At 65.7% G+C, this 56,022-nt stretch carries 53 protein-coding genes (1 of these 53 only partly in view); 23 read left to right on the top strand and 30 right to left on the bottom strand.

Annotated features, from left to right (window positions below):
* The 3 genes from mmsA to CYD53_RS21570 form a co-directional block, all read left to right on the top strand.
* Nucleotides 1-1,560, top strand: the 3' portion of a protein-coding gene (gene mmsA, locus CYD53_RS21580) for a multiple monosaccharide ABC transporter ATP-binding protein (RefSeq protein ID WP_103720156.1). The gene continues 6 nt to the left of window position 1, outside the view; 1,560 of the gene's 1,566 nt are visible here — the last part of the coding sequence; the start codon falls outside the window, past its left edge; the stop codon is at nt 1,558-1,560.
* 11 nt (nt 1,561-1,571) lie between these two features.
* Complete coding sequence (gene mmsB / locus CYD53_RS21575) at nt 1,572-2,762, top strand: multiple monosaccharide ABC transporter permease (protein ID WP_425428332.1); 1,191 nt, start codon at nt 1,572-1,574, stop codon at nt 2,760-2,762.
* Between the two features lie 225 nt (nt 2,763-2,987).
* A complete protein-coding gene (locus tag CYD53_RS21570) occupies nt 2,988-3,503 on the top strand; it encodes a DUF2867 domain-containing protein (protein WP_103720154.1) in 516 nt (171 codons plus the stop codon).
* A gap of 217 nt (nt 3,504-3,720) precedes the next feature.
* Here CYD53_RS21570 and CYD53_RS21565 read toward each other — a convergent pair whose 3' ends face one another.
* Nucleotides 3,721-4,176 carry a PaaI family thioesterase gene (locus tag CYD53_RS21565; RefSeq protein WP_103720153.1) on the bottom strand — a complete coding sequence of 152 codons (456 nt, stop codon included), beginning with the start codon at nt 4,174-4,176 and terminating at the stop codon, nt 3,721-3,723.
* Between the two features lie 12 nt (nt 4,177-4,188).
* Nucleotides 4,189-5,190 (bottom strand): tRNA dihydrouridine(20/20a) synthase DusA, encoded by a 1,002-nt coding sequence (gene dusA / locus CYD53_RS21560; RefSeq protein WP_103720152.1) that lies wholly within the window; start codon nt 5,188-5,190, stop codon nt 4,189-4,191.
* Nucleotides 5,191-5,333: 143 nt separating this feature from the next.
* On the opposite strand from dusA, the gene CYD53_RS21555 reads away from it, so the two are divergent.
* Entirely contained in the window at nt 5,334-5,795 is a 462-nt protein-coding gene (locus CYD53_RS21555; RefSeq protein ID WP_146055965.1) for a PRC-barrel domain-containing protein, read from the top strand.
* A gap of 21 nt (nt 5,796-5,816) precedes the next feature.
* On the opposite strand, the gene CYD53_RS21550 is transcribed toward CYD53_RS21555, so the two are convergent.
* Both CYD53_RS21550 and CYD53_RS21545 read right to left on the bottom strand, forming a co-directional pair.
* Nucleotides 5,817-6,002: a hypothetical protein gene (locus CYD53_RS21550; RefSeq protein WP_103720150.1), complete on the bottom strand. Its 186-nt coding sequence runs from the start codon at nt 6,000-6,002 to the stop codon at nt 5,817-5,819.
* Between the two features lie 28 nt (nt 6,003-6,030).
* Nucleotides 6,031-6,219: a hypothetical protein gene (locus CYD53_RS21545; RefSeq protein ID WP_103720149.1), complete on the bottom strand. Its 189-nt coding sequence runs from the start codon at nt 6,217-6,219 to the stop codon at nt 6,031-6,033.
* A gap of 244 nt (nt 6,220-6,463) precedes the next feature.
* Between CYD53_RS21545 and CYD53_RS29990 the strand changes: the two genes are divergently transcribed.
* Together CYD53_RS29990 and CYD53_RS21530 are read left to right on the top strand one after the other, a co-directional pair.
* On the top strand, nt 6,464-7,207 hold the full coding sequence (locus tag CYD53_RS29990) for a glutaredoxin family protein (protein ID WP_146055964.1): 744 nt from the start codon (nt 6,464-6,466) through the stop codon (nt 7,205-7,207).
* 46 nt (nt 7,208-7,253) lie between these two features.
* On the top strand, nt 7,254-7,706 hold the full coding sequence (locus CYD53_RS21530; protein ID WP_103720147.1) for a DUF305 domain-containing protein: 453 nt from the start codon (nt 7,254-7,256) through the stop codon (nt 7,704-7,706).
* A 102-nt stretch (nt 7,707-7,808) separates the two neighbouring features.
* Here the strand turns inward: CYD53_RS21530 and CYD53_RS21525 are convergent, their stop codons facing one another.
* A complete protein-coding gene (locus CYD53_RS21525; protein ID WP_103720146.1) occupies nt 7,809-9,302 on the bottom strand; it encodes a Do family serine endopeptidase in 1,494 nt (497 codons plus the stop codon).
* 137 nt (nt 9,303-9,439) lie between these two features.
* The gene (locus tag CYD53_RS21520) at nt 9,440-10,693 is read right to left on the bottom strand and encodes a cation:proton antiporter (RefSeq protein WP_181011970.1); all 1,254 of its coding nucleotides are present in this window, start codon (nt 10,691-10,693) and stop codon (nt 9,440-9,442) included.
* 189 nt (nt 10,694-10,882) lie between these two features.
* On the opposite strand from CYD53_RS21520, the gene CYD53_RS21515 reads away from it, so the two are divergent.
* A complete protein-coding gene (locus CYD53_RS21515) occupies nt 10,883-12,148 on the top strand; it encodes a DUF2254 domain-containing protein (protein ID WP_103720145.1) in 1,266 nt (421 codons plus the stop codon).
* A gap of 1,235 nt (nt 12,149-13,383) precedes the next feature.
* On the opposite strand, the gene CYD53_RS21505 is transcribed toward CYD53_RS21515, so the two are convergent.
* Nucleotides 13,384-14,025, bottom strand: coding sequence for an NrsF family protein (locus tag CYD53_RS21505; RefSeq protein WP_181011969.1), 642 nt, complete (start codon nt 14,023-14,025; stop codon nt 13,384-13,386).
* A gap of 205 nt (nt 14,026-14,230) precedes the next feature.
* The gene (locus CYD53_RS21500; RefSeq protein WP_245928368.1) at nt 14,231-14,803 is read right to left on the bottom strand and encodes a sigma-70 family RNA polymerase sigma factor; all 573 of its coding nucleotides are present in this window, start codon (nt 14,801-14,803) and stop codon (nt 14,231-14,233) included.
* 167 nt (nt 14,804-14,970) lie between these two features.
* On the opposite strand from CYD53_RS21500, the gene CYD53_RS21495 reads away from it, so the two are divergent.
* The 12 genes from CYD53_RS21495 (at nt 14,971) to CYD53_RS21440 (ending at nt 28,128) form a co-directional block, all read left to right on the top strand.
* Nucleotides 14,971-15,888: a CE1 family esterase gene (locus CYD53_RS21495; protein ID WP_181011968.1), complete on the top strand. Its 918-nt coding sequence runs from the start codon at nt 14,971-14,973 to the stop codon at nt 15,886-15,888.
* 72 nt (nt 15,889-15,960) lie between these two features.
* Nucleotides 15,961-17,229: an OpgC family protein gene (locus CYD53_RS21490; RefSeq protein ID WP_103720140.1), complete on the top strand. Its 1,269-nt coding sequence runs from the start codon at nt 15,961-15,963 to the stop codon at nt 17,227-17,229.
* A 71-nt stretch (nt 17,230-17,300) separates the two neighbouring features.
* The gene (locus tag CYD53_RS21485; RefSeq protein WP_103720139.1) at nt 17,301-18,701 is read left to right on the top strand and encodes a tetratricopeptide repeat protein; all 1,401 of its coding nucleotides are present in this window, start codon (nt 17,301-17,303) and stop codon (nt 18,699-18,701) included.
* 42 nt (nt 18,702-18,743) lie between these two features.
* The gene (locus CYD53_RS21480) at nt 18,744-19,229 is read left to right on the top strand and encodes a hypothetical protein (protein WP_103720138.1); all 486 of its coding nucleotides are present in this window, start codon (nt 18,744-18,746) and stop codon (nt 19,227-19,229) included.
* 476 nt (nt 19,230-19,705) lie between these two features.
* Nucleotides 19,706-20,581, top strand: coding sequence for a methyltransferase, TIGR04325 family (locus tag CYD53_RS21475; RefSeq protein WP_103720137.1), 876 nt, complete (start codon nt 19,706-19,708; stop codon nt 20,579-20,581).
* A gap of 491 nt (nt 20,582-21,072) precedes the next feature.
* The gene (locus tag CYD53_RS21470; RefSeq protein ID WP_103720136.1) at nt 21,073-21,774 is read left to right on the top strand and encodes a DUF2161 domain-containing phosphodiesterase; all 702 of its coding nucleotides are present in this window, start codon (nt 21,073-21,075) and stop codon (nt 21,772-21,774) included.
* A 213-nt stretch (nt 21,775-21,987) separates the two neighbouring features.
* On the top strand, nt 21,988-22,686 hold the full coding sequence (locus tag CYD53_RS21465; RefSeq protein ID WP_103720135.1) for a GntR family transcriptional regulator: 699 nt from the start codon (nt 21,988-21,990) through the stop codon (nt 22,684-22,686).
* 226 nt (nt 22,687-22,912) lie between these two features.
* The gene (locus CYD53_RS21460) at nt 22,913-24,100 is read left to right on the top strand and encodes an extracellular solute-binding protein (protein WP_103720134.1); all 1,188 of its coding nucleotides are present in this window, start codon (nt 22,913-22,915) and stop codon (nt 24,098-24,100) included.
* Nucleotides 24,101-24,315: 215 nt separating this feature from the next.
* Nucleotides 24,316-25,521 (top strand): mandelate racemase/muconate lactonizing enzyme family protein, encoded by a 1,206-nt coding sequence (locus tag CYD53_RS21455; protein WP_103720133.1) that lies wholly within the window; start codon nt 24,316-24,318, stop codon nt 25,519-25,521.
* Nucleotides 25,518-26,378 carry an SMP-30/gluconolactonase/LRE family protein gene (locus tag CYD53_RS21450; protein ID WP_103720132.1) on the top strand — a complete coding sequence of 287 codons (861 nt, stop codon included), beginning with the start codon at nt 25,518-25,520 and terminating at the stop codon, nt 26,376-26,378. The genes CYD53_RS21455 and CYD53_RS21450 overlap by 4 nt, the downstream gene beginning before the upstream one ends.
* 2 nt (nt 26,379-26,380) lie before the next feature.
* Entirely contained in the window at nt 26,381-27,205 is an 825-nt protein-coding gene (locus CYD53_RS21445; protein ID WP_103720131.1) for an NAD-dependent epimerase/dehydratase family protein, read from the top strand.
* An 8-nt stretch (nt 27,206-27,213) separates the two neighbouring features.
* Nucleotides 27,214-28,128, top strand: a complete 915-nt coding sequence (locus CYD53_RS21440; RefSeq protein WP_103720130.1) for an aldose 1-epimerase — start codon at nt 27,214-27,216, stop codon at nt 28,126-28,128.
* A gap of 284 nt (nt 28,129-28,412) precedes the next feature.
* Here CYD53_RS21440 and CYD53_RS21435 read toward each other — a convergent pair whose 3' ends face one another.
* Nucleotides 28,413-29,318 carry a S1C family serine protease gene (locus CYD53_RS21435; RefSeq protein WP_103720253.1) on the bottom strand — a complete coding sequence of 302 codons (906 nt, stop codon included), beginning with the start codon at nt 29,316-29,318 and terminating at the stop codon, nt 28,413-28,415.
* Nucleotides 29,319-29,869: 551 nt separating this feature from the next.
* Nucleotides 29,870-30,133, bottom strand: coding sequence for a hypothetical protein (locus tag CYD53_RS21430; protein WP_069690505.1), 264 nt, complete (start codon nt 30,131-30,133; stop codon nt 29,870-29,872).
* A 345-nt stretch (nt 30,134-30,478) separates the two neighbouring features.
* Here CYD53_RS21430 and CYD53_RS21425 point away from each other — a divergent pair, with 345 nt between their 5' ends.
* Complete coding sequence (locus CYD53_RS21425; protein ID WP_103720129.1) at nt 30,479-31,291, top strand: class I SAM-dependent methyltransferase; 813 nt, start codon at nt 30,479-30,481, stop codon at nt 31,289-31,291.
* A gap of 48 nt (nt 31,292-31,339) precedes the next feature.
* Here the strand turns inward: CYD53_RS21425 and CYD53_RS21420 are convergent, their stop codons facing one another.
* The 4 genes from CYD53_RS21420 to CYD53_RS21405 all read right to left on the bottom strand — a co-directional run bounded on the left by CYD53_RS21420 (nt 31,340) and on the right by CYD53_RS21405 (nt 36,002).
* Nucleotides 31,340-32,218 (bottom strand): metallophosphoesterase family protein, encoded by an 879-nt coding sequence (locus CYD53_RS21420; RefSeq protein WP_103720128.1) that lies wholly within the window; start codon nt 32,216-32,218, stop codon nt 31,340-31,342.
* A gap of 253 nt (nt 32,219-32,471) precedes the next feature.
* Nucleotides 32,472-34,040 (bottom strand): ABC transporter substrate-binding protein, encoded by a 1,569-nt coding sequence (locus CYD53_RS21415; protein WP_103720127.1) that lies wholly within the window; start codon nt 34,038-34,040, stop codon nt 32,472-32,474.
* Nucleotides 34,041-34,136: 96 nt separating this feature from the next.
* On the bottom strand, nt 34,137-35,072 hold the full coding sequence (locus CYD53_RS21410) for an ABC transporter permease (protein WP_103720126.1): 936 nt from the start codon (nt 35,070-35,072) through the stop codon (nt 34,137-34,139).
* Nucleotides 35,073-35,078: 6 nt separating this feature from the next.
* Nucleotides 35,079-36,002 (bottom strand): ABC transporter permease, encoded by a 924-nt coding sequence (locus CYD53_RS21405; protein WP_103720125.1) that lies wholly within the window; start codon nt 36,000-36,002, stop codon nt 35,079-35,081.
* Between the two features lie 198 nt (nt 36,003-36,200).
* On the opposite strand from CYD53_RS21405, the gene CYD53_RS21400 reads away from it, so the two are divergent.
* Nucleotides 36,201-36,959 (top strand): HAD-IIA family hydrolase, encoded by a 759-nt coding sequence (locus tag CYD53_RS21400; RefSeq protein WP_181011966.1) that lies wholly within the window; start codon nt 36,201-36,203, stop codon nt 36,957-36,959.
* On the top strand, nt 36,956-37,861 hold the full coding sequence (locus CYD53_RS21395; RefSeq protein ID WP_103720123.1) for a MurR/RpiR family transcriptional regulator: 906 nt from the start codon (nt 36,956-36,958) through the stop codon (nt 37,859-37,861). Before CYD53_RS21400 ends, CYD53_RS21395 begins: the two co-directional genes overlap by 4 nt.
* A gap of 156 nt (nt 37,862-38,017) precedes the next feature.
* Here the strand turns inward: CYD53_RS21395 and CYD53_RS21390 are convergent, their stop codons facing one another.
* From CYD53_RS21390 to CYD53_RS21320, 15 genes are all read right to left on the bottom strand, one after another.
* Complete coding sequence (locus CYD53_RS21390) at nt 38,018-39,601, bottom strand: sulfite reductase subunit alpha (protein ID WP_103720122.1); 1,584 nt, start codon at nt 39,599-39,601, stop codon at nt 38,018-38,020.
* Nucleotides 39,598-41,394 carry a NirA family protein gene (locus CYD53_RS21385; RefSeq protein WP_103720121.1) on the bottom strand — a complete coding sequence of 599 codons (1,797 nt, stop codon included), beginning with the start codon at nt 41,392-41,394 and terminating at the stop codon, nt 39,598-39,600. Before CYD53_RS21385 ends, CYD53_RS21390 begins: the two co-directional genes overlap by 4 nt.
* A gap of 151 nt (nt 41,395-41,545) precedes the next feature.
* Complete coding sequence (locus CYD53_RS21380; protein ID WP_103720120.1) at nt 41,546-42,337, bottom strand: ABC transporter ATP-binding protein; 792 nt, start codon at nt 42,335-42,337, stop codon at nt 41,546-41,548.
* Between the two features lie 10 nt (nt 42,338-42,347).
* Nucleotides 42,348-43,256 (bottom strand): nitrate ABC transporter permease, encoded by a 909-nt coding sequence (ntrB, locus tag CYD53_RS21375; RefSeq protein ID WP_103720119.1) that lies wholly within the window; start codon nt 43,254-43,256, stop codon nt 42,348-42,350.
* Between the two features lie 38 nt (nt 43,257-43,294).
* On the bottom strand, nt 43,295-46,000 hold the full coding sequence (locus tag CYD53_RS21370; protein WP_103720118.1) for a molybdopterin-dependent oxidoreductase: 2,706 nt from the start codon (nt 45,998-46,000) through the stop codon (nt 43,295-43,297).
* A gap of 1 nt (nt 46,001) precedes the next feature.
* Nucleotides 46,002-47,243, bottom strand: coding sequence for an NAD(P)/FAD-dependent oxidoreductase (locus CYD53_RS21365; protein WP_103720117.1), 1,242 nt, complete (start codon nt 47,241-47,243; stop codon nt 46,002-46,004).
* 4 nt (nt 47,244-47,247) lie between these two features.
* On the bottom strand, nt 47,248-48,567 hold the full coding sequence (locus CYD53_RS21360; protein ID WP_103720116.1) for a CmpA/NrtA family ABC transporter substrate-binding protein: 1,320 nt from the start codon (nt 48,565-48,567) through the stop codon (nt 47,248-47,250).
* A gap of 320 nt (nt 48,568-48,887) precedes the next feature.
* On the bottom strand, nt 48,888-49,940 hold the full coding sequence (locus CYD53_RS21355; RefSeq protein WP_103720115.1) for a CmpA/NrtA family ABC transporter substrate-binding protein: 1,053 nt from the start codon (nt 49,938-49,940) through the stop codon (nt 48,888-48,890).
* Nucleotides 49,937-50,521, bottom strand: a complete 585-nt coding sequence (locus tag CYD53_RS21350; RefSeq protein WP_103720252.1) for an ANTAR domain-containing response regulator — start codon at nt 50,519-50,521, stop codon at nt 49,937-49,939. Before CYD53_RS21350 ends, CYD53_RS21355 begins: the two co-directional genes overlap by 4 nt.
* 113 nt (nt 50,522-50,634) lie before the next feature.
* Entirely contained in the window at nt 50,635-51,267 is a 633-nt protein-coding gene (gene ureG / locus CYD53_RS21345) for an urease accessory protein UreG (protein ID WP_103720114.1), read from the bottom strand.
* Nucleotides 51,268-51,270: 3 nt separating this feature from the next.
* Nucleotides 51,271-51,702, bottom strand: a complete 432-nt coding sequence (locus tag CYD53_RS21340; RefSeq protein ID WP_103720113.1) for a DUF3995 domain-containing protein — start codon at nt 51,700-51,702, stop codon at nt 51,271-51,273.
* A 2-nt stretch (nt 51,703-51,704) separates the two neighbouring features.
* Nucleotides 51,705-52,382 carry an urease accessory protein UreF gene (locus CYD53_RS21335; RefSeq protein WP_103720112.1) on the bottom strand — a complete coding sequence of 226 codons (678 nt, stop codon included), beginning with the start codon at nt 52,380-52,382 and terminating at the stop codon, nt 51,705-51,707.
* 9 nt (nt 52,383-52,391) lie between these two features.
* Nucleotides 52,392-53,126: an urease accessory protein UreE gene (locus tag CYD53_RS21330; RefSeq protein ID WP_103720111.1), complete on the bottom strand. Its 735-nt coding sequence runs from the start codon at nt 53,124-53,126 to the stop codon at nt 52,392-52,394.
* Between the two features lie 26 nt (nt 53,127-53,152).
* Nucleotides 53,153-53,461, bottom strand: a complete 309-nt coding sequence (locus CYD53_RS21325; RefSeq protein ID WP_181011965.1) for a putative quinol monooxygenase — start codon at nt 53,459-53,461, stop codon at nt 53,153-53,155.
* Nucleotides 53,462-53,665: 204 nt separating this feature from the next.
* Nucleotides 53,666-54,085: a winged helix-turn-helix transcriptional regulator gene (locus tag CYD53_RS21320; protein ID WP_245928367.1), complete on the bottom strand. Its 420-nt coding sequence runs from the start codon at nt 54,083-54,085 to the stop codon at nt 53,666-53,668.
* A 76-nt stretch (nt 54,086-54,161) separates the two neighbouring features.
* Between CYD53_RS21320 and CYD53_RS21315 the strand changes: the two genes are divergently transcribed.
* The gene (locus CYD53_RS21315) at nt 54,162-54,785 is read left to right on the top strand and encodes an FMN-dependent NADH-azoreductase (RefSeq protein ID WP_103720108.1); all 624 of its coding nucleotides are present in this window, start codon (nt 54,162-54,164) and stop codon (nt 54,783-54,785) included.
* 25 nt (nt 54,786-54,810) lie between these two features.
* On the opposite strand, the gene CYD53_RS21310 is transcribed toward CYD53_RS21315, so the two are convergent.
* The gene (locus CYD53_RS21310; protein WP_103720107.1) at nt 54,811-55,788 is read right to left on the bottom strand and encodes a GSU2403 family nucleotidyltransferase fold protein; all 978 of its coding nucleotides are present in this window, start codon (nt 55,786-55,788) and stop codon (nt 54,811-54,813) included.
* Between the last annotated feature and the right edge of the window lie 234 nt (nt 55,789-56,022).

Raw genomic sequence — 56,022 nt, 5'->3', positions numbered from 1 at the left:
CCGATCCTGGCCATGCGCGGCATCAGCAAGGCCTTCGCGGGCGTCAAGGCCCTGAGCGACGTCTCGTTCTCGGTCGAACCCGGCGAAATCCACGCCGTCGTAGGCGAGAACGGCGCCGGCAAATCGACCCTGATGAAGGTGCTGAGCGGCGTCTACCCGCACGGCTCCTATGACGGGGCCATCGTCTTCGATGGCGAGGAGCGGCGCTTCCGCGACATCACCGAATCCGAGGCGCTCGGCATCATCATCATCCATCAGGAGCTGGCGCTGATCCCGCTCCTCTCCATCGCCGAGAACATCTATCTGGCCAACCCGCCCACGCGGTTCGGGGTGATCGACCAGGGAGCGGTCTATCGCGGCGCCCTGGCGCTGCTGGCCAAGGTCGGCCTGAACGAGGCGCCCGACACCCGTGTCATCGATCTCGGCGTCGGCAAGCAGCAGCTCGTCGAGATCGCCAAGGCGCTGTCCAAGGATGTCCGGCTGCTGATCCTGGACGAGCCGACCGCGAGCCTCAACGAGCGCGACAGCGAGGCGCTGCTCGATCTCCTGGTCGAGCTGCGGGCGCAGGGCATCTCCTCGATCCTGATCTCGCACAAGCTCAACGAGGTCGCGCGCGTCGCCGACCATATCACCGTGCTGCGCGACGGGCGCACCGTCGACACGCTCGACTGCCGCGCCGGCCCGGTCGAGGAGGACCGCATCATCCGCAGCATGGTCGATCGCGATCTCGAGCATCGCTATCCCAAGCGCGAGCCCAAGATTGGCCAAGAGAAGATAGGCCAAGAGAAGATCGGCGAGGTGATCTTCGAGGTCGAGGACTGGACGGTGTTCCACCCGCAGGATCCCGGGCGGCGCGTGATCAAGGGCGTGGATTTCCAGGTCCGGCGCGGCGAGATCGTCGGCATCGCCGGGTTGATGGGCGCAGGCCGGACCGAATTCGCGATGAGCGTGTTTGGCCGCTCCTATGGGCGCCATATCAGCGGCCGCGCCAGGCTGGAGGGTCGCGAGGTCGATCTCTCCACCGTGCGGCGCGCCGTCACTGCCGGGCTCGCCTATGTCACCGAAGACCGCAAGGAGCTCGGGCTGATCCTGGCCGAGGACATCCGCAAGAACATGACGCTGGCCAACCTGCCGGCGGTGGCTCCAGGCGGCGTCATCGACGACATGGCCGAGCTCAAGGTGGCGACGGGCTATCGCTCGCGCATGGGCATCCGCAGCGCCAGCGTCTACCAGGAGACCGGCCAGCTTTCGGGCGGCAACCAGCAGAAGGTCGTGCTGTCGAAATGGCTCTTCACCGAGCCCAAGGTGCTGATCCTGGACGAGCCGACACGCGGCATCGACATCGGCGCCAAATATGAAATCTACTGCATCATCAACCAGCTGGCGGATTCCGGACGCGGCGTCATCGTGATCTCGTCGGAAATGCCGGAACTGCTGGGCATCTGCGACCGCATCTGCGTGATGAACGAGGGCGCCTTCGTCGGCGAATTCTCCGCGCAGGATGCAAGCCAGGAAAAAATCATGCGCGCCATCATGCGCAACGGGGAGGCCAGAGCATGAGCGGCGAAACCTTGAGCGGCAAGACCTCAAGCGAAGCACCGGCGCGTCCGGCCGGCAACCACCTCAAGACGGGCCTGCGCGACTACGGCATGCTGATGTCGCTGGTGGCGATCATGCTGTTCTTCCAGGTCGTGACCGGGGGCACGCTGCTGCGGCCGCTGAACCTGACCAATCTCGTGCTTCAGAACAGCTTCATCGTCATCATGGCTCTGGGGATGCTGCTCGTCATCGTCACCGGCCATATCGACCTGTCGGTCGGTTCGGTGGCGGGCGCGGTCGGCGCGGTCGCCGCCGTGCTGATGGTGCGCTACGAGATGCATTTCGTGCCCGCCGCGCTGATCTGCCTGGCGCTGGGCGCGCTGATCGGCGCGGCGCAAGGCTATTGGGTCGCCTATTTCAAGATCCCCTCCTTCATCGTGACGCTTGCCGGCATGCTCGTCTTCAAGGGGCTGGCGCTGGCGATCCTGCAGGGCCAGTCGCTGGGGCCGTTCCCGGCGACCTTCCAGAAGCTGTCCTCGGGCTTCATCCCCGAGCTGATGCCCGAGGCAGGCGCGCTCTACCCGACCTCGCTGGCGATCGGGGCCGCGCTCGCGATCCTGCTCGTGGTGCTCAATCTCAAGAGCCGCATGCGCCAGCAGAGCCATTGCATCCCGCTCGAGCCGCAGGGTTTCTTCATCGCCAAGAACCTCGCCTTCGCCGCGATCATCCTCTACGCGACCTATCTCATCGCCTCCTATCGCGGCCTGCCGAACGTGCTCGTGGTGATGGGGGTGCTGATCGCGCTCTATGCCTTCGTGACGACGCGCACCAGCATCGGCCGGCAGATCTATGCGGTCGGCGGCAATGCGCGCGCCGCCAAGCTTTCGGGCGTGCGCACGGAATGGCTGACCTTCCTGACCTTCGTGAATATGGGCGTTCTCGCAGCGCTCGCCGGCCTCGTCTTCGCGGCCCGGCTCAACACGGCGACCCCGAAGGCGGGGCTGGGCTTCGAGCTCGACGTGATCGCCGCCTGCTTCATCGGCGGCGCCTCGGCCTATGGCGGGGTCGGGCGCGTCTCGGGAGCGGTGATCGGCGCGCTGATCATGGGCGTGATGAACAACGGCATGTCGATCCTGGGCATCGGTATCGACTATCAGCAGGTGATCAAGGGCCTCGTCCTGCTGGGTGCGGTCTGCCTCGACGTCTACAATCAGAAGCGCTGAGCGCCTGTCTCGCCATCAAGATCCATCATGAGCCTTGCGACCGGGCCGCCTGGGCTGCGGCAACAACGGCTCTATCAGGGCGTATTCCTCATCGGATACATCACGTGTAGAGCGCTCGCGCGCACTATCATATCGGTCCCGGCCGGCGTCGTTCGAAGGCATGGACTTCCTCAGCGCTAGTGGCCGGTCAGCTGCCGCAAATGCTGCCAGAATCGAGCTTTCGGCATGTCTTTAGAACGCCAAGCACCGGTGCGCCGGACCACGCCGCCACCCGAAAGCGTCGTTGCAAGCTGGTACGAGAATGCCAGCCTGCTCGACAGCTACAGCATCGATCTGAGTTCGTCGAAACAGGACAGCATGCGCGTGCTGGCGACCCGGACGGTCGGCGATCAACCGGCGTGGATCAAGGCACTGGTCGCGGTGCGCGACGCCATGGTGACGCCCTTCGGCGTCAAAACCTCCGGCGAGGTCCGAGCGTCCAGAGCCGACACCGAACGCGTGGACTTCTTCCCGGTGCAATGGGAAGGCCAGGACGAAATTGTGCTGGGTGAGGATGATCGGCACCTGGACTTCCGACTGTCGCTGCTCCGTCGCAAGTCTCCAGCCGGCACGCAGCTCATCGCGACAACCGTCGTGCACACTCACAATGCCTTGGGCTTCACCTATCTCAACCTGATCAGGCCGTTTCATCACCTCGTCGTCAGGGCCAACCTGGCGCAGTTTGTACGGGCACAAGCTTAGGTGGCCACGAAGATCCTGATGTCAGCTCCCCTCGAAGCGGACGCCGGCTCAGGAGAAAAAGCGTTTTAGAACAAAGAGCTTGAGCGGTTTTCGATCACATTGATTCAAACGCTGCTGCAGAGCGTTTTCGAGCGAAACGGGCGTCGGCTCGCGTGAAGAAAGCGCATTGAAACAAGGAGATAGAGCAGTTTCCGATCAAACTGATTCAGAAACGACTCTAGTCGGACACGCCCTCGCGTCCGGTGATCGCCATGCAGGTCGCGGTCAGCATGGCGCAGAGCTTGGGGGGGCCGCCCGAGATCGCGAAGACCTCGGCCATGGCGAGCGTCAAGGTGCGCCCGGCCTTGATCACCTTGCCCTTGGCAAGCAGGCGCTCGCCGGCGGCAGGCGCCAGCAGGTTGATCTTGAACTCGGCCGTCAGCACGCCCACCCCCGCCGGCATCGTCGTCAAAGCCGCATAGCCTGCGGCGGAATCGGCGATGCTCGCGACCGCACCGGCATGGACGAAGCCGTGCTGCTGGGTCAGATGCGCCGAGACCGGCAAGTCGATCTCGATCTCGCCGGGGCGCACATGCAGCAGCCGCGCCCCGAGCGTGGTCATGAAGGCCTGTTTGGCAAAGCTGTCGGCGATACGCCGGGTGGTGTCCTCCTGTAGAGGCGAGGCATCCGGCATCGACAGTTCTTCCTAAGCAGCCGCGACAGCCGCATCCTCATAACGCGAAACATGCGCCGCTGCCGCACGCAGATCGGCAAGCCCCGCTTCGGCAGAAACGCAATGCTCGGCGAGATGGCGGCGGAACAGGCGCGCACCGCGCTGGCCGGGGAACAGCCCAACCAGATGGCGCGTGAAGGCGTGCAATCGCCCGCCCCGCTCGAGATGGCCCGCGATATGCGGCTCCAGCGCCTCCAGCATCGCGAAGGCGTCCGCGACCGGCGCCGCCTCGCCGAAGAGCAACGGATCGACCTGGAGCAGGATCTCGGGGTTCTGATAGGCCTCGCGGCCGATCATGACGCCATCGAGACGGGCGAGATGGCCGCTCCATTCCTCCGGCGCGCGGATGCCGCCATTGATGGTGACGACGAGGTCGGGATTGTTGTCCTTCAGCCTGTAGGCGCGCTCATAGTCGAGCGGCGGCACCTCGCGGTTCTCCTTCGGCGACAGCCCCTGGAGCCAGGCCTTGCGGGCGTGGACGGTCAAGGCGTCGACGCCGGCCGCGCGCACCGCTGCGGTCAGCGCATCGAGCGCCGCTTCCGGATCCTGATCATCGACGCCGATGCGGCATTTCACCGTCACCGGGATGGCGACGGCGGCCTTCATCGCCGCGACGCAATCGCCCACGAGGCCGGGCTCGCGCATCAGGCAGGCCCCGAAGGCGCCGCCCTGGACGCGGTCCGAGGGGCAGCCGCAATTCAGGTTGATCTCGTCATAGCCGAAATCGGCGCCGATCCGCGCCGCCTGCGCCAGCAGGACGGGGTCATTGCCGCCGAGCTGGAGCGCGACGGGATGCTCGAAATCGTCGAAACCGATCAGGCGCTGGCGATCGCCCCGGATCACGGCCTGCGCCGTCACCATCTCGGTATAGAGCCGGGCGCGCCGCGACATCAGGCGATGGATGATGCGGCAATGCCGATCAGTCCAGTCCATCATCGGCGCGACGGAGAATCTATAGAGTTGATGGTCCTGCATTGTTCTCTTGCAAGTCAGCGCATAGGCGGCGTTCGCGTGCCATCGGGGCCGGGCGCCGGGTTGATCATGGTGAGGCTCCGCACACGTCGCGCATCGCGCGCCTGACGACATGCGGGGCCCTCGTCGCCCCTCATATCGACGACATGAGCGCCCTCGGCAAGGCTCCTCTGCTTTCCAAGGCCGCTACACTTGAATTTCTCAAGCGGCAGCTCGGAAAGTGCAATATGGCGTCCCTCGATCGCGAGCGGCTCATTCGCTTCGGTCGCGACCGTGCGGCGCAGGGTGCAGGCCCAGTACCCCTCGGCATCGATATCGGGACAAAGCTGGGTACGACCGATGATCTTGTCATCGAAAATGGCAAAAGCGTCACTGGCCTGGTCGTGGGCGTCCGTGGATTCCTCGGGATCGGCGAGGGCTATGTCGTCCTCGCCCCTTCGACGGCAGTGTTGAACCCGAAGGACGGCGCAAGGCGCGCATTCGTCGACACGAACAGGGATACGCTGAAAGCTGCACCGAAACTCGAGTACAGAAGACGAAGGCCTGATATCAGGCTTTGGCAGATGCGGGGTGGCACGATCCGTGCCGCCCCTTTTTTGGTCACGTAGCGATCCAGCGAACCGAGCCGCCTATCGCGGGAGGCGCTGGCCCTTGCGATCGTCCTTGGCATCGACGCCAAGCCCCAATCCTCTGCCAGCCTCAGTCTCGCCGCTGGCGCCGCCCAGATCGAACCCGGGACGATCAACTTTCTTCTCGGAAGCTTTTGGCTTCTTATCGGCCTTCTCGTTCGTAGAATTCTTGGGAATGGTCGTCATCGCGCACTCCTTGTCTGCTCGAGGATCATCAATCGCGCTTTGGTCGTTGGTTCGAAGGCGTATCCTTATACTCGTCGATCTGATTACTCTTGCCATCCAGGCTTTGCCCGGGTTGCCGCTGCGCCTTGTCTCGATTGCTGAGGATGTCGTTCTTTCGGACTTTCTCGTCTTCGAGTTCGACCATGGCTCCTGAGCCATCGTTTTGTCCTGCCGGCATGGTGACCTCCTTTTCCGTTGCGAGAAGCACGCATAGGAGTTCAACGCGCGGCGTTCGGGAAAGCTCCCCTTACGGGCCCAGCTCATCCTTGCAGCGCCTCGAGCGGCTTCGCCGCTTAGATCATTCGGCGTGACCTGGTTGGGATTGCTGTATTCTGCAACGCCGCTGAACTTCCGCTGCGCGCCGACGTTTGCCTTCAGAGACAGGTGCCCAAGCACCTGTCCATTGAGATCGGGCACGCCAGATGGTGCAAACAGGCGACAGACAGGCAACGCTCTACCGCATGGTGACGGACGAGCATGTCTGCCCGTTCGGGCTGAAGTCGCTCGACCTGCTCGCCCGTGAGGGGTTTGTCATCGACGATCATCTCCTTCGATCGCGGCCGGAGATCGATGCCTTCAAGGCCGAGCAAGATGTGAAGACCACGCCGCAGACTTTCATCGCAGGCGAGCGGATCGGCGGCTACGATGATCTGCGCAGGCATCTGGGCAAACCGGTCGCGGATGCCGAGGAGGTCAGCTATCAGCCGGTCGTGGCCGTCTTCGTGATGGCTGCGTTGATGGCGGCGGCGACGAACTGGGCCTCTTCGGGCGACATCATCTCCGCTCGCGGCATCGAGTGGTTCATCTCGTTCGCCATGTGCATCCTGGCGATCCTGAAGCTGCAGGACGTCGAGCGCTTCTCCAACATGTTCCTGGGCTACGACCTGCTGGCGCAGCGTGTCGTGCGCTACGCCTATGTCTATCCGTTCGCAGAGGCGCTGGCCGGCATCCTGATGATCGCCGGCGCGCTGCTCTGGCTCGCGATCCCGGTCGCGCTCGTCATTGGCCTCGTCGGCGCGGTGTCCGTTGTCAAGGCCGTCTACATCGACAAGCGCGAGATCAAATGCGCCTGCGTCGGCGGCGACAGCAAGGTTCCCCTCGGCTTCGTCTCACTGACCGAGAACCTGATGATGGTCGCGATGGCCATCTGGATGCTGGCCCGCTGACCATCTGGCCGATCTGCCGCGCTGTCACTCAACCAAGGAATTCTCGATGAGCTACGTCCGCTTCGGCGCGATGATCGCCGTATCAACCATCGTCATGTTCGGCCTGATGTACCTGAACACCTACGAGTTCGATCATATCTTCTTCAGCCAGACACGGGCCTGGATGGCGCTGCTCATGGGCGCAACGATGGCCGTGCTGATGCTGGGCTTCATGCAGAAAATGTATGGCAGCAAGAAAGCCAATGTCGCGATCGTCGTCGCCAGCGTCGCGGTCTTCGCGCTGGCGCTCTGGCTGGTGCGCAGCCAGACGACCGTCGATGACGTTTCCTACATGAGGGCGATGATTCCGCACCACTCCATCGCGATCATGACCAGCGGGCGCGCACGTATCGTCGATCCACGCGTGCGCAAGCTCGCGGATGAAATTATCGCCGCCCAGGTCCGGGAAATCGCCGAGATGAAGCAGCTGATCACCGACCTACAGGCTAAGGCCAGATAAGTAGGCAGGCCGCCTGGGCCGCGCAAAACGGCGAAGTGGATTTCGCCGCTTCGCCGCTGGATCGTCGTGATGCCGACTGCTTGGCGCGATCGGCGTCCTCGCTCAAGCCTTGGCCAGCGAGAAGGCGACGAAGCGCTGCCCTTCAGCCGTCTTGAGCCTCAGCAGCACGGCCTTCTTGCCCTCGTGCTGGGCGCTGGCGATCCCGGCCTTGACCTCGGCGGGCGCATTCACCGCCTTGCCCGCGACCTCGAGGATGACGTCGCCCGAGGACACGCCCTTGCTCGCGGCGGGGCCGTCGGGATCGACGTTGACGATCGCAACGCCTTGATCGCCCGCGCCCTTCAACTCCTGGATGGGCGCGAGTTTCACCCCGAGGATCGCCGGAGCTTCGGACGTGTCGGCGGTGGGATTGGCGCTTTCGCCCTTCTGGACGGCGAGCGTGATCGGCAGCGTCTCTTCCTTGCCACCACGAATGAGGGCGATCTCTGCCTTGTCGCCGGGCTTGAGCGCGCCGACCCGTCGCGTCAGGTCACGGCCGTCCTTCACCGGCTGGCCATTCAGCTTAGTGATGACATCACCTGACCGGACACCGGCTTCAGCGGCAGGCGTGCCGGGCTGCGCCTCGGCGACGAGGGCACCGGCCGTCGACTTCAGGTCGAGGCTGTCGGCAATGTCCTGCGTCACCGGCTGGATCTGCACCCCTAGATAGCGGCGCTCGACCGCGCCGGTGTGCTCCAGCGAGTCGACGACGCTGGTCACGGTGCCTGCCGGGATCGCGAATGCGAGGCCGACGCTGCCCCCCGACGGCGAAAAGATCGCGGTGTTGACGCCGACGACCTCGCCCTTGAGGTTGAAGGTCGGGCCGCCCGAGTTGCCCTTGTTGATTGGCGCGTCGATCTGCAGGAAATCGTCGTAGGGGCCGGCGCCGATATCGCGGCCACGTGCTGAGACGATGCCTGACGTCACCGTCCCGCCGAGCCCGAAGGGATTGCCGATCGCGACGACCCAGTCGCCGACCTTGGGGGCCTCCTTGGCCAGTGCGACGAACGGGTAGTCGCCGGCTTCATTGACCTTGAGCAAGGCAAGATCGGTCTTGGGATCGGTGCCGATCACCCTGGCGTCGAGGGTCTTGCCGTCGTCCATCGTGACCGTGACGGTCTTGGCGTGCTCGACGACATGGTTGTTGGTGACGACATAGCCATCGCCGGTGATGAAGAAGCCCGAGCCCTGGGCCATACCGAATTTCGGCTTCTGCTGGGGTGTGCCACCGTCCTCGCCGAAGCGCTTGAACAGTTCGCGCAGTTGCGGCGGCAGGTTGTTCATCTGGCCCGACATGTCAGAGCCGGTGTCGGCCGCGCTCTCGATCTTGACCCGGACCGACACGACAGCCGGCTTCACCCGCTCGACCACCGTCGAGAACGAGGGCACCGCCTGCGCCTGCAGGTCGGAGGTGACGACCGCGCCGGCCCGCGCCGGGGTCGCATTGGATAGCAGAGCGCTGCCGGCCGCACCGGAGGCGACGAGGGCGATGGCGGCGACCGAGGCGAGCATGCGCTTGCGGCTCTTGCCGGCGGGAACGGTGGAAACCTTGGACATGGCGATTCTCCGATGAGCATCGGGCCATCGTGCGGTGGCCCATGAGTTCATTCTTACGCCGCGCAAGATGCCCGCCTGCTGGCCGCGGGGTTAACGAATGACCATGTTAGCCGCTCGGACTGCGGCTGCGTCAGCCTTCAGGGACAGTCCGAGACGCGTCTGACGACTGCCTTCAGGCTCAAGCCCTGCACGACGATGGTGAAGACGACCGCGGCGTAGGTCGCGGCCAGCAGGATTGGCTTTTCCGCGACGCTGGGCAGCGACAACGCCAACGCGATCGATATGCCGCCCCGCAAACCGCCCCATGTCAGGACGGGGATGGTGCCTCTCACGAAGGCGATACGCGAGCGAAGGGCCATGACGGGGATCGAAACCGCCAGGAAGCGCGCCAGCAGAACGAGTGGAATGACCGAGATGGCCGGCCACAGGAAGCTCCGGTCGAAGCTGAGCACCAGCACCTCCAGGCCGATCAGCAGAAACAGGACCGAGTTCAGAACCTCGTCGACGAGCGTCCAGAACGAAAACAGATATCGCTGTGTCTCGTCGCTCATTGCATCACGCGGCCCGCGATTGCCGAGCAGGATGCCTGCGACCACCACGGCGATCGGGCCGCTCATGTGAAGTCTCGACGCCAGCGCATAGGCGCCCATGACGAGCGCCAGCGAGATCAGCGTCTCGATGGGGTAGTCGTCGATCGCGCGCGTGGCGCGGTAGGCGACGTAGCCGGAGACCAGGCCAAGGATCGCGCCTCCGAGCGCCTCGTAGAGGAAGAGCCTGGCGACCTCGCCGATTTCGACAGCGCCACCGCTCTGGCCGGTGGCGATCGCGACGACTACGGTGAAGATCACCACGCCGACCCCGTCATTGAAAAGCGATTCCCCCGCCATGTCGGCTTCGAGCGTCTTGGGGACGCTGACCGATTTGAGGGTGCTCAGGACCGCGACCGGATCGGTCGGGCTGATCAGCGCGCCGAAGACCAGAGACCACGCAAAGGGGACGGCCGCGCCGAGCAGAGCCGACAGCCACCAGAAGCCGAAGCCGATCACCCCCGTCGAGATCAGCACCCCGACGGTCGCCATCAGTCCGACGGCCCAGGCTCTGCTCTTCAGCACCGCCAGATTGACGTGGAGTGCACCGGCGAACAGCAGGAAGGCCAACATGCCGTTGAGGACGGCCTCCTGAAAGTCGATCTGCCGGAGGAGGCGCCGCAGATCCTCATAGAGCGAGACGTCGGGCAAGGCGATCTCGATCCCGATGAGGATCAGCGAGGACACAAGGCCCATCACCAACAAGCCGATCGCATGCGGCAGGCCGATCAGAACATGGTTGAGCCAACCGAATACCGCCGTCAGCACGAGCAGGATGGCGATGAGGTCGAAGGCAGACAACATGGGCGTTTTATACCTGGGCTCTGCACGGGCGATGGTCGGCCCGATGGACGCAGCATCGCCGCGCGGACCGGCTCCTCGCGTCATCGCGCACGGCAGGTGGCAAGGCAACCAGGTTGGCGCTGGGGCGTTCCAGAAAGTGATCTTTGACCGCCAACCTGGAGACGGCCCCCCGATGAAGCCGATTTTCGCATGACGTCGCGCTGGCTATGGCTTCTGTCCCAACTCACCCGCCGAATGTGGTTCCGCGCCAGCCTGTTCTCGATCCTGGCGGTCGGCACAGCGCTCGTGGCGATCGTCCTGGGGCCTTACATCCCCAGCGATCTGCCGACGAAGATCGGCGCCGATGCCGTCGACAACATCCTCGGCATCATCGCGTCCAGCATGCTGGCCGTGACGACCTTCTCGCTCAGCACGATGGTGTCGGCCTATTCGGCCGCGACCAGCAATGTGACGCCGCGCGCAACCCGCCTCGTGATGGAGGATTCCACCACTCAGAACGTGCTGGCGACATTCATTGGTTCCTTCCTTTACAGCCTCGTGGGCATCATCGCGCTCAGCACTGGCGCCTATGGCAGCACCGGGCGCGTGGTGCTGTTCCTCGTCACCGCCGGCGTCATCGTCCTAATCGTGGTCACGCTCCTGCGCTGGATCGATCATCTCTCTCGTCTGGGACGTGTGACGGAAACGACCGAGCGGGTCGAGAAAGCGGCTAGCGAGGCGATGCGAATGCGTTGCAAGCGGCCGCATATGGGCGGTCGCGCTATGACCGCAATCCCCAAAGCCGCAAGGCCGATCTATGCGTCACGGATCGGCTATGTGCAGCACCTCGACATCGGTCAGTTGTCGCACATAGCCGAGGAGGGTGAGGGCGTGATCTTCGTGCGCTCGACGCCAGGGGCGTTCGTGGTCCCAACCGACCCGATCGCATGGGCGAACGGACTCGATCTCGATGAGCAGGAAAGCGAGATCCGAGCTTGTTTCACGATCGACGACATCCGCTCGTTCGATCAGGATCCCCGTTTTGGCACGTCCGTCCTGGCTGAGATCGCATCGCGCGCCTTGTCGCCGGGGATAAACGATCCTGGTACTGCGATCGACGTGATCGGCAGGGCAGTCCGGATCCTGGCAATCTGGGCCGAACCAGTCGATCCCGAGCAGGACATCCCATTCCCGCGGGTTCATGTCTCCGCAATCGATCTGGGGGAGATCTTCGACGATTTGTTCACGCCGATCGCCCGGGATGGCGCAGGCATCGTCGAGGTCGGGATCAGGCTCCAGAAGGCCCTGAAGGCGCTGTCGCGGCTCGGACCTTCTAACTTTACCGAGAACGCAGTGCGTCACTCGCGATTGGCCTTGGAGCGGGCGGAGGCTTCGTTGACGTTGCAGCAGGATATCGACGTGCTCCGACGACTTTCGGAAGATGTCGAGTGCACGCAAGTTGGACCAGCAACTTAAAGCGAAATGCTTGGGGCCCAATCTCGGGGCCTCTGCCGCGCCTTCAAAGAGCATCCTCGCGCGTCAGGCGCTCCGACAATCTGCGGATAAAGGGCGCGGCAAAGACGACGATCGGCAGCATGACGAGCCTGCTTGCCGCAACGAAGTCGGCCTTGGATGAGCTCGTCTGGCGGACCCGCGCGACGATGGCTGCGAAAGCCGCTGAAGCGTCACAGCGCCACGGCCGGAATCGGCGGAGCATGGTGCTGCGATGTCTTGCACGTTCAAAACGGGGCAGATGACATCCCTCCATCGCCAGAACGCGCGGTTCGCGATGGCTCACCGCTGTGAGGATGGCGTGTCGCCGCCAATTCGAGGATAGCGACAAGGCTTCGACGGCGCCGGAGAGGAGCAGCCTCGACGTCTTCGAAGCCATGATCGGGTGTCGCGCTGTCTCGTGAGCTCTTCATCCCAGGGTCTTCACCCCGGGGATCTTTACCCCAGGATGTCCGCGACGATCTTGCGCAGCTCTGCACGGCTGAGGCCGCAGGGCTCCGGCTTCCAGTTCGGATCGGATTTTCGGGGTGCGGCCATTGCCGCGCTCGTCATGTCGGGGCGCGAACGCCCGGTTGAAGGCTTGGATTGGGAGATATGATGCATAGGAATCCATTCGCGACGCGGCGGAGCCGCGCAGCAGTTACGTTTTAGGGAGATCGGCGCGCGCCGAAGCGCAGCGGCACGCTGCATTCGGGCAGCGGTCAAACTTCGATGAATACGGCAGCGGGCTCGGCGCTTGATGGGCGCATGTGAAGCCGGCCGAACGAATCGACGCCGAGTGAGGATTTATAAAGGCACAATGTGGCGAATTCAGGTGCCTGGTCGAATAGCGGCTTTCCGCTTCTGGCGATCGAGCAGTTCGAGCGCCGATGCCAGCGCCGTCTGCCATGCTGCGTGGGTCAAGACATTGCGACTAAGTGGCTGGTCCGGATGAAGCCAGAGATTTCAATGGCTCTGTCCTGACAACACGCTCCGTCATTCCGGGCGCAGCCCCCGGGTCAGATCTTCGATCGGCCCAAGGATAAACTCCGCGGAGGCCCGGAATCCATCGTAGAGTGCGTCGCCCTTCGATGGATTCCGGATCAGCGCCGCTTGCGCGGCTTGTCCGGAATGACGGCGCGGGGATATCAAGCGATCGGAAGCCTTTGATATCGCTCGCCGAAGCTGGCGGCCATGACGCGGCATCAACGTATGACGCCTCACCAGCGTATCAGCCGCGGGAAGATGAGTGCGCCCAGGCTGGTCACGATCGCGATGGCGAGCGTGTACCAGGTCGCCAGGAACGGCGCCGTATCGTCAGGGCAATGCAGGCTGTACGCGACTGCAGCGAGGCCGGCCGAGGCAAGGCCGGCGCAAGCGCCGGTGAGACGCCCGTTCGTCGGGGCGCCCCGGCGCGCCAGCAGCAGCAGGACGACGAGGGGGCACAGCGCATAGAGCGGCACGGCGATGAGGCAGGCGCGCCAATAACGGCCGAAGACCAGCGCGCTCCACTGCGCGACCGGCGCCTGGCCCAGGGTCAGCAGGGCCCAGGCCGCCACCAGCAGCAGCGGTATCACGACCATCGGCAGGAGCCGCGCCGGCTTCAGCCCGGGACGCAGGCTCCTCTGGAACAAAACGAGCGCGATGACCGCGACGCCGGCTCCGAACAGGGCCTTGGCGATGACCGGTAGCGTCATCCAGGCGCTGGCGAGATCGCGCCGCGCACCCAGGGTGACAAGGACGAGGCCGATCGTGACCGCAAGCGCTGCGAGCGCGGCAATGCCGGTCGCGCGCCTCAGCCATCCGGTGTCCACCGGCTGGTGGCTCGCGGTCATGAGGGAGATCAGGTCATTGGTCTGCATGACTGATTTTACCTGTCTGAGTGCCCGTCTGGAACCTCCAGCCCTCATCCTGAGGAGCCGCGCAGCGGCATCTCAGGATGAGGGCTCAAAAAGGGGCCAAACAGTCTCTGTGCACATCGGTTCTGAGCTTTTCCGTGAGTTCGGCTCGGAGGGGAGTTCGCGGCAAGCCGGCGAAAGGTTACGGCGCATCGCTCTCGCATCGGGCTCATGCCGGCCGTGTCCCGTGCTTCGACAGGAATTTGGCCATGGCCTGCAAGCCGCGATGGATCGCGACCTTGGCCGCAGTCTCGGTCATTCCCGCGGCGTTCGCTGCCTCGGCCACGCTCGTCCCTTGAATCTTGACCCCGTCTATCAGCGCGCGCGTGCGCTCCGGCAGAGCCTGCATCGCGCGCTCCAGATCGAGCCTGGCATCCGAGGCGGCGCTGTCGGGCGCGGCCAATCGAAACGCCTCCTCGTCGATCGGCAGGTTTGCGGCGTGACGTCCGCTGCGGCGCAGATGGTCGACGAGCTTGTAGCGCGCGATCGCATGCGCCCAGGCCGTCACCGGGCTCGCGGGATCATAGGTGTGGCGGGAGAGATGCAGGGCCAGCAGGGTTTCCTGCAGCACGTCCTCGGCCTCGCTCGGCTCGCTGCGGCCGGCGCGCGCCAGCATCCCACGCAGATAGCCGCGCAGACGCGTGCCGATCATGTCGAGGAAGAGCCGATAGGCCGCGGCATCGCCGGCCAGTGCAGCCAGGAAGATGGGGCGCAGCTGCGTTTCGAGTTCGACGAGCGACAAGGCAGTGGGCTTTTTTGGGGATGGCGAGACGGAATCCGGCTTATTCCGTCGCATGGCGTCACAGGGCTCACAAGCCCGTGACCTGACGATGATCCTAGCCCACCGGCTCTATAGGCTCGCGCATGCAAGGAGCGCTCCGTGGGCGCGCATGCTCAGGAGCCTCGGAGATGACCGCGAGAGATTTGGCTGCGGGACGGCGTCTTGCCCGGTGGGTGGTGGCGCTTGCCGCGACCTTCGTCCTGACCGGCCCCGCGCCGGCCCAGAATCCGGCCGATCGCAAGCCTGTCGATTCCTGTCCGGCTGAGGGCGGCTGTCTGGTCGACGGCGGTTCTTACCGCATCATCCTGCCGCAGCAGGCGCCGACCGGGCAGCGCAGCGGCGCGATAATGTATTTCCACGGCTATCAGGGCTCAGCCGAGGAGACGATCGCCGATCAGGGTCTCGTCGGCGTGGCGCAACGCCTCGGCGTCGCCCTGATCGCGGCCGACGGCATGGGCCGCACCTGGTCCTATCCCGGTTCGCCCGGCCATAACCGCGACGAGTTCGCCTATGTCGGCCGCGTTCTCGACGATGTCGCACGGCGCTTCCCGGTCGATCCCCGCCGCATCATGGCAAGCGGCTTCTCGCAGGGCGGCTCGATGGTCTGGTATCTGGCCTGCCGGATGCCGGCGCGCTTTGCCGGGTTCGCACCGATCGCCGGCGCCTTCTGGGAGCCGCTGCCGAGCGGCTGCGCCGGCCCGCGCCCGAACCTGATCCATGTCCATGGCACGAGCGACACCACCGTGCCGCTGGCCGGGCGCAGCCTGCGTTCCGGCTACAGGCAAGGCGATGTCTTCAAGAGCCTGGCGATCCTGGCGCCGGATGGCTGCACCGCCTCTTGGGCTGCCGACACGAAAGCGCCGGCCGATCCGCCTGAACTCACCTGCCGCCAGGCGCGCGGCTGCGCCGGCCCGGCGCGACTCGAGCTCTGCCTGCATGCTGGCGGCCACATCGCCTCCGCCGCTTGGGTCGAGCGCGCCTGGAAGCTGATCATGCCGCCCGAGGCGCCACCGGCAAGCGTCGGCGCCAGGCTCACATTTCCGTGAAGATGTAACCGCAGCGCCAACTGGTGCGATCTCTCCCAAGCAGCCACTGACGCGGCCCGCCGGAGACCCTGCATGCGCCACACTTTTTTGACGAGCCTCGCACACGGCGCCGGCGACACAGCGCCCGCGACCGGGCCCGCCGCAGGCCCCTCCCCGCAACGGGCGAAGCGGCCGCGCGACGAGCGGCTCGACTTCTTCCGCGGCCTGACCATGCTGATCATCTTCGTGGCGCATCTGCCGGAGAACAGCTGGAACGCCTTCATTCCGGCGCGCTTCGGCTTTTCCTCCGGCGCGGAGCTCTTCGTCTTCTGTTCCGGCATCGCCAGCGCGCTCGCCTTCGGCAGTGTCTTCGTCCGGCGCGGCTTCCTGCTGGGCACAGCGCGCATCGCCTACCGGATCTGGCAGGTCTATTGGGCGCAGCTTGGCCTCGTGCTGGCGCTGATCGCCCTCGCAGGCCTGCTCGACCGCGCCTTCGGACTGGCCGAGCTCGCCAGGCAATTTCCGCCGCTGCTGAGCGACGCGGAGACCGCGCTCCTCGGCCTGGCCACGCTGACCTGGCAGCCCGACTATCTCGACATCCTGCCGATGTACCTCGTCATCCTGGCGCTGGTGCCGGCCATGATGGCGCTGAGGCGCATCCACGCCACCCTGCCCTTCCTGCTGGCCGGGCTGCTCTACGCGCTGGTCTGGAGCGAGGGTCTCAACCTGCCGGGCAATCCCTGGAACGGAGCCGGCTGGTTCCTCAATCCCTTCGCCTGGCAGCTCGTCTTCTTCATCGGCTTCTTCATCGCGATGAAATGGCTGCCGACGCCGCGGCTCGGCGACAGGCGATTGATGCTGGCCGCCGCCGTCTTCCTCCTGCTCAGCGTGCCGCTCTCCTTCTGGGGCATCCTGGAGCATTGGCCGGCAGCGCAGTCCCTGCGCGATCTGCTCATCCCCGAGGCCGAGAAGAGCAACCTGCATATCCTGCGCGTGCTGCACTTCCTGGCCCTGGCCTATCTTGTGCTGAGCCTGATCGATCCGTGGCGCCAGCGGCTCGATAGCGGCGCGGGCCATCTCCTGATCCTGATCGGCAGGCAGTCGCTGGCGACCTTCCTCGCCAGCGTCGTGCTGGCGCGCCTCGCCGGCGCGGCCGCCGACTGGCTCGGGCGCGGCGAGGCCAGCGTCGCGCTGCTCAACCTGGCAGGCTTTGCGCTGATCCTCACGGTTGCCGTCATCGTCGGCTGGTTCAAGAGCCAGCCCTGGGCCGGGCCAGCGCCCAAGGCGGAGCCCAAGCCGGAGCCAATGCGGCGGGACGAGCCGGCCGTGGCCCTGCCAACACGGGTCCGTGAAGCGAGTTGATGTCCGTTTGAACGGTGCCTTGCGAACTCCCCGATGAGCGCTCTTGCCGGGCGCTGCAATGGAGCAGCCTCATGTATCACGATCTCTCCTATCATGATCTTTCGGGCAACCACGTCACCGTCGCCAACGACGCGGCCCGGCTGGCCTGGAACGACACGCTGGAAGCCTTGCTGGCGCATGCTGCGGCAACGCCCGAGCATCTCGCCCGCACGCTCGCCGCCGATCCGGATTTCGCGCTCGCTCATGCCGCCAAGGGCCTGATGCTGCTCTCGCTGGCCCGACCCGAACTGCTCGGCGCGGCACGTGACTGCCTGGCGAGGGCGCAAACCGCCCTGGCGCAGCGCCCGGCGACGCAGCGCGAGCGCATGGTCACCGAGGCGCTGGCGCTCTGGCTTGCGGACGCGCCGCGCCGGGCGGCGCAACGCCTGGAGGCTATCCTCGACAGCCATCCGTTCGACGTGCTGGCGCTGAAGCTCTCGCACGGCCTGCGTTTCATGCTCGGCGACCAGGCCGAGATGCTTGCGAGCCTGCACCGCGTCGTGCCCGGTTTCGCGGAGAGCCATCCGCTCAGCGGCTATGTCCATGGCTGCTATGCATTCGCGCTGGAGGAGCAGGGCTTCTATGCCGAGGCCGAGCGCACTGGGCGCCGCGCGGTCGCCCTGAGCCCACGCGACGCCTGGGGCCGCCATGCCGTGGCGCATGTGCTGGAGATGACCGGCCGCAGCGAGGAGGGCGTCGCCTGGCTCGGCGACAGCCGCAACTGGGCTCATGCCAATAATCTGCGCTTCCACATCGTCTGGCACCTCGCTCTGTTCCGGCTGGAGCGCGGCGAGACCGCTGAGGTGCTGCGCCTCTATGACGAGGACATCCGCGGCGAGCAGACCGATGACTACCGCGACATCGCCAACGGCGCCTCGCTGCTGGCCAGGCTCGACTATGCCGGCGTCGATGTCGGCTCGCGCTGGGAGGAGCTCGCCGCCAAGGCCGAAGGCCGCGTCCATGACGGCCGCCTCGTCTTCGCCGACCTGCATTACGCGCTCGCGCTGCTCGGCGCCGGCCAGCATGATGCGGCGGAAACCATCGCGCGCGGGCTGGTCGAGGATTGCCAGACGCATCCGAGCGGCGAACGGCGCGAAGCCGCCCGCAACGGCGCGCTCGCGGCGTTCGGCCTGATCGCCTTCCAGGAGGGCGATTATGCCGAGGCCTCCCGGCTGCTCGGCAGCGCCCGCAGCGGGCTTGTCGCCATCGGCGGCAGCCACGCCCAGCGCGACCTGTTCGAGCAGGCCCATATCGAAAGCCTGATCCGCTCCGGCAATCACGACCGGGCCAGCGACATCCTCAGCGAGCGCCTCGCCCGGCGCGGCGGCTGGAATCTCTACGCCAGCCGCAGGCTGACGCAGTTGCGCAGCCGCCCGAGCGGCCGCACCGCCGCGCTCGCCGTCGCGGCCACGCCGCTTGCCATCGCCCATTGACCTCCTGGGCCCCTTGGGCCCCTCACGACAGGAACGCACGCCATGACCACCGCCACCATGACCCGCGGCTTCGCCCTGCCTTCGACGCGCAGCGTGCTCAACCTCGCTCTCGGCGGCTTTGCCGCGCTCGGCTTCTGGGAGCTGTTCTCGGCCGTGCCGACCGCCTGGTTCGCCGAATATCCGCTGGAGCCGCCGGAGCTGGTCAAGTCGCTCTTCGCGCATCAGCTCGGCCTCGCCATCTCGACGCCGACGGCCAAGCTGCTGCACTTCACCACCGGCTTCCTGTTCTACCCGCTCGGCTATTACGGGCTGACCCGCTGGGTGAAGAGCTTCGGCATGCCGGCCGATGGCTGGATCTGGGGCGTGATCACCTATTTCATTGCGCTCGGCTTCTTCGCGCCGCTCGCCGGCCAGCATTTCCTGCTCAACGACGTGCCGCGCCTCTCCTTCATGAGCCTCGTCGGCCACGCGATCTACGGCTACCTCGCGGCCTATGTCTTCGAAGCGCTGGAAGCGCGCAAGGCCTGAGCCCCGGCAGGGACGGCAGAGGCGCCGTGCGCGAGAGGGCAACGTCATCCTGTCCCCCCGGTCAACACGCTGGACCCTGCTGATGCGATCGCGATCCGCGGCCATGATCCCGTTGCCCAATTCCGCAATGGCGGCCCGCGGCCCGGCAAGCCGGATTTCTCGGCGAGCCATGGCGGCGCCACCTGGCGCTTCGCCAGTGCCGAGCACAAGGCACCGTTCGAGGCAGATCCTCAGCGCTACGTGGCGCCCAGGCAGGGAGGACCAAGCTGGCGGAAATCAGGCAGCGACATCCGTCCCGCTACAAAGCAGCGCGAATACGGCATGGAGCCCCCCACAACAGAAGGGGGTACTACTACCATCGCCCATGCCGGTCACCGTTTGTGCGCTTGCTTACTTGGGAAACCGAGAATCCCAATGTGACTGTTTGGTTCAGCTCGGCAGCCAAAGAATCCTCGCCGATCCGATGGAAGTTTTACATGACGGAGCTTAGGCGAAGGCATACTCCGCTCAGCGTCGCTCGATGGGCTGGCCGCCGAGCTGTTCGCATTCTAGGCCCTTGGCCGGGCATAAGACATATCCACTACGCCCTTCATCGGTGGCAATTTCTCGCGGGCCGGAACGACAGCGGCAATAGCGGTGTATTTTCAAGCTTTGAAGAGGCCGCCCGCTCAGCTCCAACCGCGGTAACCGGCTATGATCAGACGGGCATGGCCGACCTGGATGTCTACAGCCATGCCAATGGCGAGTTCAAACCAATGCCGCCGACCGAATATCCGGCTTTGTTCTGGCTTCGACCAGCCATTGAGGGGGGAGCATGCCACTTATTCGATCTTGGCGGATATATTGGGCATGTCTACTATCAATACTGCAAGTACCTTGATCTTCCGAGTGAATTTTCATGGACTGTCTATGACCTACCCAATATCACACAAGCAGGAAAGCGGATCGCCGAGGAGAGGGGCGCGAAGCATCTCAGATTTACAAACGATATCAGCGCGATCGGCGAAGCTGATATCGTCTTTGCGGCTGGCTCTCTCCAATATCTGGAAGAAAATTTTCTGCATCAGGCACTGCGCGCAGCGATCAGGCTTCCGCCTCATCTGATCATACATCGGACCGCGCTTCATCCCGATCGCTCGTTCGTGACGTTGCAATCGATCGTCAAGAGGTCGGGGCAGATTGCGTTTTGCCCTTATATGGTCGCTCACCGCGAGCACTTCATCAAAGGGTTGCAGGCACTCGGCTATGATCAGGTCGACGCCTGGGACAAACAACGCCCCATCGAAGTTCCTCTCCACCCAGAATGCTATGTTGCTACCTACTCGGGTCTCTATTTCCGGCTTCGGACTTGAGAACCGGAGCCACGATCGATTAGGGCCGGCCGCGCGTCGATGGCAGGCGCGTGATCAGCGGCATCTATCCCCCCGATCGCCCAGCTTACCGGCGCCGAAACGTCGTCGGGCGCTTATTCGGCAAGCCCAAGACTGGAAGCGCATTGCAACGCGACAGACTTGCCGTCAACGTCCTCGCAGCAACCGACCTTGGCGCTCGCGCAACGCAGTGGCTCAGATGAGCCCCCCACGAAGGTCCCGGCGCCTGCACTTTCACGGTTCCAAGCGTCGAGGCGGTCTTAGAGCAATTTCCGATCCAGCTGGATCGTTCAATCGCTCCAGTCCTTTTCCTTAACGCGTTTTCTCCACGCGAACCGGAGTCCACTTCGCTCGAAAGCGCTCTGGGGCCATTTGTCATTCCGAAACGACTGCCGCCGCATAGTCGCGGCAGCCGCCCATCGCCCGACAGCCGATTGCGGGAGTGGCGTTTGGCTGCATCCGGAGATTTCGCGTTGGAGACGACCCTCTATTTGCCGGTCAAGCGCTTTCTCGAGAACCTCGGCTATGCCGTGAAGGGCGAGATCGGGCGATGCGACCTTGTCGGGCTCAAGGAGGGAGACCCGTCCGTCGTCGTGATCGGCGAGCTGAAGCTGAGCTTCAACCTCGAGCTCGTCCTGCAAGGCGTCGATCGGATGAGCGTCGGCGACGAGATCTGGCTGGCTGCCCGCCTGTCGGCCAGGGGAAAAGGGCGCGAGAGCGATGCCAGGTACCGCAACCTGTGCCGGCGCCTCGGCTTCGGGCTGCTCGGCGTCGCCTCGTCCGGGCGCGTCGATGTCCTGGTCTCGCCGGCGGCGCCGACGCCGCGCAAGGATCCCCGGCGCCGCTCGAAGCTCGTCGAGGAGCACAAGCGGCGCCAGGGCGATCCGGTCGCAGGCGGCGGCACGAAAATGCCGATCATGACCGCCTATCGGCAACAGGCGCTTGCCTGCGCCGCGGCGATGATGGCGACGCCGCAGCGGCCGCGCGACCTCAAGCCATCCTGCCCGGACGCCCAGAAGATCCTGCATCGCAATGTCTATGGCTGGTTCGAACGCGCCGACCGCGGTGTCTACGCGCTCACGGAGGCCGGCCGCGCCGCGCTGCTGAAGTGGCCGCCATCCGCATTTGACCGAAGGCATGAAACCCCGGCCATGGATGTGTCTGCCTCGAGCTAGAGGCGCAATCGATTCCGGAAACGGCGCGCACGGGCTCCTTTGAGGCGCCACGCCTCATCTTCTCCGAAGCCCCAAAGCTATGTTGAGACGGAGGCGTCGCCTGCGGCCTTGTTCTGACTGCGCAACTCGCGCCGCGGCTTCTTTGTGGTAGCTGTTGAAATATCAGATATCTCATATTAGAAGCCACTGGGCGGGATAATCGCGGAGGCCAGCATGGATCACGGCGAGCGCGTCACTCCGGTCCAACCGATCTTCCTCATCAATCTGCGCGACCATGTTCACGAGAATCTGCGCAAGGCGATCATCGCCGGCCGGCTCGTCGACGAGGAGCGTTTGAACGAGCGCGATCTGGCGCGCGATCTCGGCGTCAGCACCACGCCGCTGAAGGAGGCCTTGCGCCAGCTCGAGACCGAGGGCCTGGTGCGGACGGAACCGAGGCGCGGCGTGTTCGTGACCTATGGCGCACAGCAGGCCGAGGAGATGTCGCTCGCCCGCGCCGCGCTCGAAAGCATGATCGCGCGCATGGCCGCCAAGCGCGCCTCGCCCGCCGATATCGACGCCTTGCGGGCACAGGTCGCCGATATGGAGAGCGCGACGCGACGAGGCGATGTCGAAAGGCTGATCGAGCTCAACGAGCTCTTCCATGGCCAGATCCATGAGGCCTCGGGCTGCGAATATCTGCGGCGTCTCCAAAGCCGGCAGCAGATCTACGATCACACCACGCGCGTCGGCCTGCTCCAGGAAGCCGATGAGCGCGGCCGCGCCTTCGCCGAGCACCGCGCCATTCTCGACGCCATCGCGCTGGGAGACCCGGATTCCGCCGAACGGATCATGCGGGACCACATCGTCCGCTCCGGACAGCGCCATATCGAGACCGTTTTCGGTCGCGCCCGCCTGGATGACAGGCAATGAGAATGGGCCGGGTCGCAATCGCGCCTGCAGGAACCTCTGCCTCATCGGCGCCGGGAGATCGCGTCAACCGCCACGACGCAGGCAGCCGGCACGAGCGTAAACGCCATTCGCCACTGAGGGAAAGGCAGACGGTCTAGCCGCAAGAACGAGAAGCCCATCAAGGGCCCCCGACGGACGAGCCAACGCCCGCGGACCAATTCTCCGATGTTCCAGAAAGGGTGGAAACATGACGCATGACATTTCCAGACGGCATCTGATCGGCGGCGCGCTTGGCGTGTCAGGGCTTGGCATGGCCGGGCTCGGCGTGCATCCCGCTGCAGCCCAGCTGGCCAAGCCCAAATCCCCGCTGCTGCTGAACGTGGTCGACGCTGCCGGCAACCTTGCCCTGACGCAGCCGGCCTTCGACAATTACCGCAAGGCCAATCCGGAGCTCGTCTCGCGCATCGCCTTCACCAAGGCTCCGTCGCCCGAGCTTCCGAGCAAGATCAAGGCCCAGCAGGGCGCAAACCGCGTCGACATCGATCTTGTGATCATCGGCCCCGATGCGCTCTCCGCCGGCCTCGCCGACGACATCTACTATGATCTCATCGGCGAGCAGGCGAAGAACCTGCCCGATCTCCAATCGATCTATCTCGACCCCGCCTGGCGCATGCAGGGCCTGGCCAAGGGCCGCGGCGTGGTCATCAGCTATTATCCGTCCGGTCCGCTGCTGGAATATGCGCCGGCGCGCGTCAAGACGCCGCCGACCACGGCGGAGGAACTGCTCGACTGGGCCAAGCAGAACCCCAAGAAGTTCATCTATGCGCGCCCCGCCAATTCCGGGCCCGGACGGACCTTCCTGATGGGGCTGCCCTATCTGCTTGGAGATACCGACCCCAAGGATCCGGTCAAGGGCTGGGACAAGACCTGGACCTATCTGAAGGAGCTGCACAAGCAGATCGAGTATTACCCAACCGGGACCGGAGCGGTCATGAAGGAGTTCGGCGATGGCACCCGCGACATGATGGTCACCACGACAGGATGGGACATCAATCCGCGTGCGCTCGGCATCGTGCCGAAGGACGCCAAGATCCAGACCCTGAAGGGGTTCCGCTGGGTGGTGGACGCCCATTATCTCAGCATCCCGAAGGGTCTCCCGGCGGAGCGCATTCCCATCCTGGTCGACCTGATCTCCCACATGCTGAAGAAGGATCAGCAGGCCTATGCCTATGACGAAGGCTATTTCTATCCCGGCCCGGCGGTGAAGGACGTGCCGCTCTCGATGGCGCCCAAGGCAAGCCAGGACACGCTCGCCGAATATGGCCGGCCGGAATACGAGAAGCTGATCGCCGACAATCCCAAGGAGCTGCCGCTCGAGCCGGTACAGCTCGTCCAGGCCTTCAGGCGCTGGGACGAAGAAATCGGCTCCAAATAACGGCCGCGTTCTCACATGACGGTCGTATCTGGCCTCGCCATGGAGCGTCCGCCGTCGCGGCGGGCGCCTCTCCGCCAAAGCATGCCGCGCGTGCCATCATGCCCGTCACGGCTGCGCATCGTCCTGAACGGCGCCTTGAAAGGCACACGCCCTGACACCGTCGCGAGGTCGCGTCTCCGCGCCGGCCTCGCCCGCATTCTCACGGATACCGGCCCATGAAAATCACAGCGCTCGAAACCATCCAGCTCCCCTACCTCAAGAACATCCTGTGGCTGCAGATCCATACCGATGAGGGGTTGATCGGCCTCGGCGAGACCTTCCGTGGCGCGGATGCGGTCGCGCGCTATCTGCACAGCGACGTCGCGCCGCTCCTCATCGGCCGCGATCCGCTGGAAATCGACGCGATCTCGAAGCTGCTGATCGAGACCTATGTCGGGTTCCGCTCCTCGGGCGTCGAGATGCGTGCGGCGTCGGCCGTCGACATCGCGCTCTGGGATCTCTTCGGCAAGGCGACGAACCAGCCAATCCACCAGTTGCTCGGTGGCCTCTCACGGCAGCGCATCCGCACCTACAACACCTGCGCCGGATACACCTACAACAAGAGCGGTGCGCGCCGTTACATCGGTGCCGGCGACCATGCGGCGGAGGGTCCCTATGAGGACCAGATCGCCTTCCATCGCGATGCCGGCGCATTGGCGCAGAGCCTGCTCGAGGAAGGCATCACGGCGATGAAGATCTGGCCCTTCGACCCCTACGCGGTCGAAAGCGGCGGCAACTTCATCCACCGGGCCGATCTCGACAAGGCGCTCCTGCCCTTCCGCCAGATCCGCGACGCCGTCGGTGACAGGATGGAGGTGATGGTCGAGCTGCATTCGATGTGGGACCTGCCATCGGCGCTGGCGATCGCTCGCGGCCTTCAGGAATTCCGGCCGTTCTGGGCCGAGGATCCGATCAAGATGCAGGACCCGGACGCGCTCGCCATCTACGCGCAGCGTTCCGGCCTGCCGGTCTGCGCCAGCGAAACCGTCGCCACCCGGTCGCAGTTTCTCGAACTGCTGCGCAAGGGAGCGGCCGACTACGTCATGCTCGATGTGTCATGGTGCGGCGGCCTGAGCGAGGCGAAGAAGATCGGCACGATGGCCGAGGCGTTCCAGCGCCCGGTCGCGCCGCATGACTGCACCGGCCCTGTCGTCTTCGCCGCCTCGATCCATCTCGCGATGAACCTCCCCAATGCCATCTTCCAGGAATCCGTCAGGGCCTATTACAGCTCCTGGTATCGCGACCTCGTCACGGTGATGCCGCGCATCGAGGACGGGCATGTCTACCCCTTCGCAGGCGCGGGGCTTGGCCTCGAACTCAGCCCCTACGTGCTCGAACATCCCGATGCGATCATCCAGAAGACAAGGCGGGCCGATCTGTGATCGCCTTCCGCACGCTCTCCGCCCTCGGTTGTCGCGTCGGCGAATGTCCGCTTTGGGACGAGCGGCGCGACATCCTCTTCATCTGCGACGTGCTGGCACCGGCGATCCATGGCATCGCGCTCGACGGCACGCGCAAAGCCAGCTGGAATTTCCAGCAGCCGGTCGGGTCCTTCGGCCTCACCGAGAGCGGCCGATTGATCCTGGCGCTCGGGCGCGAGATCGCGCTGTTCGACCCCGATAGCGGCACGCTCAGCCGCTTTGCCGGGACGGCGGAGCCTGAGACCAACCGCCTCAATGACGGCAAGGTCGGGCCTGACGGCCGCTTCTATCTCGGCAGCATGGATGACCGCCCCGAGAAGGAGCCGCTCGGCGTCTTCTACCAGGTCTCGGCCGATGGTGCGGTCAAGGCGCTTTTCGGCGGGATCAAGGTCTCGAACGGCCTCGCCTGGTCGCCGGATGGCCGCGTCCTCTATCACAGCGATTCACGCGGCCCGACCATCGACGCCTATGATTTCGACCCGCAGGCCGGCGAATTATCCGGCAAACGCCGCTTCGCGACGCTGGACGAGGCGACAGGACGGCCCGATGGCGGCGCCTGTGATGTGCAGGCGCATTACTGGAGCGCCGGGGTCTCTGCCGGCATGCTCAATCGCTTCGCCCCGGATGGAACGCTGGTCTCGCGCCATCCAGTGCCCTGCAAGGCGCCGACCATGCCGGGCTTCTGTGGACCGGGATTGAAGATGCTGGCGGTGACGTCGCTCAGCATCGGCCCCCTGCCCGGCCCGGGCGATGGCGACCTGTTCATCGCGGAAGCGCCCGTCGCCGGCGTGCCGATTGCGCGCATGAAGGGGCTTTGACGATGGCCCCGGCATCACGGCATCGCCCGGCGGCAGCCGGCCATGTGCTGCTGACGGGGGCGTCGGGCACGCTGGGACGCGTGCTCGCGCCGGGCCTCAGTGCCGCCGGTCACCGCTTGCTTCTCAGCGACCTCCTGCCCTTTCCCGATCCGCTGCCTGGCGGAGCGCGTTTTGCGGCCGCCGATATCACCGACAAGGCAGCTCTTGCGGCCGCTTGCCCCGACGACGTGAGCGATATCGTGCATTTCGGCGGCATCAACACCGAAACGGACCCCGAGGCGATCCTGAAGGTCAACATCGGGGGCACGCTGAATGTCTTCGAACTGGCGCGCAAGCGCCGGGCCCGCGTCATCTTCGCCAGCTCAAACCATGCGATCGGCTTCTACCCGCGCAGGCAGCAGCCGCTGACGATCGCCGACCCCTGCCGGCCGGATGGGCATTACGGGGTTTCCAAGGTCTATGCCGAGGCGCTGGGCCGGCTCTACCATGACAAGCATGGCATCGAGAGCGTCCATCTGCGCATCGGCTCCTGCCTGCCGCAGCCGCTGGACACGCGCCACCTCGCGACCTGGCTGTCCTATCCCGATCTCGTCCGCCTCGTGCTGGCCGCGCTGGCGGCGCCGGAGGTCGGCTATGGTGTCGTATGGGGGATTTCGGCCAATACGCGCCGCTGGTGGACGGGCGACGACGCTCATCGGATCGGTTTCGTGCCGCAGGACAATACCGAGGACTTCGCCGATCAGGTGGAGCCCGAGGCAGGCGACGCGGTCACCCGCCGCTTCCAGGGCGGCTCCCATTGCGGCATCGGCTATAGCCGACAGGGCTGAGAGGCGAGATGTCGCGGATCACGCTTGCGGCCCATGGCTATGAACTCGCCGTCAATCCGGATTACGGCGCCAACCTCACCGCTCTGAGCTGGCGGCATCCCGACGGCCGGCTGATCGACATTCTGCGCGGCTGCGACGACACAGCGCTCATCCCAGGCGAACCCTCGCCCGTCGGCTGCTTTCCGATGGCGCCCTTCGCCAATCGCATCGACGGCGGCAGCTTCAGTTATGCCAGCCATGACTACGCGCTGCCGATCAACCGGCCTCAGGAGAGATGTGCAATCCACGGGTTCTCGCGCTTCGCAGCCTTCGAGATCCTGTCCCGGGGTGAAGGCGCGATCAGCCTGTTGCATCGCCAGCGCGGCGAGGTTTTCGCCTATGATCTGGTGCAGGACATCATCGTCGACGCCCGAGGAGTGGCGGTGCGACTTGCCATCACCAATCGCGGCGCGGCGATGCCCTTCGGGGTCGGCTTGCATCCCTATTTTCGGCTGGAGGCCGGTGCGAGGCTGCGCTTCTCCGCAGCTCACCGCTCGGAATCGGATGACCGATACCTGCCCTTGCGATTCATTCCGGTGCAAACCGCGCCTGATCTCGGCGCAGGCCTAGCGCTCGTGGATGTCGCAGGCTTCGATGCTCACTATTCCAGTTGGGAGCCGCGGCTCGTCGCGCTGGAACGCCCCAGCGCAGGCCTCTCGATCAAGCTGCGTGGCGAGGAGGCCTTCTCAAACCTGCATCTTTATGTCGGGCCGGATCGCGATTTCGTCTGCATCGAGCCGGTCAGCCATATACCGGACGCACATAATCGCAGCGATCTCGCGCAGCATGGCAAACTCGCCGTGCTTGGACATGGCGAGGTCCTTGCCGGGACAATGCGTATCTCTGCGTCCGCGATGAACGGTCTGAATGCCGACGGCCGCTGAGGCTGGCTTATGGCTGAGGCGCGGCGAAAGCCGGCAGGGCTTCGGCGCGCGCTTCAGCGAGAGGCGCGGGGAACCCTTCTCCTGTAAGGAGAAGGGCAGGGATGAGGTGTCGGCCCCTGGACCAGTAAAGTGCAAAGCCAACCGCACGCGGCGGTGAGGCCGCGCCCCAGCGGATAACGGCCTACACCTCACCCTGCCCTCTCCTTACAGGAGAGGGTTCTCTGTCGAGGCTCCGTCGCCATTGCGAGCTTGGGACGGGCCTTCACCACAAGGCCCCCTGCACGCTACTGGAGATGCGGCTTTCTCAGAAAGCTGCCGCGGTCGGCCGACTTCACGCGAAGCCAGGTTTCACGGCCATTGCGGACGACCCTGATCGGAACCTCCGATCCTGCCGGCCCGCTCGCCCAGACTTTCCGGTAGAAATCGGCCAGACCATCGATCTCGCCATCGCGAACATCCGAGATGATGTCGCCGGGACGCATGCCGGCCCGGGCCGCGGGGCCTCCCTCAGCCACGCTCATCACCACGACCTCGCCATTGCTCTCGGCCGAGAAGGCCCCGAGCCAGGGGCGTGGCGGCTTGTCGACGCCGCCCCGGGCGAGCAGGTCGTTCAGGATCGGCGGAAGCAGATCGATCGGCACGATCATATTGACCTCCGAGATTTCCTCGCCCCGGCCCATTTGCAGGTGCAGCGAGCCGATGCCCAGAAGCTTGCCGTCCGCTCCGATCAGCGCGGCGCCTCCCCAGAACGGGTGCGCGGGAGCGGTAAAGATCGCCTCATCCAGCAGATACTCCCAGTAGCCGGCGAATTCCTGCTTGGCCACGATGTTCGCCCGCACCACCTGACCGATTCCGTCGGCGAGGACGACCGGGTCGCCGATTTCAGCCTGGCTTGCGGTACCGAACTCCACCGCGGGCAGGTCGAGCCGATCAAGCGCCTGCACCAGGCCGAAGCCGGTTTCCTGGTCATAGGCCAAGGCATGGGCGGGAACCACGCGGCCGCTCTGGGTCGTCAGCCAGACATCCTCGGCCTCGGTAATCAGGTAGCCTATGGTGAGCACCAGCCCGTTGTCCCGAATGACGACGCCGCTGCCCTCCCTCCGGGTGCCCAGGGTGGCAGCCGTGAAGGCGTCGTCCGGGATCGAGGCGCGAACGCCCACGATCGATTGCAAGGCCGGGCCGAAACTCATCATTCCATCCTGAAAGGAGGCCGTGCCACGCGCAAGCCGCGCGCGGCAACAGAGGCTGGATACGCCTGTTGAAAGGTATGAAGCGGCGGGACCATCGCAAGGCCTTGGAGGAAACAAGGCCTTGGAGGAGACGATCGAGCTCCCGAAGGCTGCGACGCGCCGGCTTGCGCCGACGGCATCGCTTCACCTCCGCCGGGATCTCGTGATGATGCGGCCGTTGCAGGCCCGGTCATGATCGATGCCGCCGCCATCGGCGGTCTTTCGCTGACTCCACGCTGCAATCTCGCGCTTCAGCTCGCAGGAGCGCGGCCCGGCTCCATGCTGCGGGCCGGAACGAAAACGGCCCCGCATCACTGCGGAGCCGCCTTCCATGGGAGCTATGGGTAGCTCGACCGAGGACGTCGCAAGTCTGGCCAGAGCAGGCCAGCAGCGAGCGACATGACTGCCTTACGCCCAAAATCGCCCTACGCCAATGCAATGGCCTGGGCCACAGCCAGTCGCGAGGACAAATGGTTCGCCCTCGCGCAACGAGGCCGACAGCAAAGCGACGATCAGTCGATCATCGCCACCAAGGTGCACGACACATAGCCGCTCAGAACCTTGTTCATTTTAGCGTCTGTGACGCCGCCGCCGCGCTTGATGCACATCAGGCGAGCAATCAAGGTGTCCGACATACCTGTCGACTGGCCGATCTTCGTGCCGCCTTTCAGGAAGCGGACCGACGTGAATTTTGCCCCGGCGGGAATTCCTGCCTCGACGAGCACGGCTTTTGTCCATGTCGCGATGTCGGGCAGCGTGATCGTTATCTCGGCCATTGTGTCTCCGTTTCAGGACTGCCTATGACACAACGGGCTCGGAGCACCAACGAAATATGCCTTGTCGTCGACACTCCCGGCCCTGCCCTGCCCGGCGGCGTATGATGAGAGATACTCGTTTGGGAGTCTGAATCACCCGCCTGGGCGCTATTGGCGAACGTCCGCGGCTGTTATGATGGATTTCGGCAGCCCGGCCTTAGGCTCGGCTGTCGCAGAGCTATAGCCGACATAAGTCCGCGTGCTGCTGGGTGCCTCCCGGTCGAAAACCACCCGACGCACATGATCATATGCCGGTCTCGCATCGGCTGATCTCGCGAGGCTTCAAACCGATGGCGGGGGATAGCGATGTTGGAAACGGACAAGGTCTTCGCCGGCTCGCTTCCGGAAAACTACGACCGCCATATGGTGCCGCTGATTTTCGAGCCCTTCGCCGCAGACCTGGCACAACGCGCAGCGTCCCTGTCGCCAAGCACCGTCCTGGAAATCGCCGCGGGCACCGGGGTCGTCACCCGCGCCTTGGCGCCAAAACTGTCCCCCAGTGCGCGCTATGTCGTCACCGACCTGAACCAGCCGATGCTCGACTATGCCGCCTCGCGGCAAGCTCCCGATCAACGCATCACATGGCGCCAGGCGGATGCTTTGGCGCTGCCTTTTGAAGATGCGGCCTTCGACCTGGTGTGTTGCCAGTTCGGCGCGATGTTCTTTCCCGACCGCATATCTGCCTACCGGCAAGCCAGGCGCGTCCTGAAGCCCGGAGGGCATTTCCTGTTCAACGTCTGGGATCGCATCGAGGAGAACGTATTAGCCGATGACGTGACGCATGCTCTCGCAAGGCTTTTTCCAGAGGATCCGCCGCGCTTTCTGGCGCGCACGCCACATGGCTACCACGACACAGCGCTGATCCGCAGCGAACTGGAGAAGGCAGGCTTCTCCCATGTAGAGATCGAGACGAGAGCCGAGCAGAGCCGTGCAGCCTCGCCGCGCCTTCCAGCCATCGCGTATTGCCAGGGAACTCCGCTTCGCAACGAGATCGAGGCCAGAGGCGCAGGGCAACTGGACGCCGCGACCGACTACGTCACATCCGCAATTGCAGACAGACATGGCAGCGGCGAGGTCGCCGCCAAAATTCAAGCCCATGTCATCCTGGCCGTAGTTTAGGGCGTTTTCTAGCGGGCGCCGGGACAGATATCGGCGCTTGGACGCAGCCTACTCCGCCGCGAGCGCCAGGCGGCGCAGGCGCAGCTCGGGATGCTCGTGGAAGGGCTGCAGCGGCGTCATCCAGCGACGCAGGGTCTCCGCCGCCTCGATCCGCGCCGAGAACGGGTCCTTGCCATGGACGGTCCAGGCGATCGCGCCATCGAGTTCGAGCAGGCCCCAGGCGCCGGCCGGCTCCGGCAAGGTGGTGAAGCTTTCGGTCAGCGATTGCAGCGTCAGATGCGGAATGCCGTCGACCGTCGTCAGCGTGTTCCAATGGACATGGCCGGAGAGGCAGATGACCGGGACCTTGGCCTGGCGCAGCACGGCGCGCGCCCGCTCCGCGCCGGGATAGGTCGAGAATTCGGGGTTGCGCTCGAAATAATAGTTCCCGGTCTGGCCATGACCGGAGATCGGGACATGGCTCATGATCGCGAGCGGGCGGTCGGCCGCGTTCACGATCGCCGCGAGCCAGAGCAGATCGGCCTCCTGCAGCACGAAGCCGCCGGGGCGGTGGATCTTCGAATCCGCGGCCCAGAGCACGAGACGCCAGTCGCCGAGATCGATGATGCGATGGCCGAGCGGCTGGCCCAGGATCGCCTCGTTCTCGGCGACGCTGAGATGGTCGCGGTCATGATTGCCGCAGAGATGGAAGCGCGGCACGGCAATGGCCGAGAAGGCCTCGGCGACCTCCTGCTCCAGCCGCAGGTCGGTCGCATGGTCGCGGTCCGAGATGCGGTCGCCGAGATCGATCACGGCGTCGGGCCTGGCCTGCGCGACGAAGCGGCGGAACTCGGCCATCAGCGGCAGAGCGTGAGCGCCCATCTTGGTGAAGCTGTTTTCGCCGTGATGGATGTCGGCGACGAAGGCGAGGCGAAGGGCTTTGCTCATGGCGGGGCTCGCGGGGGGGAAGGAGGGGATTGCAAAAGCGGGCGATGGCTTGCATCGCCACAACGAGCCCTCATCCTGAGGAGCAAGCCGACGGCTTGCGTCTCGAAGGATGCTCCAGATGGTTCCGGAGCCTCCTGGACCATCCTTCGAGACGCCGCCGACGCGGCTCCTCAGGATGAGGGCTGAGGATGTGACAGGGGAGAGCGCCGCCCCTTGCCCGAAAACAGCCGGGCAAGGGGCGGCAACCTCAGTCTCAGCGGGCCGCCAGCGTCACGCGGCCGGCGCGGAAATCGAGCACATAGGGGATGTGTCCGGGCAGCGGCCGCCAGGCAAGCGAGCGCTTCATGCCGTAGGATTCATAGGGCTGGTAGAGCGGCAGCACCGGCGGGTCGTTCTTGATCATCTGCATCAGTCCGGCATAGGCCTGCTTGCGCTCAGCGAGATCGGTCGAGTAGCGGAACTTCTCCCACAGCGCGCTATAGGCCTCGTCGGCCTTGAAGCGGCCTTCCGAGGCGGAGTTGCCGGTCGGCGCCCACATGATGCCGAAGGAGCCGGCGGGGTCGGGGAAATACATCGGGTTCGACCAGTTGCGCGCCATCATCGAAGGCTCGGAGCCGGTCCATTGCTCGGTGACGTTGAGCTGGGTCTTGACGCCCACAGCGCCCCACATCTCCTGGATCGCCTGCGCGGCGAGCAGGCCGTTGGTGTAATAGGCGGCCTGGGTGTCGAAGCGGATCGGGAAACCGTCATAGCCAGCCTCCTTGAGCAGGGCCTTGGCCTTGGCGGGATCATATTCGAAGGTGTCGAGCTCCGGCATGTAGAGCGGGCCGAACTGCGCGAATGTATGCGAGCTCGGCACCTTCGCCTTGCCGAACCAGAGCGCCTCGTTCAGCGTCTTGCGGTCGATGGCGTAGGACAGCGCCTGGCGCAACTTCGGATTGGCCATCTTCGGGTTCTGGGTGTTGAAGATGACGACGTGGAAGAGCGGCGTCTGCATGCCCTCGACCTTGAGCTTGGCGTCAGAGGCGATCGGATCGAGCTGGTCGGGCGGGATATTGGTGATGAGGTCGACCTCGGCGTTCTTCAGCGCGGTCAGGCGGCCCGAGAGCTCCGGAATGCGCTGGACCGTGACCTTCTGGAACGGCGCCTTCTCGCCCCAGAAGCCGTCGAAACGCTCATAGACCAGCTTCTGGTTGGGCACGAATTCGGTGATCTTGTAGGGGCCGGTGCCGACGGGCTTGAGCGCAAAGGCCTCGAAATCGCTGGGCTCGGCGACATTGGGATCGCCCGTCAGGGCCATGACGTATTTCTTGGGCACGATCATGCCCTGCTGCACATTGAGCAGGGTCTCGAACAGCGGCTCCGGCTTGGTGGCGGTGATCCGCACCGTCTCGGCGTCAACCGCCTCGACCTTGGCCATGTTGGGCAGCGTGTCGCGCTTGCGCACGGTATAGGGCGGGAAGGTCGAGTTGATGATGCGGTCGAAGGAGAAGACCACATCCTCCACCGTCATCGGGTCGCCATTGTGGAAGGTCACGCCCTGGCGGATCTTCAGCTCGATCTGCGTCGGCGAGACCTGCTTCCAGCTCGTGGCGATGCCGGGCTGCCAGACGCTCTCGGCGCGGCTGGCGTCCTTGCCGATCAGCGGGTCGAAGGCGTTGAAATAGAATTGCGAGCCGACATTGGAGAAATCGCGGCCGGGATCCAGCCAGGGCGCCATGTTCTGCACGCCGACCTTGAGCTCCTGCGCGGCGGCGAGCCCGGTGAGCGCGGTGGTGGCGAGCGCGGCAGTGAGCGCGGTCTTCAGCAAGGTCTTGAGCATGGTTTTTGCCCTTTCGAGACGAGCGGGAGAGGAACAGGCGTGGGACGCAGACTTGGCAGACAGACTTGGCAAGCAGACTTGGAACGCAGGCGGCCGTCAGCGTTCGCGCAGGCGCACGTCGAGATGGTCGCGCAGGAAATCGCCGAGCAGCATGGCGGCCAGGCTGACGAGCACGATCAGCAGCGCCGGCACCGCCACGATCCAGGAGGCGGAGGCCATGTAGTCGCGGCCCTGCCCGACCATGGAACCGAGCGTCGCGGTCGGCGGCTGGACGCCCAGCCCCAGGAAGGAGAGCGCGGATTCGAGCAGGATCAGGTTGGAGAAGTTCAGGCTCGCCATCACCACGATGGGCGAGACGATGTTGGGGATCATGTGCACGGTGGCGATGTGCCAGCGCGTCGCGCCGGCCGCCCGCGCCGCCTCGACGAAGGGCAATTCCCTGAGGCCGAGCACCTGGGCGCGCACCAGCCGGGCGAAATGCGCCCAATAGGCGATCCCGAGCACACAGATCAGCACCGCGACATCGGTCCCGGCCAACGCGATGACGAGGAGCGCGACGAGCGTGAAGGGCAGCGACAGCATGATGTCGACGAAGCCCATGATCAGCGCATCCGCCCAGCCGCCGAACAGACCGGCGACGAGCCCGAGCGAAACCCCGAGTGCAAGCCCGATCAGCGTGCCGAACAGGGCCAGCGCCAACGTCAGCCTGAGGCCATGGAGGCAGCGCGAGAGCAGGTCGCGGCCAAGCTGGTCGGTGCCGAACCAATGCGCCGGATTGGCGCGCTCGAAACCGATCGGCGGGCGCAAGCGGGCGAGCAGCTTCTGCTGGTCGGGCTCGAAGGGCGCAAGCGCCGGCGCAAACAGCGCGAGCAGGACGAGGATGAGCGCGAGCAGGGCCGCGCCCGCGACGAGGACATTCACGCCCGCCGGCCAGGCGAAGCGCCCACGCGGCCTGGGCTGCGTGTGCGGCTTGGACTGCGGCGGAAAAGCGATATTGGCGTCCAGAATCTTGGCGTCGAAGGTATCGGTCATGACCGCTCAGGCTCCAGCCAGGCGCACGCGCGGATCGACCAGCGCATAGGTGAGATCGACCAGGAGATTGACGAGGATCACCGCGCTCGCGACGACGAGGACGCCGAATTGCAGCACCGGGTAGTCGCGCTTGATCGTCGCGCCGACCAGGAGATCCCCGACCCCGTTCCAGGCGAAGACGGTCTCGACCACCACCGCGCCTGAGACCAATGTGGTGATCTGCAGGCCGAGCACGGTGATGACCGGGATCAGGGCATTGCGCAGGCCATGCTCGAGGATGATCGCGCGCTCGGACAGGCCCTTGGCGCGAGCGGTGCGCATATAGTCCTCGGAGAGGACGTCGAGCATGGCATTGCGGGTGTAGCGCACCAGCGCCGCGACGAAATAGGCCGACAGCGCGATCGTCGGCATGACGTAATGCAGCAGCGTGCCGGAGCCGGCGCTGGGCAACCAATGCAGCGTGTAGGAGAAGACCAGCAGCAGCAGGATGGCGAGCACGAAGTTCGGGATGGCGTAACCGAGGAAAGCCGCGAAGAGCACGCCGCTTCCACCCGGCCGGCCGCGCCAGATCGCCGCCAGGATGCCGGCGGGCACGCCGACGCCGATCGTCAGCGCCAGCGTCGCGACCAGCAGCGAGGCGCTCTGCCAGAGCCGCTCTGTGAAGATCGTCGCGACCGGCCGGCGCTCCATCAGGCCGAGGCCGAAATCACCCGAAAGCAGCGAGCGCCAGAACAGCCAGTATTGCTCGATGACCGTGCGATCGAGCCCCCAATAGGCGATCATCTCGCGCCGCGAGGCTGCATCGAGCCCTTCCGGCATCAGGAAGTCGATCGGGTTGCCGGTCAGACGGGTGGCGAGGAAGACGACCGAGACGATCGCCCAGAGCGTGATGGCCATTCGCAGCACGCGGCCGGTGAGGAATTCGAGCATGTCTTCCCCCTGCCTGGGTTGCCACGGGACATCGCGTCTTCTGCCCGGCTTCCGCCCCGGCTGTGCTGCGATGGCGATGTGGTGGCAGCGCTTCATGACAGGACGATGAACTTAGCTCAGTAAATACCGAATTTGACACTGAGTTAATCTCAGTACATGGCTTCACGCATCCGGCCGCCAGATTTTGAGATTCGCGCGATGGGCTCGCTTCAGGATGTTCACGGTTGTCTCGTCGATCTCGACGGAACCCTGGTCCGCGGCCAACAGGCCCTGCCGGGCGCGAGCGCTTTTCTCGAGGCGCTGGAGGGCCGTTTCGTCATCGTCTCCAACGATGCCGAGCATACGCCGCTGGAGCTGTCGCGCGGCCTGAAGCGGCTTGGCCTGGCGGTCGCTCCGCGCCGCATCGTGCTTGCGGGAACGACTGCGCTCGACGAGCTCGCGCTGCGCCTGCCGCGCGCCCGCGTCTTTATGATGGCGAGCAAGAGCCTGATGGCGCATGCACGCGACATCGGGCTGGTGCCTGTGCAGACACGGCCCGACATCGTCTTCCTCGGGCGCGACCGGCAGTTCTCCTATGAGCGCCTGATGATCGCGGCCAATGCGGTGCGCGACGGCGCCGAGCTCGTCGCCGCCAATCCCGACCTCGTCCATCCCGGCCCCGATCGTGCGATCGTGCCGGAAACGGGCGCGCTGCTGGCGGCTGTCGTCGCCTGCACCGGCCCGGTGCCGCACCGCGTCATCGGCAAGCCCGAGCCCGCCCTGTTCGAGGCGGGGCTTGCCCTGCTCAAATTGCCCAAGCGCGCCGTCGCGATGGTCGGCGACAATCCGGCCACCGACGGCGAGGGTGCGCGGCGCTTCGGCCTGCGCTATTTCGAGATCCGCGACGGGGTGTTCCCGCTCCTGGGCGGCGCTACGCCTCAGCACGAAGGCACCGGACTATTGGCCTTGAGCGCATGACGACCGCGAAGCCCGCCTCCAAATCCGCGGCGATCCGCAAGAGCCCGTCATCCTCCGGCCTGGAGGGCGCGCTCGATCGCCTGCAGGCGCTGCGCGCCAATCTGCCGCCGACCGCCGCCCGCATCGCCGATTTCTTCATCAGCCATGCGGGCGAGGTGGTGCATATGTCGGTCACGGAAGTCGCCGAGCGCACCGGCGCCAGCGAAGGTAGCGTCATCTCGCTGTGCCAGCAGCTCGGCGCGCGCGGCTTCCAGCAGGTCAAGATCGCGCTGGCGCGCGATCTGGTGCAGCCGGTCCAGTTCATCCATGAGGATCTCGCCCGCAGCGACGACACCGGCACGGTGATCGAAAAGATCTTCCGCAGCGACTTCCAGGCCCTGCACGACACCATGAAGGTGCTCGACACCGGCGCGATGGAGGCGGCCGTCGCCGCGATCCTGAAAGCGCGCCGCGTCGAGCTCTACGGCATCGGCAGCGCCGCCCCGATCGCGGAGGACGCGAATTACCGCCTGCTGCGCATCGGCGTCGAGGCCAAGGTGGTGGTCGATTCCCATGTCCAGGCGATCAGCGCGTCGCTGACCGGGCCGGATGTGGCCGTCATCACCATCTCCCATTCCGGCTCGACGCATGAGACCGTGACGGCGACCAAGCTCGCCAAGGAGGCCGGTGCGACGACGATCTGCATCACCAATTTCGGCAAGTCACCCTTGCTCGCCCATGCCGACATCGTGCTGCACACCATGGCGCGCGAAACCCAGTTCCGCACGGAGGCGATGACCAGCCGCATCGCCCAGCTCGCCATCATCGACGCGCTGATCGCCTGCCTGTCGCTGGCCGATTACGACAAGGCCCTGGCGACGATCGGCAAGACCTTCGACGTGCTCTCGACCAAGCGGTATTGAGGGTCCGTGGAGCGAAACGCCGCTATTTACGCTCGGAAACCCCGCCTCATGGTCGGACTTGACCCGACCATCTCGAGAACCGGAGCACTCTGGTCATGAGATTCTCGGATCAATGCTAAAAACTCGCGCCCAGTTTTTAGCATCCTGCTCCGGCCCTCAGTAAACATCGGCCTGATAGCGCCCGGCCTTCTTCAATGCTGCCACATAGGCCACGGCCTCATCGGCCGAGCGACCGCCATGCTCGGCGACGACATCGACCATGGCCCGCTCGACATCCTTGGCCATGCGCTTGGCGTCGCCGCAGACATAGAAATGCGCGCCCTGCTCCAGCCAGGCGAAGAGCTCGGCGCCACGCTCGCGCATACGGTCCTGGACGTAGATCTTCTCCTTGCCGTCGCGCGACCAGGCCAGGGTGAGGCCGGTGAGCACACCCTCCTGCTTCATCGCGTTCAATTCGTCCTCGTAGAAGAAATCCGAGGCCCGGCGCTGATGGCCGAAGAAGAGCCAGTTCCGGCCCGGCGCCTTCGTCGCCCGACGATCATGCAGGAAGGCCCGGAACGGGGCGATGCCGGTGCCGGGGCCGCACATGATGACCGGCGTCGCGGGGTTTTCCGGCAGGCCGAAGCCATGGGCACGCTGGACATAGACCGGCACTTTGTCGCCGGGCTGGACCCGCTCGGCGAGATAGGTCGAGGCTACGCCCCAGCGCGGGCGCGTGCCGATCTTGTAACGCACCGTATCGACCGTCAGCGTGATGCGGCCGGGCGTGGCGCGATGCGAGGACGAGATCGAATAGAGCCGCGGCTGCAACGGATCGAGCGCCTCGACGAAAGCCTCGGCCGAGAGCTTCGCCTGGCCGAATTTGTGCAAGGTGCCGAGCACGTCGAGCCGGTCGAGATCGCCATCGGGATCCTCCCCCGCCGCCAGGCGCTTGGCCTTGGCGCGGGTTTCACCGCCCGTGACATAGGAGATCAACTGGAACAGCGCATCGGGTGCCGGTCCGAGCGCGCAATCGCTGATGAGCGCCTCACGCAGCGTCTTGCCGTTGACGGGCGCGTCCGGCCGCGCGCCGAGCAGCGCGATCACCGCATCGGCCAGGCGCGGATCGTTCCGGGCGACGATGCCGAAGGCGTCGCCGACGATGTAGTCGAGCCCACATTCCGAAAGATCGAACTCGACATGCCAGGTCTCCTTCTCCGAGCCCTCGCCATTGAGCTTGCGGCGCGAGAGGAAGGTCGCCATGGCCGGGTTTTCGCGCGAACGCCCAAGCGGGCCGGCAGGCGCGGCCGCGGCGGCTTCCGCCATCGGCGCGGCAGGAGCGGCACCGCCCTCCTCCACCAGCGTCTTCAGCATGCGCAGCGTGTCCTTGCCGCCGGGCGCGCAGAGGTTCAGCCGTGGCTCCTGCCCGGAGGCGATCGCAGCCGAATAGGTCTCGCAGACATAGCCGCACTGACCGCAATCCTGCTGCGCCATGGCGGCGAACAGCTTGCGCGGCAAAGGCTTGCCCTCGGCAAGCTTCATGCGCTCCGCCATCTCCATCGCCGGATCGTGCCAGGGCGCGCCGTCATCGGCCGCGCCCATCACGGCGGCATTCTCTGCGGGCGATAGCGCGGTGACGCCGGCATTGTCGAGCGAGAGCAGGCCGGCGAAGAAGCCGTTCAACCAGGAACGCTGTTCCTCGGAGAACGGCGCGGTCTCGGGCAGGACCTGGACGATGGGGGACGGCGTCTGGACGGTCATGCCGCGTCTCCGGTTTGCGCGACCAGCGCCTGCAACGCCTCGATCTCGTGGCGGCGGGCGAAGGCGACGAAGCTCTCGTCGGGCGCGGCGCGATGGATCTGCCAGGTGCGCAGGACCGCCTCGACCAGTGCCGGAGCGTCCTCGGCCCGAACTTTTTCGCGGAAGGGCCGCGCCATGCCGCCATCGACGCCATAGCCGCCGCCGACGAGCAGATCGTAACCCGGCACGGTGTCGCCCTCTTCATTGACCGGCACCTTGGCGCCGATCAGGCCGATATCGCCGATATAGTGCTGGGCGCAGGAGTGGTGGCAGCCGGTCAGGTGGATGTTGACCGGCATCTCCAGCGTGATGCGCGGCTCGCAATGGGCGGCGATGGCGAGCGCATCCTCCTTGGTGTGGGCGGCGGCGAATTTGCAGCCCGTCGCGCCCGTGCAGGCGATCAGCCCGGCGCGCAGGATCGAGGTCTCGGCGGAGAGGCCGATCGCCTCGAGATTGGCGATGACATCCTCGACCTTGGCGTCCGGCACGCCGGAGATCAGCAGGTTCTGCCAGACGGTCAGGCGGATATCGCCATCGCCGCAAGCGTTGGCAATCGAAGCGATGACGCGCATCTGCGCCACGCTGAGCTTGCCGACCGGCAACGCGACACCGACCCAGTTCAAGCCGGGCTGAGCCTGCCTGTGCACGCCGATATGGGCGAGGCGGTCATAGACCGGGCGCGGCTTCACCAGGCTCGCATCGACCCGGACCAGCTTGCGCCCAAGCTTGTCCTCGACCGCGGCGAGGAATTTATCGAAGCTCCAGGCATCGAGCACATATTTCAAGCGCGACTTGTTGCGGTTGGTGCGGTCGCCATGGGCGATGAAGACGCGCACGATGGCGTCGGCGACGGCGACCGCATCGGAGGGCGCGACGATGACGCCGGTGTCGCGGGCGAGGTCGTGATGACCGGTGATGCCGCCCAGCGCCAGGCGATACCAGATGCCGGGCTCAATCGACTGGCCTTCGAAACTGGCGCCCTCGCCCAGCTCGATCGCCTGGAAGCCGATATCGTTGGTGTCCTCCAGCGTCGCGATAGACCCCGCGCCGTCGAAGGCGACGTTGAACTTGCGCGGCAGGCCGTAGAGCGAGCGGTCGTTCAGGATGTGGTGGTGCCAGGCCCGGGCATGGGGACGCGTGTCGAGCAATTCGAGCGGGTCGATGCCGGCGGTGGCCGAGCCGGTGACGTTGCGGATATTGTCGGCGCCCGAGCCCTTGGCGGTGAGGCCGAGATCGGCGAGGCCTTCGAGCAGCAGCGGCGCGTTCTCGGCGCTGATCTCGCGGACCTGCAGATTGGCGCGGGTGGTGACATGGGCGTAGGGGCCGCAGAACTTTGCCGCGAGATCGGCGACGCCTTCGAACTGCCAGGCCTTGAGGATGCCGTTGGGAATGCGCAGCCGGCACATATAGCTGTTCTGCGCCGGGGCCACGTAAAACAGGCCGTGATAGCGCCAGCGGAAATTATCCTCCGGCTTGGGATAGGTGCCGGCCTCGGCCTGCGCCTTGAAGCGGGCATAGGCGTCGAAGGGGTGCTCGACCGCCTTCCATTTCTCCTGGTCGACCAGCTTGCCGCCGGCGGCGACGGCGCGGCCTTGCGCCTCCTGGTGCTCCCTGTCGGGCCCGGCCGGCGCGGCGGCGCCGGCACCCGCAGCCCCGCCGAGCGGGCCGAGCCCACGCGCGGCGCGGGCGGACTGCATGCCGCTCATGAAGCCTTCGAGATAGCGCTTCTGGTCCGGGCTGAAATCGTCGCTCATGTTGGTTCTCGGTCATCCCGGACGACGCGAAGCGGCGATCCGGGACCATCCTCAGAATGAGGCGCCGTTGTTGGCGCCGTACGCGTCTCGCGATCCCGCATCTGCGCAGCAGCACTTCGTGCCGCAGCGCGTGCGGGATGACCTGCCATCATCACGCCGCCTCGACGAAGCGGTGGCGCTCGTAGAGGAATTTCAAAACCGCCTCGCGGGCGGCGATGTAGCTGCGGTCGGCGACCAGATCGAGCCGCTTGCGCGGGCGCTCGAGCCGGACGTCGAGCACCTCGCCGATGCGGGCGGAGGGTCCGTTGGTCATCATCACGATCCGGTCCGAGAGCAGCACGGCCTCGTCGACGTCATGGGTGATCATGATCATGGTGTTCCCGAGCGCGGCATGGATCTGCATGATCGAATCCTGCAGATGGGCGCGCGTCAGCGCGTCGAGCGCACCGAAGGGCTCGTCGAGCAGCAGGATCTTGGGCTCCATCGCCAGCCCGCGGGCAATGCCGACGCGCTGCTTCATGCCGCCGGAGATCTCGGCCGGGCGCTTGTCCCTGGCGTGGGCCATCTGGACGAGGTCGAGATTGTGCATGATCCAGTCATGCCGCTCGGCCTTGCTCTTCTGGCCGCCGAAGACCTTGTTCACGGCGAGCGCGACATTGTCGTAGACGGTGAGCCAGGGCAGCAGCGAATGGTTCTGGAAGACGACGGCGCGCTCGGGCCCCGGCGAATTGACCTCCTTGCCCTCCAGCAGCACCGCACCGGCGCTCACCGGGGTCAAACCCGCGATGATGTTGAGCAGGGTCGACTTGCCGCAGCCGGAATGGCCGATCACCGAGACATATTCGCCCTTGTCGATGACGAGGTTGATGTCCTTGAGCACCTCGGTCGTGGCGGCGCCGCGCTGGAAGCGTTTGTCGACATGGTCGATCTTGAGATAGCTCATCGCATCCTCCTCAATTGGTCAGGGTGCCACGGGTGACGATGGTGCCGACGAAAGCGACGAGGCGGTCGAGCACGAAGCCGACGACGCCGATGTAGATGAGCGCCACGATGATGTCGGACAGGCGCGAGGAGTTCCACGCATCCCAGATGAAGAAGCCGATGCCGACGCCGCCGGTCAGCATCTCGGCCGCGACGATGGCAAGCCAGGACAGGCCGACGCCGATGCGTAAGCCCGTGAAGATGTAGGGCGCGGCGGAGGGCACCATGATCTTGAAGAAGAACTCGATCTGGTTCAGCCGCAGCACCTGCGCGACATTGCGGTAATCCTGCGGGATGTTGCGGATGCCGACGGCCGTATTGATGATCACCGGCCAGATCGCGGTGATGAAGATGACGAAGATCGCCGAGGGCTGGCTGTCGCGGAACGCCGCCAGCGAGAGCGGCAGCCAGGCGAGCGGCGGCACGGTGCGCAGCACCTGGAAGACCGGATCGAGCCCGCGCATGGCCCAGACCGACTGGCCGACGAGCGCGCCGAGCAGCACGCCGACGACCGCCGCCAGGCTGAAGCCGATGGCGACACGCTGGAGCGAGACCAGGATGCGCCAGCCCAGGCCGATATCCTGCGAGCCGTTCCAGAAGAACGGCTCGGTGATCAGGTCCCTGGCTTCCTCCCAGATCTTGGTCGGCGGCGGCAGCGAGGATTGCGGGCCATGCGCGGAGAGCTGCCAGACCAGCAGGATCAGCGCCACCGTGATCAGCGGCGGCAGGATGTTGACCAGCGCCGCGCGCAGCCAGGGGCCGAGCCGATCGACCAGTCGCCTGCCCGCGACGCCTGGCAGCGCCACCACCTCTGCCTTCACGCCCGGCAAGGCGACAACCTTGGCGCCCGTGGTCGCTGTCTTCAAGGCAGCCTGACCCATTCCGATACTCCTCTGGTTGAGTTCTTCCGTCGCGTCCGTCATGCCGCCACCGTCTCGCGCGACTGCGCGCCGATGCGCCGGATTTCCGGCAGGCAGGAGCCGCAATTCGTGCCGGCCTTGAGCTGCCGGCCGATATCCTCGGGCGTCATCGCGCCGCCACCGGCGAAGGCCGCGCGGATCGCATTGAGGCCGACGCCGAAACAGGCGCAGACCGTGGGGCCGGGGTCGGCGCCGCCGGGCTTGCGGCCGGCGAGCAGCCCCAGCCGGCTCTCCACCGCTGCGTCGGGATCGGCGAAGGCAAGCTTGACCGTGTCCCAGAGCGGCGCGCGCCCAGCGGGCGCGACGAAGAGCGCGGCGACCAGCCGGTCCCCAATCGTCGCCGCGCAACGATAGGCGCCGCCTTCGCGGTCGATCATCTCGGTGAGACCGTCCTCACCGAAGGCCGAGCGCATGGCCGCCATCAGATCATCGACCGAGGCGTCGGTCGCAAACAGCCGGCCCTGCCCGCCTTCGACCGCAACGCTCGCCCACCAGCTTCCCGCCGGCAAGGCGAAGGCCTCGCGCGACAGCACGAAGCCCTGCGATGCATAGCTGACAGGCGCGATCGACGAGGGCGTCGCCTTCATCTCGGGCTGGCCGGAATAGGGATCGCAGAACGGCTGCACGGCCGCGCCGATGCGCGCATCCGACGCCGTCTGCGCCGACCAGTGGATCGGCGCGAAGAGCGAGCCGGCCGGCACGCCCGCATCGCCCAGGACCTTGAGCACGACCGCGCCATGGGCGTTCGCGATGCGGGCGAAGCCGCCCTCCTCCAGGCCGAACCGCGCCATGTCGGCTGGGTTCACATGAACACCGGGCTCGCTGACATGGGCCGAGAGGCGCGGGCTCAGGCCGGTGCGCGTCATGGTATGCCAATGGTCGCGGACGCGGCCCGTGTTGAGCAGCAGCGGAAACGCCTCGCTCGGCTCAGCCGCCAACGCCGGCATGGCGAGCGGCTTCATCTGGGCGCGGCCGTCGGGCGTGAAGAAGCCGCCATCGGCGAAGAGGCGCGCCGTACCCTGCGACTTGCCGGCCGGCACGGGCCATTGCACCGGCCTGAGCGCGTCATAATCGCGCCTGGTCAAAGCGGCATGGGCGCCGATGTCGAAATCGCGGCTGCCGACATTCTCGAACGCGGACAGCGCGGCGTGCTCGGCATAGATTTCGGACGCATCGGCGAAGCCGAAGCCGGCGGCGAAGCCCAGCCTCCTGGCGATCTCGCAGATGATCCACCAATCCGGCCTGACCTCGCCTGGCAGGGGCAGGAAGGCACGCTGGCGCGAGATGCAGCGCTCGGAATTGGTCACCGTGCCGTCCTTCTCGCCCCAGGCCGCAGCCGGCAGGATGACATGCGGCCTGGCGGCGAGCGTGTCGTTGGAGAGCACATTCTCGGAGACGATGAAGAGATCGAGCCCCTGCAGCGCCGCCATGACATGATCGGCGCGCGGCAGGGAGACGGCCGGGTTGGTCGCCATGACCCAGAGCGCCTTGATGCGCTTGTCCGCCACCGCATCGAGCATGGCGACGGCCTTCAAGCCTTCATGCTGCGCCATGTTGGGCGCATTCCAGAAGCGGCGGACGCGGTCGATCTCGACAGCCGAGTAGCCCATATGGGCGGCGAGCATATTGGCGAGCCCGCCGACCTCGCGCCCGCCCATGGCGTTGGGCTGTCCGGTCAGCGAGAACGGCCCGCCACCGGGCCGGCCGATGCGGCCGGTCGCGAGGTGGCAATGCAGGATGGAGGCGACCTTGTCGGTGCCTTGCGCCGACTGGTTGACGCCCTGGCTCCAGGCCGTGACGACGGCAGGCGTGCCCGCCCAGAGCGTGTAGAAGGCGGCGATGTCGGCCGGGCTCAGGCCGGTGCGCGCGGCAACAGTGGCGATGTCGGGCGCGATGCCGCGCGCATTCTCCAGCACGGCCTGGAAACCGCTGGCGTGGCGCGCAAGATAGGTCGCATCGGTCAGGCTGTGCTCGGCGAGATGGACGAGGAGCCCTGCGAACAGGACGCTGTCGGAGCCCGGCCTGAGCTGCAGGACGAGGTCGCAATCATCGGCGGTGGCGGTCACGCGCGGATCGATGACGACGACCTTGGCGCCGCGCTCGCTACGGTTCTGCTGGATGCGACGGAACAGCACCGGGTGGCACCAGGCGGTGTTCGAGCCGACCAGCACGATCAGGTCGGCACTGTCGAGGTCCTCGTAATTGCCCGGCACCGTGTCGGAGCCGAAGACGCGCTTGTGACCGGCAACCGTGGAGGACATGCACAGCCGCGAATTGGTGTCGACATGGGGCGAGCCGATGAAGCCCTTCATCAGCTTGTTGGCGACGTAATAATCCTCGGTGAGGAGCTGGCCGGAGAGATAGAAGGCGACGGCCTCGGGGCCCTCGCGCCGGATGAGCGAGAGCAAGCCCTCGGCAACCGCATCGAGTGCGAACTCCCAACTGACGCGGTCATAGCCGCCGGCCGCATTGCGCTTCAGCGGGTGCAGCACCCGGCTGCCCAGACTGAGCGTCTCACCCAGCGCCGAGCCCTTCGAGCAGAGCCGCCCGAGATTGGCGGGGTGAGCGGGGTCGCCCGCGATCGCTGCTCCGCCCTTGCCATCGCGCCTCGCCAGAACGCCGCAGCCGACCCCGCAATAGGGGCAGGTGGTGCGGATGGCCGGATCGGGAATGCCGGGGCCGAGCCAGGTGTCGTCGATGCGCATGTCAGGCCGCCTCCACGATCCGCCCATCGGCGCAGTAGGATTCGCCGAAGGGCAGATCGGCGCGGATCGCCGAGATGTCCTGCCCGGAGCGGATCAAGCCGAGATAGAACAGCGCGCCTTGCGTATCGCCGACGAGGACGCAGCCCGCGAGCCTGCCCTCGCGCAGCACGAATTTGCGGTAGATGCCGGCGGTGGGATCGCGCAGCACGACGATCTCGGCGCCCTCGCCCGCCTCGAACTCGCCGGCCGAGAAGACGCCGACGCCGCTGACCTTGAGATTGGTCGCAAGCAGCGAGCCGGCATAAGCCGCCTCCACCCCTGCGGATTTCTGGCCCGCAAGCCGCATCGCCAGCACGCGCGCCTGCTCATAGGCCGGCTCGACGAGGCCATAGACCTGGCCGCGATGCTCGGCGCATTCGCCGATCGCGAAGACATTGGCATCCTCGCTCGCCATCGCATCGTCGACGACGACGCCGCGATTGACGGCAAGCCCCGCCGCCCTGGCGAGATCGACATTGGGCCGCACGCCGATGGCGATGACGACGAGATCTGCGGGCATGATCGTGCCGTCCTGAAGCTCGACGCCCTCGACCTTGTCCGCACCGACAAAACCCTTGGTCGCACTGTTCAGCCGGACAGCGATGCCGCGCGCCGTGATCGCGGCCGCGAGCAGGCCCGCGCCCTCGGCATCGAGCTGGCGCTCCATCAGCCGGTCGACCAGGTGCAGCAGCGTGACCTTGCCGCCGGCTTTTGAGAGACCATAGGCGGCCTCGAGCCCGAGCAGGCCGCCGCCGATGACGACGATGCGCGCCCCGCGCTGCGCATAGGCCCGCATCATTCCGACATCGGCGGTGTCGCGGAAGGTCGCGACGCCCGGCAAATCGCCACCCGGGAAAGGCGGCTTCAGGGGCTTGGAGCCGGTGGCGAGGACGAGCTTGCCGTAAGGCAGGACCAGCCCGTCCTCCAGCGTGACAGTCCTGGCTGCACGGTCGACACCGGCAACAGCGCGGCCATAGATCATCGAGACGCCGCGCGCGCGCCACCAGGCGGCGGGCTTCAGCTCGATATCGGGCTCGGCGATCTCGCCCGCCAGCAAGGGCGAGAGCAGCACCCGGTTATAGGCAAGCCGGCCTTCCGCGCCGATCACCGCGATGGAATAGCGACCGAGCGCGCGCTGGCTGAGCTCGTCAACCAGCCGCGTCGCGGCCATGCCCTTCCCCACGATGATCAGCGGCTCGGCCATGCGATCAGGCCACCCGCTTGATCTTGAGCGCCTTGAGATAGTCCAGCGGCGCGGCAGGATCGAACTTCACGCCGTCGAAGAAGGTCTCGACGCCGCGCGAGTCGCCCTTGGGCGGATTGGCGACGCCCAGCGTCTTGGCCGCATCGAGCCACAGATCGGAACGGTTGGTCTTGTCGACCAGGGCCTTGATGTCGATCGTGTGCTCGAACTTGCCCCAGCGAATGTTCTCGGTGACGAACCAAGTATCGAGACTCTTCCAGGGATAGGAAACGGAGCCGCCCTCGCCCCAGAATTTCATCAGGAGCTTGGAGTTCTTCACGATCTTGCCGCGGCCGTAGTTGATGTCGCCCTTGATGCGGCCGATAATGTCGGGAACCGGGACGTTGAACCATTGGCGGCGGCCGATGATCTCGGCCATCTCCTGCTTGTTCTCCATCTTCTCGCACCACATCTGCGCTTCCATGGTCGCGAGCATGATGGCCATCGCCGCCTTGGGGTTCTGGTCGACGAAATCGGCGCGCATGCCGAGCACCTTCTCGGGATGCTTGAACCAGATCTCGCCCGTGGTCGCGGCCGTGAAGCCGATGTTCTGATTGACGAGCTGCTCGTTCCAGGGCTCGCCGACGCAGAAGCAATCCATGCTGCCGACCTTCATGTTCGCGACCATCTGGGCAGGCGGAACGACGATGGTCGAAATATCGCTGTCGGGATCGATGCCGCCGGCGGCGAGCCAGTAGCGAATCCAGAGATCATGGGTGCCGCCCGGGAAGGTCATCGCGGCCTTCACCTCCTTGCCGGCTGCCTTCTTCTTGGCGAAGGCCTCCTTCAAGGCCGATGAATCGGTGCCGACGTTCAAGTCCTTGTATTCGTTGGAGACAGACAGGCCCTGGCAGTCCTCGTTGAGGCGAAGCAGCGTGTACATCGGCAAGGGCTGGCTGTTCTGCATCACCTTGCCGGTGCCGTAGAGATAGGGCTTCGGCGAGAGGATGTGGCCGCCGTCGATGCCGTTGGCCTTGAAGCCAAGCGCCATGTTGTCGCGCGTCGCGCCCCAGGACGCCTGTTTGGCGATATCCATGTCGGGGAGGCCGTATTTGGCGTAGATGCCCTTCTCCTTGGCGATGATCAGGGGCGCCGCATCGGTCAGCGCGATGTAGCCGAGGCGCGTGCCCTTGAGCTCCGGCCCCGGCGTCTGGGCGAAGGCGCCCGAGGGCAGCGCGGCCCTGGCAGCGGCGAGCAAGGCGGCCGCGCCGGAGAGTTGAAGGAGCTGGCGGCGGCTGGCGGCGGCCTTCACCGGCTTCACGCTGGTCTCGACTGTCTCTGTCATCGATCGCCTCTCTGCTGGACTGAAAACTGGGGTCTGGGTCGAACTCGTCTGCGCCGCCAAAACGAAAAACGCCGCGCGAAAGCACCTGGGTGAGGCACGTTCGACAGCGGCGTTGCTGTGCGTTTCGATCTGAAATTGGGCGCGGGCAGCCTTGGCCGCGCTAACTCGATACAAACAAGGATCGTGCCAACCGGATCAAGCCGGAGCAATTCTTAGAATTTCAACAGCTTAGAGGTATCGCGCCCCTGCCGATCATGGTCGCGGCGCGCCTTATTGCGCCGCACAATTCAACCGCAGTCGCACAAAAAATGCGCAGATCCTCAGATGCGATTGCCGCTGCCCGCAAAGAGAGCAGGCCGGAAGACCGCCTTGGCCTGCTCCGTCATCTCCGGGCTGCGGATGATCTGGCCGGCCTGTTCCATGCCTGCGAGAATCCAGTTGGCATGCTCGGGATCGGGCCGCAACGCCTCGCGGTCGAAGCGGATGAAGCGCTCGACCTTGCGCGGCGGCCGCCCTGCCCCCTGCAGCAATTCCCAATGCAGCACCGGCTCCAGGATATCGGCGGGCAGCGCAAGCCGATCGGGCTTCGACAGATGCAGGGCGAGGCGGCCGAAATTAGCGGGCTGGCAGGCCCAGTCGCTCGCCCGCAGGATCGCGGCGTTGAGTTTCGCGACGGCCGCCGCGCGCCGTTCCGCATCGTCGGCGCGCCAGGCCAGGACCTTTTCAGGGCAGTTGCGGCGCAGATCGACTCCGCAATGCAGCATCGCGCCTATGCCGGCAGCAACGGCCGTCGCGCTATATGGCGCGCCGGCGCAGAAGCCATCGACCCGTCCGCTGGTCAAAGCTTCGACTGTCTGGGGTGGCGGCACGACCTCGAAGCGGACATCCTCGCCAAGCTTGATCCCACCCTTCGCCATCCACTCACACAGGAGATAGGTGTGACTGGAAAAGCCGAATACGGCGGCAAAGGTCAGCGGCGGCAGACCGGAGGCCTTGCGCCGCACGACCATGGCGGCGAGCGCCCGCGCGGAGACGGCAGGATCGGCCATGTCTCCATCGCCAAGCCGCGCCATCTCCTCAAAACGGCGCAGCGACACCGTAATCGCGCTGCCATCGAGATTGAGCGCGATCGGCACCGCCATCGGCGCCTTGACGCCGCCGATCCCCAGCGTCGCGGCGACCGCCGCCGGGCCTAGCATATGGGCGGCGTCTAACAGCCTGACATTGAGCTTGTCGCGCAGGTTCGACCAGGAGACCTCGCGCACCAGTTCGAGATTGAGGCCCTCGGCCTCGGCGAAACCCTCGTCCTTCGCCAGGATGACGAGGGCGCAATCGACCAGCGGCATGAAACCGACGCGTAAGTGCAGGGTCATTTCAGCACCTCGGCGGCTGTGATGATGGAGCGCGCGATGTCGACGAGCTTGCGCTTTTCGTTCATCGCCGTGCGCCGCAGGAGCGCATAGGCCTCGTCTTCAGGCAGGCCCTTCATGCGCATGACAATGCCCTTGGCGCGGTCGATCGTCTTGCGCTCCTCGAGCTGCGAGCGGGCCTCGTCGAGCTCCTCGCGCAATTTGCGGAAGGCGTTGAAGCGGCTGATGCAGGTCTGCAGGATCGGCTGCATGCGCTCCTTCTTCAGCCCGTCGACGATATAGGCGGAGACGCCGGCCTCGACCGCGGCCTCGATCGAGGCCGAATCCGACTGATCGACGAACATGGTGATCGGCCGCCGGACATGGCGGCTGACCAGGAACATGTCGGCGAGCGCGTCGCGGCTGGGGTCCTCGAGGTCGATGACGACCACGTCGGGATCATGCAATTCGATGGCCGCGACCAGCCCGTTGGTCGCGCCGATGCGGACGAGATCGGTGAAGCCGGCCTCGCGCAGGCCCTCATCGATGATGGCCGCGCGTACCGGATTGGCATCGACGATCAGGATTTTCAGGTCTGGTCTCATGGTCCGCAAGGAGGCGCCGGCATGTCCCCCGCAAGTGTTCGCCACCAGGAGGTGTTACGCCGGTGTCGACAGGCTGGGAAGCCAGCAAGACTCAGGCCAGCGGCCGCGAGGCCTCACGCGGCAGGGGCAGCCCGGAGCCCGCCTGCCGTCTCGATGAACGCGACCACGGCGTCGACCCCCTCCCCCTCCTTCGTATTGGTGAAGACGAAGGGGCGTTTTCCCCGCATCAGGCGTGAATCCCGGTCCATGACGGCAAGATCCGCGCCGACATGGGGGGCGAGATCGGTCTTGTTGATGACGAGCAGGTCAGAGCGCGTGATGCCCGGCCCGCCCTTGCGCGGGATCTTCTCGCCGGCGGCGACATCGATGACGTAGATCGTCAGATCGGCGAGCTCGGGCGAGAAGGTCGCGGCGAGATTGTCACCGCCGGATTCGATCAGGATGATGTCGAGATTGGGGAACTTGCCCCGCATCTCCTCGACCGCCGCGAGGTTGATCGAGCAGTCCTCGCGGATCGCGGTGTGGGGGCAGCCGCCGGTCTCGACGCCCATGATGCGCTCCTGCGGCAGCGCGCCCGCCACCGTCAGCAGGCGCGCATCCTCCTTGGTGTAGATGTCGTTGGTGATGGCGCAGAGATCATAAGTGTCGCGCATGCGCTTGCAGAGCACCTCCATCAGCGCGGTCTTGCCGGAGCCGACGGGGCCGCCGATGCCGACGCGCAGGGGGCCATGAGGAGAGCGTGTCACCGATCACAATCCTTTGAAGAGCAGAACCGCGTAGCCTGCGGCGATCGCGAGGCATAGAGGCGCGTAGCAACACCTGTCGAGCGTGGCGAAAGGTTCGAGCGCATGCTTTCGCCGCCAGGCCGGGACATAGCCCGCGATGCCTCGTAGCAAGAACACGGCCATGATCGCCACGCCCGCGCCCTGAATCAGCAGGCGGGGCGCCACGCCCGCGAAAGCCCCGGCGAGCAGCAACGGCCAGAGCGCCGTGACCGCAATCGCGGCGGCAACAGTGATGGACAGGAGCGGCGGCGGCATGCGCTTCAGCCTCGCATCGCCGACGACGGTGCCGACGAGGCCCTGCTGGGTCGAGGCCGGCCAGAGGCCGCCCAGCCCCCAATAGACATGCAAGCCTGCGATCGCGGCCAGAACGAGCGCCAGAGCCGTCGCAACCGCCATGATCACGAGCGGAACAGCCGCGAATACTGGGCTTCATGTCGCAAGGATGCGAGATCGGAGCGCAGGGCGCAGCCGCCGAGATCCTCGAGCGTCGCGATCTCGGCTACGGCCGCAGCTTCATGCAAGGCCGGCACGAGCCCCGCCGTGATGCGCTGCCCGTCGGTCTGGCCGACAATGCCGAGCCGGACCGAGGCCGAGACGAGATTGGCGACGAAGCCGAGCCCATAGGCCTCCAGCGAAGGCCGCAGCGGCAGACCGTGACCGGCGGCCGCCACGCCGACCGCGACGGGATAGGCGATATCGCCCGGCCAGGCGCTCCGCAGGCGCTCGATCGCCTCGCAGGGCCAGGCGGCGCGTATGGCCGCGATGAAGGCGTTGCCCTGCGTCACCGTCTCCAGCCGGCGCTCGCCCGAATTGGCCAGCGCCAGGGCCAGCTCCGCCGTCTCGATGAGGCCCGCATCGCCGCCGGCTGCCACCATGCGGCAGGCATTGGCGAACAGGATCAGGTCATTGCGCAGCGAGCCATGGACGACGAGGGCCTCGAGCCAGTCCCGCAGCGTCGCGGCGTCGTGCAGATCGCCCGCCTCGAAAGCCCATTCCAGCCCATGCGAATAAGCGAAGGCGCCGACCGGGAAGGACGGCGACAGCCAGACCATGAGCGGGAGATGGGCCGACGACATGAGCGGCGCTCAATGGTCGTGGCTATGGCCCTTGTGACCATGCTCGGCGCCATGCTTGTGGCCGTGGTCATGCCCGCAGCCGCAGTCGTCACCATGAGCATGCGCTGCGTGGTCATGGTCCTTGTGGTCATGCGCCTTGTGGTCATGGGCTTTGTGGTCATGGGCCTTGTGATCGTGGCCCGCATGGTCGTGCCCGTGATCATGATGGGCATGATCATGGCCGTGGCCGGCATGATGGTCGTGGCCGCAGCCGCAGGCATCCGCCGCATGGGCGTGGCCATGGTCATGCCCGTGATCGTGATGGTCGTGGCCATGGTCATAGGCGCCGCGCTCGGGCTGGAAGGGACGCGTCACCGCGCTCATGGCGCAGCCCTGGCCGCGGACCATCTCCGCCAGGACATGGTCGTTCTCGATATAGATCGCGTCGCCGCTGATCTCGGCCGGGGTGTGGCGGTTGCCGATATGCCAGGCCAGCCGCATCAGGCGCAGCGGGTTCTCGGCGCGGATCTCGAGCAGGCTTTGGGCGGCCGCCTTGATCACGACCAACCGGCCGTCCTCAAGCCTGACCGCGTCACCGTCGCCAAGCGCGGTCGGCTTGTCCAAGTCGAGCAGGATGTCGAGCCCGCCATCGCCCTTGAGCGCGAGACGGCGGCGATTGCGATCCTCATGGTCGAGCGTCAGCGTCTCGACGATCTTGTCCGCCTTGACCGCAGCCTTGCGAACGACGGAGGTGGCACGCAGCATGATGTTAAACCCGTGACGATGGTGGATCAGAGACGGTCGATGGACCGCGGTTCGACCACTTCGATCACCGGAGGCGCGCTGACGCAAGCCCCTGCGACATTGAGGAAGGCAATGAGATGCGGCGCGGCCATGTGCCGATCGATGTCGGCCCGTGTCTCCCAATGCTCGACGGTCAGGAAGCGGCCGGGTTCGGTGAGGCTCTCATGCATGTCATAGGAAAGGCAGCCCTGCTCGCGACGGGTGGCGGTGATGCAATCATGCGCGGCAGCGGTGAATTTGGCGCGCGCCTCGGCCAGCACATGCGCTCGCGCGATGACGATAATCGGATCGGACATACGGCCTGAAACTCCGGAACGATCGAGGGTTGCTTGATTCATCGATTACATCTCGACGTTGTATCCGGATGCAACAGCACAAGCTGCATGGTTGACCGAAGATTAACAAAAAAGACGCGTCGGAGCCTTGCGCGAAAAGGGGCTACCGGCTTTTCGCAGGAGCAATGCCCGCATGCGGAGGTTTCCGTCCGAATGCGACGTGATCTAGCGTCCGGCCATGCCCGCTGCTGCGATCTTGCGGGGCTGCTCCTCACTGAGCCCAGCGCGCTTGTCGAAGGCCTTCTGCGCCCGGCTGATCTCGCCATGGTGCTCATAGGCCCACAGGCCGAGCGCCTGGACCGGCAGCCAGAGCGAGCGGCCGAGATCGGTCAGTTCATAATCGACGCGCGGCGGGATCGTCGGGAACACCGTGCGGTTGACCAGCCCGTCGCGCTCGAGCCCGCGCAAGGTCAGGGTCAGCATGCGCTGCGAAACGCCATCGACCATGCGCTTGATCTCATTGAAGCGCCGCGGCCCGTCGCCGAGCAGGCGGACGACCTGGACGGTCCATTTGTCGCCGATGCGGTTCAGGATCGGTGCCACGACGCGGCAGCTATCGGTCACATCCGTGTGCCCCTGTTCCAAAAATGTGCCTCCTTGTCGCGATTTAGACAGGCTCGTACATAGCCTCAGTATCAAACATATACCAAAGAGGCTTCTCATGAAACTGCTTCATCTCGACTCCAGCATCCTCGGCGACAACTCCGCCAGCCGCGAGGTTTCGGCAGCCATCGTCGCCCGCCTGCGCCAGGCCGATCCGAGCCTCGACGTGACCTATCGCGACCTTGCCGCCGACCCCATTCCGCATCTTTCCGGCGCCTATCTCGCCGCAGCCGCCGGCGCGCCGGGCTTTGAGGCGCTCCAGCAGGAGGTCGCCACCAGCACGGCGATCATGGACGAGTTCCTCGCCGCCGATATCGTCGTGATCGGCGCGCCGATGTACAACTTCACCATCTCGACCCAGCTCAAGGCCTGGATCGATCGCATCGCCGTCCGCGGCAAGACCTTCAGCTATTCGGAAAACGGCCCCCAGGGCCTGGCCGGCGGCAAGCGCGTCATCATCGCCGTCGCGCGCGGCAACATCTATTCACCAGGCGCGCCCGCAGCGCCGAACGATTTCCAGGAGCCCTATCTGCGCGCCGTGTTCGGCTTCATCGGCATCAGCGATGTCGAATTCGTCCGCGCCGAGGGCATCGCCTTCAGCCCCGAGCACCGCAAGGCCGCGCTGGCGAGCGCGCAGGAGACTGCGGCTGCGCTCAAGCCGACCCTGCCGAAGGCGGCGTGAAACCCACTCCGCCCTCACCGCCTGCTCAGGCCAAAGCGGCGATCTGAGAGAGCGATCGGTCGATCGGTCGCGCCCAACCGTCGCGGCCGAGCGCGCGCGCTTCGTCCAGTGCGTCCTGCAGCTCGAATGGCGCGGCCTCCCGCAATGCCGTGACCAGCGCCGCCGCCTGGGCGAGGTCCTTGCGGCTCTTGGCGGCCTCATGCGCCCCGCGCTTCTGCGCCAGAATGAGCTTGTGCACCGCGAAGCGCGCGGGGCGCGGGAGCGAGACCGCCACGCCCGCTCCGTGCAGCGCGACGGCTGGAACGGGCTCTTCGATCAACCAGTCGAGATGCTGCAACGGAACAGCTCCCGCGGCGAGCGCCTTGAGCGGCATCGGATTGCGATCCGAGCGCCGCCGCTGCGGCGTCAAGAGATCGACGACGAAGCTCTCGGCATTGCGGAAGCGCGCCGGCGGAGCCTTCGGATCGAGTCCAGGCAAGGCGGCGAAGCTCGCATCGGCCTTTTGCAGGATCGCGATCATGCTGTCTCCCGCGATCTCGCCGTCGAGCGCGAGGTCGGCCGTGGCGAGATCGGCATCCTGCGTCATCACCGTGGCGGAGGGCAGGATCGCGCCGAGAAGCGGCGGATAGCATTGATAAGCCGCCGTTCCGACCAGCACTGCGCCACGCCGGAACAACCCGGCATGAGCAACGGCATCGAGCACTTTGCCGAGCGTCGGCGTGGGGCCGGGGATGAGCCGCCGCAAGGTCGAGACGAGCCGGCGTCGCTCCTGCCGGCGCACCATCTCGGCTTTCGCCGCCTCGGCGCGGGCGATGACGGCGGGATCGTCGGCCCGGCCAAGATGCTCGACCGTGCGGCTCGCGCCGACCCAGCGCTGAAGGCGCAGATAACGCGCGCCCGCGATCGTGGTCGCGACGACCGTCGCCTCGTCGGACGAGGCCATCCCGACCTGCTGCTGCAGATCGGCATAGAGCGTCTGGATGTTGAGCGGGATGCGCTGCATGAAGGCTTAGTAGCACAAATCGCCGTTTGTGCTACTAAGTTGAGCTTATTGCCGAGACTACCGTCATTGCGAGCACCCGGGTCGGCAAGCCCGAGTACAGGCTCCGCGAGGCAATCCAGGAGATGACGCGCGATGCCTCCCTGTTGGGGTGGACGGCCCCCGATCGGCATCTTTGTGCCAAGGTGAGGTTGTCGAAGCATCACCTGAGGGGACCGTCCATGGATCATGTTATAC

Source organism: Allobosea psychrotolerans, assembly GCF_002917105.1.
GTDB lineage: Bacteria > Pseudomonadota > Alphaproteobacteria > Rhizobiales > Beijerinckiaceae > Allobosea > Allobosea psychrotolerans.
This window is presented reverse-complemented; position numbering and strand designations above follow the sequence as displayed.

Bases quoted from the DNA above. Each gene is read 5' to 3' on its own strand.
- CYD53_RS21570 (WP_103720154.1), top strand. From the start codon at position 2,988: ATGTCTTTAGAACGCCAAGCACCGGTGCGCCGGACCACGCCGCCACCC.
- CYD53_RS21565 (WP_103720153.1), bottom strand. From the start codon at position 4,176: ATGCCGGATGCCTCGCCTCTACAGGAGGACACCACCCGGCGTATCGCC.
- dusA (WP_103720152.1), bottom strand. From the start codon at position 5,190: ATGCAGGACCATCAACTCTATAGATTCTCCGTCGCGCCGATGATGGAC.
- CYD53_RS21555 (WP_146055965.1), top strand. From the start codon at position 5,334: ATGAGCGCCCTCGGCAAGGCTCCTCTGCTTTCCAAGGCCGCTACACTT.
- CYD53_RS21550 (WP_103720150.1), bottom strand. From the start codon at position 6,002: ATGACGACCATTCCCAAGAATTCTACGAACGAGAAGGCCGATAAGAAG.
- CYD53_RS21545 (WP_103720149.1), bottom strand. From the start codon at position 6,219: ATGCCGGCAGGACAAAACGATGGCTCAGGAGCCATGGTCGAACTCGAA.
- CYD53_RS29990 (WP_146055964.1), top strand. From the start codon at position 6,464: ATGGTGCAAACAGGCGACAGACAGGCAACGCTCTACCGCATGGTGACG.
- CYD53_RS21530 (WP_103720147.1), top strand. From the start codon at position 7,254: ATGAGCTACGTCCGCTTCGGCGCGATGATCGCCGTATCAACCATCGTC.
- CYD53_RS21525 (WP_103720146.1), bottom strand. From the start codon at position 9,302: ATGTCCAAGGTTTCCACCGTTCCCGCCGGCAAGAGCCGCAAGCGCATG.
- CYD53_RS21520 (WP_181011970.1), bottom strand. From the start codon at position 10,693: ATGTTGTCTGCCTTCGACCTCATCGCCATCCTGCTCGTGCTGACGGCG.
- CYD53_RS21515 (WP_103720145.1), top strand. From the start codon at position 10,883: ATGACGTCGCGCTGGCTATGGCTTCTGTCCCAACTCACCCGCCGAATG.
- CYD53_RS21505 (WP_181011969.1), bottom strand. From the start codon at position 14,025: ATGCAGACCAATGACCTGATCTCCCTCATGACCGCGAGCCACCAGCCG.
- CYD53_RS21495 (WP_181011968.1), top strand. From the start codon at position 14,971: ATGACCGCGAGAGATTTGGCTGCGGGACGGCGTCTTGCCCGGTGGGTG.
- CYD53_RS21490 (WP_103720140.1), top strand. From the start codon at position 15,961: ATGCGCCACACTTTTTTGACGAGCCTCGCACACGGCGCCGGCGACACA.
- CYD53_RS21485 (WP_103720139.1), top strand. From the start codon at position 17,301: ATGTATCACGATCTCTCCTATCATGATCTTTCGGGCAACCACGTCACC.
- CYD53_RS21480 (WP_103720138.1), top strand. From the start codon at position 18,744: ATGACCACCGCCACCATGACCCGCGGCTTCGCCCTGCCTTCGACGCGC.
- CYD53_RS21475 (WP_103720137.1), top strand. From the start codon at position 19,706: ATGACGGAGCTTAGGCGAAGGCATACTCCGCTCAGCGTCGCTCGATGG.
- CYD53_RS21465 (WP_103720135.1), top strand. From the start codon at position 21,988: ATGGATCACGGCGAGCGCGTCACTCCGGTCCAACCGATCTTCCTCATC.
- CYD53_RS21460 (WP_103720134.1), top strand. From the start codon at position 22,913: ATGACGCATGACATTTCCAGACGGCATCTGATCGGCGGCGCGCTTGGC.
- CYD53_RS21455 (WP_103720133.1), top strand. From the start codon at position 24,316: ATGAAAATCACAGCGCTCGAAACCATCCAGCTCCCCTACCTCAAGAAC.
- CYD53_RS21445 (WP_103720131.1), top strand. From the start codon at position 26,381: ATGGCCCCGGCATCACGGCATCGCCCGGCGGCAGCCGGCCATGTGCTG.
- CYD53_RS21440 (WP_103720130.1), top strand. From the start codon at position 27,214: ATGTCGCGGATCACGCTTGCGGCCCATGGCTATGAACTCGCCGTCAAT.
- CYD53_RS21435 (WP_103720253.1), bottom strand. From the start codon at position 29,318: ATGAGTTTCGGCCCGGCCTTGCAATCGATCGTGGGCGTTCGCGCCTCG.
- CYD53_RS21430 (WP_069690505.1), bottom strand. From the start codon at position 30,133: ATGGCCGAGATAACGATCACGCTGCCCGACATCGCGACATGGACAAAA.
- CYD53_RS21425 (WP_103720129.1), top strand. From the start codon at position 30,479: ATGTTGGAAACGGACAAGGTCTTCGCCGGCTCGCTTCCGGAAAACTAC.
- CYD53_RS21420 (WP_103720128.1), bottom strand. From the start codon at position 32,218: ATGAGCAAAGCCCTTCGCCTCGCCTTCGTCGCCGACATCCATCACGGC.
- CYD53_RS21415 (WP_103720127.1), bottom strand. From the start codon at position 34,040: ATGCTCAAGACCTTGCTGAAGACCGCGCTCACTGCCGCGCTCGCCACC.
- CYD53_RS21410 (WP_103720126.1), bottom strand. From the start codon at position 35,072: ATGACCGATACCTTCGACGCCAAGATTCTGGACGCCAATATCGCTTTT.
- CYD53_RS21405 (WP_103720125.1), bottom strand. From the start codon at position 36,002: ATGCTCGAATTCCTCACCGGCCGCGTGCTGCGAATGGCCATCACGCTC.
- CYD53_RS21400 (WP_181011966.1), top strand. From the start codon at position 36,201: ATGGGCTCGCTTCAGGATGTTCACGGTTGTCTCGTCGATCTCGACGGA.
- CYD53_RS21395 (WP_103720123.1), top strand. From the start codon at position 36,956: ATGACGACCGCGAAGCCCGCCTCCAAATCCGCGGCGATCCGCAAGAGC.
- CYD53_RS21390 (WP_103720122.1), bottom strand. From the start codon at position 39,601: ATGACCGTCCAGACGCCGTCCCCCATCGTCCAGGTCCTGCCCGAGACC.
- CYD53_RS21385 (WP_103720121.1), bottom strand. From the start codon at position 41,394: ATGAGCGACGATTTCAGCCCGGACCAGAAGCGCTATCTCGAAGGCTTC.
- CYD53_RS21380 (WP_103720120.1), bottom strand. From the start codon at position 42,337: ATGAGCTATCTCAAGATCGACCATGTCGACAAACGCTTCCAGCGCGGC.
- ntrB (WP_103720119.1), bottom strand. From the start codon at position 43,256: ATGGGTCAGGCTGCCTTGAAGACAGCGACCACGGGCGCCAAGGTTGTC.
- CYD53_RS21370 (WP_103720118.1), bottom strand. From the start codon at position 46,000: ATGCGCATCGACGACACCTGGCTCGGCCCCGGCATTCCCGATCCGGCC.
- CYD53_RS21365 (WP_103720117.1), bottom strand. From the start codon at position 47,243: ATGGCCGAGCCGCTGATCATCGTGGGGAAGGGCATGGCCGCGACGCGG.
- CYD53_RS21360 (WP_103720116.1), bottom strand. From the start codon at position 48,567: ATGACAGAGACAGTCGAGACCAGCGTGAAGCCGGTGAAGGCCGCCGCC.
- CYD53_RS21355 (WP_103720115.1), bottom strand. From the start codon at position 49,940: ATGACCCTGCACTTACGCGTCGGTTTCATGCCGCTGGTCGATTGCGCC.
- CYD53_RS21350 (WP_103720252.1), bottom strand. From the start codon at position 50,521: ATGAGACCAGACCTGAAAATCCTGATCGTCGATGCCAATCCGGTACGC.
- CYD53_RS21340 (WP_103720113.1), bottom strand. From the start codon at position 51,702: ATGGCGGTTGCGACGGCTCTGGCGCTCGTTCTGGCCGCGATCGCAGGC.
- CYD53_RS21335 (WP_103720112.1), bottom strand. From the start codon at position 52,382: ATGTCGTCGGCCCATCTCCCGCTCATGGTCTGGCTGTCGCCGTCCTTC.
- CYD53_RS21330 (WP_103720111.1), bottom strand. From the start codon at position 53,126: ATGCTGCGTGCCACCTCCGTCGTTCGCAAGGCTGCGGTCAAGGCGGAC.
- CYD53_RS21325 (WP_181011965.1), bottom strand. From the start codon at position 53,461: ATGTCCGATCCGATTATCGTCATCGCGCGAGCGCATGTGCTGGCCGAG.
- CYD53_RS21315 (WP_103720108.1), top strand. From the start codon at position 54,162: ATGAAACTGCTTCATCTCGACTCCAGCATCCTCGGCGACAACTCCGCC.
- CYD53_RS21310 (WP_103720107.1), bottom strand. From the start codon at position 55,788: ATGCAGCGCATCCCGCTCAACATCCAGACGCTCTATGCCGATCTGCAG.